The sequence below is a fragment of the Variovorax sp. FW305-3-2-15-B-LB1 genome (assembly GCF_058787635.1).
This window is the reverse complement of the sequence record NZ_JBYSZY010000005.1, coordinates 1-57671: the sequence shown is the minus strand read 5'-3', so window position 1 is coordinate 57671 and position 57671 is coordinate 1. Positions and strand designations below refer to the sequence as shown.

Sequence of the window (57671 nt, the reverse complement as noted above, 5' to 3'; positions counted from 1 at the left end):
CCAGGACATGCGCTCGGAAATGAGCCTGGTGCTCGAATCGCTGGGCATCCCGGTCGAAGTGCATCACCATGAAGTGGCCAACGCCGGCCAGCTCGAAATCGGCACCCGCTTCAGCACGCTGGTTCAGCGCGCGGACTGGGTCCAGCTGCAGAAGTACGTGATCCACAACGTGGCCCACGCCTACGGCAAGACCGCCACCTTCATGCCCAAGCCCATCGTCGGCGACAACGGCTCCGGCATGCACGTGCACCAGTCGGTCTGGAAGGACGGCAAGAACCTGTTCGCCGGCGACGGCTACGCAGGTCTGTCGGACTTCGCGCTGCATTACATCGGCGGCATCATCAAGCACGCCCGTGCCCTGAACGCCATCACGAACCCCGGCACCAACAGCTACAAGCGCCTGGTGCCCGGCTTCGAAGCCCCGGTGAAGCTGGCCTACTCGGCCAAGAACCGCTCGGCCTCGATCCGCATCCCGTTCGTGGCCAACCCGAAGGGCCGCCGCGTCGAAGCGCGCTTCCCCGATCCGCTGATGAACCCGTACCTGGGCTTTGCCGCGCTGCTGATGGCCGGCCTGGACGGCGTGGAAAACAAGATCCATCCGGGCGAAGCCGCCAGCAAGGACCTGTACCACCTGCCGCCGGAAGAAGACGCGCTGATCCCGACCGTCTGCCACAGCCTGGACCAGGCCCTGGAGCACTTGGACAAGGACCGTGCGTTCCTGACCAAGGGCGGCGTGTTCACCGACTCGTACATCGACGCGTACATCGACCTCAAGATGCAGGAAGTCACGCGCTTCCGCATGGCGACGCACCCCGTCGAGTTCGACATGTACTACTCGCTGTAAAAAGCGCCACAACGAGCCCGCCCCGGCGGGCAAGTAAGACAAAAGGACGGCCCCGGCCGTCCTTTTTCCTTGGTGCGGAACACCCTGTCGTGAGCGGGCCCGAATTGCATCAAAATGCGCGTTTGTCGCGCCCTCTCCGGATCCAAATGAAGACTGCTTCCCTGATTTTCCTGGCCGCCGCCTCGTTCGCCACCGCCACGGCGGCGCTCGCGCAAGAGCGCGTCTGGCGCTGCGGCAACGAGTACACCAACAACGCGACCGTGGCCCAGCAAAAGGGCTGCAAGATCATGGAAGGCGGCAACGTCACCGTCGTGCAGGGCACGAAGCCTTCGGGCGGCGGTGGTGGCAGTGCGTCGTCGTCGGGCGGTTCATCCGCCGCGCGCGCCCCGGCGGGCAGCCCGCGCGTCGAAGGCGTCGACCAGCGCGCCCGCGACGGCGAGGCGCGCTCGGTGCTCGAGGCCGAGCTGCGCAAGGCCGAGGCCCGCCAGACCGAGCTCAAGAAGGAATACAACAACGGCGAGCCCGAGAAGCAGGGCAGCGAGGGCCGCAATTACCAGAAGTACCTGGACCGCGTGGCCGAGATGAAGGCCGAACTCGCGCGCAACGAGAGCGACATCGCCGGCATCCGCCGCGAAATCGGCCGCCTGCCCGGCAAGCCGCAAGCGCAGTAAGCGGCGCGCAGTCCATGGTGTTCGGCAAGAAGGCGACTGGCGCCAATCCGCGCTTTCGCGCCTTCGACCTCTTGTCCACGCTGATCGCGGTGGTCAACAGCGACGGCTCGGTGCTGTTCGCCAACGCAGGCCTCGAAGACGCGCTGGGTACCTCGCGGCGCACGCTCGAGGGCTCGCAGTTCGGCGCCTGCTTCCATGAGCCGCAGGTGCTGCGCACCGCCCTCGACGGCGCCAGCAGCAACGACTTCGCCACGCTGCGCTACGAGGCCTTCCTGCGGCGCGTGAACCACGAGCTGATGCCCGTGCAGGTCACGCTCGCGCACGGCGACAAGAAGGGCGAGCTCATCATCGAGATGTCGCCGCTGGAGCAGCAGGTGCGCCAGGACCGCGAGGAGCGCCTGATCGACCAGGCGCAGGCCAACAAGGAACTCATCCGCAACCTCGCGCACGAGATCAAGAATCCGCTGGGCGGCATCCGCGGCGCGGCGCAGCTGCTGCAGATGGAGGTCGAGTCGCGCGACCTCATCGAGTACACCCAGGTCATCATCCACGAGGCCGACCGGCTGCAGACGCTGGTCGACCGGCTGCTGGCGCCGCACCGCCGGCCGCACGTGGTGGGCGACGTGAACATCCACGAGGTCTGCGAGCGCGTGCGCTCGGTGATCCTGGCGGAGTTTCCGCGCGACCTGCACATCGAGCGCGACTTCGACGTCTCCATTCCCGAGTTCCGCGGCGACCGCGAGCAGCTCATCCAGGCCACCCTCAACATCGCGCACAACGCGGCGCAGGCCCTGGCCGAGCGCCGCGCGGCGGGCGATGCGCAGATCACTTTCAAGACCCGCGTGGCCCGCCAGGTGATCTTCAACAAGCAGTGGTATCGATTGGCACTGGAATTGCATGTCATCGACAATGGACCGGGTGTGCCGGACACGATCAAGGACCGCATCTTCTATCCGCTCGTTTCGGGCAGGGAAGGCGGGACCGGGCTGGGACTGACGCTTGCGCAAACTTTTGTGCAACAGCATCACGGCGTGATCGAGTGCGACAGCGTCCCGGGCCGAACCGATTTCAAGATATTGATTCCGCTGCCCTAGCGCAGCCCCGGCAACAGAGGAGATGCATGAAGCCGATCTGGATAGTTGATGACGACCAATCGATACGCTTCGTGCTCGAGAAGGCACTGCTGCGCGAAGACCTGCCCACGCGCAGCTTCACGAACACACGCGAAGTGCTGGCCGCGCTCGAACAGGCCGAAGGCGACGAGCAGCAGGGCCCGCAGGTCCTGGTGAGCGACATCCGCATGCCGGGCGGCTCGGGGCTCGACCTGCTCGACAAGATCAAGGCCAAGCACCCCGGCCTGCCGGTCATCATCATGACCGCCTTCTCCGACCTCGACAGCGCGGTCTCGGCCTTCCAGGGCGGCGCCTTCGAGTACCTGCCCAAGCCCTTCGACCTGCCGCGCGCCGTGGAACTCATCCGCCGCGCCGTCGACGAAAGCCAGCGCGAGGAGGTGTCCGAAGAGCGCATGGTCGCCGCCCCCGAAATGCTCGGCCAGGCGCCCGCGATGCAGGACGTGTTCCGTGCCATCGGCCGGCTGTCGCAAAGCAACGTCACGGTGCTCATCACCGGCGAATCGGGCTCGGGCAAGGAGCTGGTGGCGCGCGCGCTGCACAAGCACTCGCCGCGTGCCAACGGCCCCTTCGTGGCGATCAACACCGCCGCCATTCCCAAGGACCTGCTCGAGAGCGAACTCTTCGGCCACGAGCGCGGCGCCTTCACCGGCGCGCAGACCATGCGCCGCGGCCGCTTCGAGCAGGCCGAGGGCGGCACGCTGTTCCTCGACGAAATCGGCGACATGCCCTTCGACCTGCAGACACGCCTCTTGCGCGTGCTCAGCGACGGCCATTTCTACCGCGTGGGCGGCCACAACTCGGTCAAGGCCAACGTGCGCGTCATCGCCGCCACCCACCAGGATCTCGAGCAGCGCGTGAAGCTCGGCGGTTTCCGCGAAGACCTGTTCCACCGCCTCAACGTGATCCGCCTGCGCCTGCCCGCGCTGCGCGAACGCGGCGAAGACGTGCCCGCGCTCACGCGCCACTTCCTGCAGCAGAGCGCGCGCCAGCTGGGCGTCGAGCCCAAGCGCATCTCCGATGCGGCGCTGGCCAGGCTTGCGGCCTTCAACTTCCCGGGCAACGTGCGCCAGCTCGAGAACATCTGCCACTGGCTGACCGTGATGGCGCCGGCGCAGCTGATCGAGTCGAAGGACCTGCCGCCCGAAGTGATGGCGGGCAGTGGGGCGGACGTGCATGTGGCGGTGGCCGAGGTGGCGGCGCCCGTGCAGGCTGCAGCGCCGTTGGCCGTCGAGCGCGATGCGTCCGCACCGGTGGTCGCGGCCCCTGAGGCGGTGCCAGGCGCCCCCGCCGGCCCCAGCGCCTGGGAAAGCGGCCTCGAAGCCGAAGCTCAGGCGCTGCTGGCCGCAGGCCGCACCGACGTGTGGGACGTGCTCACGCGCCGCTTCGAATCGCGGCTGATCCTCACCGCGCTGGCCAACACGCGCGGCCGGCGCATCGAGGCGGCCCAGAAGCTGGGCATCGGGCGCAACACCATCACCCGGAAAATCCAGGAACTCGGTATCGAATGAAAAGGCCCTCCCAGGGCCTTTTTTTATTACCGGCTGCGTTGGCCTAGCGTCAGCGAATCGAGCTGGAAATTGCCGCTCTTGTCCCAGAGCCAGGTGTCGACGTACGTGTGGCCGCCCAGCTTGCCGGGGCTCGGCAAGGGCGAGGTCGCCTTGACCAGCTCCGCGATCATCGGCGGCACCTCGGGCGCATGGCTGGGCACGCGGCTGAAAGTGACGTTGGTGACCTTGCCGTTCGCATCGATCTCCGTCTCGACCACCACCACCGCGTACACCAGCGGCGGGATCTTGCCCTTGTAGATACGGCTGGCATACGCCTTGTAGATGTGGCGCGCGCCGGTCTTGCGGTAGGTGCGGATCGCGGGCGTCTGCGCGGTGATGAGCCGCACGGTCGGCACGTCGCGGCTGCCTTCGGTGGCGGTTGTGCCGCCGGGCGATGTGCTGCCCGTGCCGCTTTCCGATCCGCTGCCCGGCTTGAGCACCGAACAGGCGGTCAGCGCGAGCGCCGCGGCGGCGATCGCGGCGGAACGGGCCAGGCGTGCGGCGATCGGCGTCGTCATGGCCGTCAGGCGCCCGCGCCGAGTTCGAGCACCACCGGGGCGTGGTCGCTCGGCTTTTCCCACTTGCGCGGCACGCGGTCGATGACGCAGCCCTTCACCAGCGGCCGCAGCGGCTCGCTCACGAGGATGTGGTCGATGCGCAGGCCGCGGTTCTTCTGGTAGCCCAGCATGCGGTAGTCCCACCACGAGAAGCTCTTTTCGGGCTGCTCGAACATGCGGAAGCTGTCGGTCAGGCCCAGGCCGAGCAGCGCCTTGAAATGGTCGCGCTCTTCGGTCGTGTGGTGGATCGTTTCCTTCAGGCCCACGGGGTCGAAGCTGTCGCGGTCCTCGGGCGTGACGTTGAAGTCGCCCAGCAGCACGAGGTTCGGGTGCGCCGCGAGTTCACGCGCAATGTAGGCGTGCAGCGCGTCGAGCCACTTCATCTTGTAGGCGAACTTCTCGCTGCCCGGTTCCTGGCCATTCACGAAGTAGCCGTTCACCACGCGCAGCGGGCCCGAGGGCGTCTCGATGGTGGCGGCGATCACGCGCGACTGCTCGTCGGCGAAGTTCTCGATGTTCTTCACCACGTCGCGCACCGGCGCCAGGCTGAGGATGGCGACGCCGTTGTAGGTCTTCTGCCCGAACACCGCTGCTTCGTAGCCGGCCGACTTCAGCACCTCGAGCGGAAACTTGTCGTCGGTCATCTTGAGCTCCTGCAGGCACAGCACATCGACCGGGTTGGCGATGAGCCAGTCGAGCACATGCTGCAGGCGCGCGGTGAGGGAGTTGACGTTCCAGGTGGCGATTTTCATGAGGGCTCTGCGTATTCGGTTATCGGGGGGCGGTCGTGCGTTCGCAGCCGGTCGGTGAGGTCTCTGTGCAGGCGAAGGAAGTGGCCGCGCCCAGACCCGGAAGGAAGGCGTGTCGGCAGCGAGACCGCGACAGTGATTTCCATCGCGGTATTTTGCCTCGCTGGATCGGGATGCCGTGTAAGCGAAGGCGAGGGGCGCGGAACCGCCGACCCGCCCGCCGGCGCTAGGGCTGAAGGTACCAGCCCAGCTCGCCCTGCAGGAACTGGGCGGCCTCGGGCGGCAGATCGTCCGAGTCGAAGAAGCTCGCCACGGGCCGCTCGACCACGATGTGCCCGGCGTGCAGGTAGGCCACGCGCGTGGCCAGGCGCTTGGCCTGCCCGAGGTTGTGCGTGCTCATCACGATCGTCACGCCACTATGGGCGACTTCTTCGATGAGCGCCTCGATCTCGTTCTTGGCGCCAGGGTCCAGGCTGGCCGTGGGCTCGTCCAGGAACAGGATGTCGGGCTGCAGCGCCCAGGCGCGCGCCAGGCCCAGGCGCTGCTGCTGGCCGCCCGACAGCGAACGCGCCGAGCGCTCGGCATGTTCGAGCAGGCCCACGCGCGCCAGCGCCAGGCCGCAGCGCTCGCTGCGCTCGGCGGCCGGCACGCCCGCCAGCCACAGGCCCACCCACACGTTGCGCCACACCGAGAGGCTCAGCAGGAAAGGGCGCTGGAACAGCATGGCCGCGCGCGGCAGGCGGCCTTCGGGGCGCAGCGGCAGGCGCTCGCAGCGCCCTTCGCAGGGCAGCAGACCGTGCAGCAGTCGCAGCAGCGTGGTCTTGCCCGAGCCGTTGGCGCCCACGAGCACGAGCCGGTCGCCCCGGTGCAGGGTCAGCGAGGCCTCGTCCAGCGCGACCAGCGCGCCGAAGCGCACCGTGGCGCGCTCGAGCCGGATCAGCGGCACCGTGCCGGCCACGGCCGGCGTGTGCGGGGCGAGCGTGCGGCGCACCGCGCGCGGCTTCGCCGGCGGGGCAGTGCTCAGCGGGCGCGTGGCCAGCCATTGCAGCAGCCCGATGGCGCCGTTGACCGCGCCGACCACCGCCAGCAGCACGATGCCCAGCGCCAGGGCCAGCGCGAGGTCGCCCTTGCTGGTCTCCAGCGCGATGGTGGTGGTCATCACGCGCGTGACGCCGGCGATGTTGCCGCCGACGATCATCACGGCGCCGACCTCGGCGATGGCCCGCGCGAAGGCCGTGAGCAGCACGGTGGCCACGCCCATCCGGTCGTGCACCAGCATCAGCAATGCGGTGGCGAGCGGCCCGGCGCCCAGCGAGCGCAGCTGGTCGCCGCCGTCGGCCAGCGCCGCCATCACGAGCCGGCGCGACAGCGCGGCGATCAGCGGCGTGACGAGCACGCTCTGCGCCACCACCATCGCCGACGGCGTGAAAAGAATGCCCAGTTCGCCCAGTGGCCCCGAGCGCGAGAGCAGCAGGTACACCAGCAAGCCCACGACCACGGCGGGCAGCGCGAGCAGCGTGTTCACCAGCCACACGGCCAGCGCATGCCCCGGGAACCGCGCCACCGCGAGCCAGGCGCCCAGCAGCAGGCCGAACAGCGCGCCGATCAGGCAGGCCGTGGCGCTCACCTGCAGCGAGAGCGCCGTGATGCGCACGAGTTCGGGGTCGGCGCCGGTGATGAGGCGCCAGGCCAGCGCCCAGCCTTCGGTCACTGTGTTCATCGAGGGACGGCTTTCATCGCCGGCGCGAGGCCGTGCGCATTGCGCAGCCCGGCCCCGTCATCGACCGGCGCGCCGTTCACTGGCCCGCGTTTGGGAAGAAGAGCTGTTCGCCGCCGATCTTGTACGCGGCGATGGCGGCCTGCCCGTCGCGCGACACGACCCAGTCGGAGAAGCCTTGCGCCAGGTCTTTCTTCACGTGCGGGTGTCTGGCCGGGTTCACGACGATCACGCCGTACTGGTTGAACAGCTGCTTGTCGCCCTCGACCACGATGCCCAGGTCGGCGCGGTTCTTGAAGTTGAGCCAGGTGCCGCGGTCGGACAGCACATAGGCATTGGTCGACGCCGCGATGTTGAGCGCCTGGCCCATGCCGCAGCCGCATTCCTTGTAGCCGGCCGGCTTGGCGGCGGCCAGATCGATGCCGGCGAGTTTCCACTGGCGCAGTTCGGCCGCATGCGTGCCGCTCTTGTCGCCGCGCGAGACGAAGGCGCCGCCCGTGGTGCCCAGCCGCTTGAGGGCTGCCGCGATGTCGTTGCCGCGCACGCCGGCCGGGTCGGACTTGGGCCCGATCAGCACGAAGTCGTTGTACATGACCGGGCGGCGCGGCAGGCCGAAGCCTTCGGCGACGAACTTCTCTTCGGCGGGTTGGTCGTGCACGAACAGCGCGTCGGCGTCGCCGCGGCGCGCCATGTCCAGCGCCTGGCCCGTGCCCACCGCCACCACGCGCACCTCGGTGCCCGATGCCTTGGTGAACTGCGGCAGCAGGTGCTTGAACAGGCCCGACTGTTCCGTCGAGGTGGTCGAGGCCAGCACGATGAACTTGTCCTGTGCGTGCGCCATCGGCGCGAGCAGCGTGCCGACAAGCGCACCGGCGAGGGCGAGAAGGGTGAAGCGTCTGCGCGAAGCCATCGTCATCGTGTCAGTCCTCGAGAGTGAAAGAAAGAAGCGGCCCTACCGTCAAGCGGCGGCGTCGACGCGAAAGCCCAGCCGGCCCAGCGCCTCGCGCGCCGCGGCCGATTGCAGCAACGCAATGAAAGCCTGCACCGGCGCGCGCGCAAGCCGTGCCTGGGGCACCACGAAGTCGTAGCGTTCCTCCTGCACGGGAATGAAGCCCAGCCCGTACTGCCGCGCGACCGTGTCGATGGCCAGGCCCCAGTCGGCGCGCTGCTGCGCCACGGCCACCGCCACCGCGTTGTGCGACTTGGTCTGCACGCCGTAGCCGGGCGGCTGCGCGCCGCCGAGCAGGCGGTCGATGAGGATGCGCGTGCCGCTGCCGGCGTTGCGGTTGACCATGGTGCAGCCGGGCTGTGCGGTCGCGGCCGCGATGGCCGCGGCGGCGTCCAGGCCCTCGAAGCGCGTGTCGTCGGGGCGATGGACGACGCCCTGCATGCGGCCGTAGCCCGTCACCAGTTCGAGGCCCGGCGTGAGCAGCGGCCGGTTGTAGACGCCCGTCGCCGGGTCCATCAGGTGGATGCCGGCCACGTCGCATTCGCCGCGCTTGGCGGCCATCAGCCCGCCGGTGCTGCCCACGTTCATGGCCTTGATGCGGATGCCCTGGCGCATCAGCTCGCCGGCCAGCCAGTCCAGGCCCACGCAGTGGCTGCCGATGAAGATCAGGTCCGCGGCGTCCAGCCCTTGGCCCAGCAGCTGCACCTGCACGGGGGCGCCGGCATCGACGATCTCGGTGTGCTGGCCGATGGTGATGAAGCCGTCGGCGCTGCTGAAGGTGGTGACCGAGCCCGAGCCCTTGCCCATCGGGTAGGCGGCCACGCCGTCGTCGGTGGGCACCAGACCCACCAGCAGGTACTCGGTGCGGCCGCGCTCGGAATTCACACGCATCGGCAGCGTGGCCGCCATGTGCGCGTGCCGCTGCGGCGGCCGGCCCGCGAAGGCGCGGATCACGGGCGCCAGGAACTCATGGAAGGTGAAGACCGCCGAGGTCGGAAAGCCCGGCAGGATCACGACCGGCTTGCCGCCCGTGACCGCCAGGCACACCGGCTTGCCGGGCTTGAGCGCCACGCCGTGCGCCACCACGCCCGGGTCGCCGAGGGCGGCCACCACGCGGTACGACAGGTCGCCTTCGCCCTTGGACGTGCCGCCCGAGAAGACCACGGCATCGCATGCCAGCCCGCGTGCGAGTGCGGCCGACAGCAGGGCCTCGTCGTCGGGGATCACGCCCAGGCGCACCGGCTCGCCGCCCAGTTCCTCGACCGCGGCGCCGATGATGGCGGCGTTGGAGTCGTACACCGCGCCCGTGGGCAGCGGCGCACCGGGCGCGACGATCTCGTTGCCGGTGGAGAAGATGGCCACGCGCGGCTTGCGCCACACGGCGACCTCGGCCAGGCCCAGCGCCGCGAGCACGCCGATCTCGCGCGAGCTCAGCACCTGGCCGGCGCGCAGCACGGTCTCGCCGCGCGCGATGTCGGTGCCGGCGTAGCTGACGTTCTCGCCGGCCGTGGCCGCGCGGCGCACCTGCACGTTGCCGTCGTCGAGGTCGGTGTGTTCGACCATCACCACCGCATCGGCACCGCGCGGCAGCATGCCGCCGGTGGCGATCGCCGTGGCGCACCCGGGCGTCACTTCGCGCCGCGGCACGATGCCGGGTGCCAGCGTCTCGCCCACGAGGGCCAGCGCACGGACCTGTTCTTCCATCGCGCCCCAGGTGTCGGCGGCCTGCACGGCAAAGCCGTCGACGTTGGAGCGGTCGAAGCCGGGCACGTCGATGGCGGCGACCGCGTCGTCGGCGAGCACCCGGCCCAGCGCCGCGTGCAGGGGAATGGTCTCGCGGCCCAGCGGCGCGAGGCGCAGGTGTTCGCGGAAGCGGCGCTCGGCCTCGTCCCGCGTGACGACATCGAGAAATTGCGATTGGGCTTTCACAGGCACTCGTACAGATGAACAGTGACGTCGGTCCCGGGCCCGAAGCCTTCGCTTTCGGCGGGGGCGATCACGAAGCCGTCGGCGCGCGTGGTCGAGCTCAGCACCGAGGCGCCCGAGAGCGCGAGCGGCTCCACGCCGTCGGCGCCGATCTTCACGCGCACGTAGTCGACGCGCCCCACCTGCGAGACGATCTTGCGCGCCACGGTGGCGCGCATGCGCGGGTAGGGCCAGTCGGCGGGCCGGCCGCCGAGCAGGCGGATCGCACGCCCGGCAAAGAAGTCGTAGGCGCACAGGCAGGAGACCGGGTTGCCCGGCAGCAGGAACACCAGCGTGTCGCCGATGCGCCCCATGCCGGCCGGGCTGGAAGGCCGCATCGCGATGCCGTGGATCGCGAGGTCGCCGAGTTCGGCCAGCAGGCGCGGCGCGTGGTCCTCGGCGCCCACGCTGGAGCCGCCGGAGATGAGCACCACATCGGCGCCGGGCGCGGCCAGGGCCTGCGAGATGATTTGCGGGTCGTCGCCCAGGCGCTGGTGCGACTCGAGCAGGCCGCCATCGCGCGCCACGAGGCCGCGCAAGGTCACGGAGTTGGCGTCGTAGATCTCGCTCGGGCCCTTGGGCGTGCCGGGCGCGCGCACCTCGTTGCCGGTGACGAGCAGCCGCACGCGTGGCCGGCGCACCACCTGCAACTGCGCCAGGCCGAGCGACGCTGCCAGCCCCGCGTCCTGCGGGCGCAGGCGGCGGCCGGCGGCCAGTGCCGTGCTGCCGCGCGCGATGTCCTCACCGACGTGGCCCACGTGCTGGCCCGGCGCGACGGCGCGCGTGATGGCCAGTCGCCCGTCCTGCTCGCTCGCGTATTCGGCGGGCACCACGGCATCGAGCCCGCGCGGCACCGGGGCGCCGGTCATGATGCGGATGGCGGCGCCCGCGGGCACCTCGCCATCGAAGGGGCGGCCGGGCCAGGCGTGGCCGGCGATCGGGAACTCGAGCGGGTTGTATTCGCCGGCGCCCGTGGTCTCGCCGCCGCGCAGCGCATAGCCGTCCATGGCCGCGCGGTCGAACTCGGGCACCGCGATGGGCGCGATCACCTCCTGCAGCAGCACCCGCCCCGTGGCCTCGTCGACAGCCACGGATTCACCGGGCAGCAAGGGCGTGTGGGCGTCGATCCAGGCGAGGGCGGTGGGCACCTCGGCGCGCTGCGTGAAGCCGCGCATACGCACATCGGTCGAGGCGGTTCGTTCGGGTGTGGGCATCGGGGCCAGTATAGAAGTTGGAGGTCGCCGGCGTGGTCGGGCATGGCACCCGACAGCCATGCGCAAGAGCGGCCGTGCCGGACCTTGCCGGCGGGCCATTTGCAGTCGCTTTTTTCTTCAGCCGCGTCCGCGCACGCGCGGTGCGCCGCCGGCCTACTTCTTGGGTGCGGGATTCGTCTGTGCCGAGGTCTGGTTCGAGCTCGGCGGCGACGCGGCCGTGGGGGCCGGGGAGTGGGCGCCCGATGCTTCGATGGGCTTGGTTTCAACCTTGGGGGCGGCGGCGTAAGGCCCCGGGTCCACGCAGGGCGGCGTGGCCACCGCGGCCGGTGCCGGCTTGCCGGCGGCCTGTGCGCTCGCGCGGTACTTGGCGGCGACCTGGTCCTGTGACTTGCACAGCAGGTAGCCGTCGGTCTTGGCGCTCCACGCGGTGCGGGCCGCGGCCTCGGCGGCCTTGGCCTGCGCTTCCGGCGTGGGCGGGGGGAGCTTGGCGACAGCGGAGGTCGCAGCGAGTGCGCACAGGAGAAGGGTCAGCGTGTGCTTCATGCGGAGGTTCCTTGCTGCGCCGTTGCCGGCCGTGCGGGCTCGGATGCGCCGGCCGGTTGCGAGCGCTGCGCGGGGATCTTGCCGGCCTGGATGTCGTCGTACCAGAGCTTGTGGTGCTCGCGCGCCCAGGCCTCGTCGACATAGCCTTCGCGCATCGCCTTGTAGGCGCCGTCCATGCCCAGCGTGCCGATGTAGATGTGGCCCATGATCATCGCCATCATGAGCAGCGTGGCCACCGCGTGCACCATGTGCGCGACCTGCATCTCGCCGCGCGTGTAGACGAAGCCGGGCAGCAGCTTGTCCAGGAACAGGCCCGAGGCGATGACGATGCTGCCCAGGAACAGCACGCCGCCCCAGAACACCGCCTTCTCGCCGGCGTTGAAGCGGTGCGACGCGGGCTCCTTGCCGCCGAACAGGCCGCCGCCGTGCCGCAGCCAGGTGAAGTCGTCCTTGCTCGGCCAGTTGCTGCGGATGAAGGTGAAGATCATGAACAGCGTGGTCACCACGAACAGCGGCCCCACGAAGTTGTGCACCGTCTTGAGCACGTAGGCGAGCCAGCCGAACAGCGTGCTGCCCAGCACCGGCAGCAGGAAGAACTTGCCGAAGGCCATCACGATGCCCGAGATCGCGAGCGTGACGAAGGCCAGTGCGTTCGACCAATGCGTGGCGCGCTCGAACGGCGTGAAGCGCTCGATCTTGCGGCCGGTTTCGGTGCCGTGCAGGCGGATCGGCCCGCGCGTGAAATAGAAGATGGCCAGCGCCAGCAGCGTCACGAAGAGCAGCGCCGCGCCGTACGGAATGATCCAGTCGTTGCGCACCTGCCGCCAGGCCTCGCCCGCGTTGGTGAAGCGCGAACCCGGGTACTGCACGAAGCGCTGGATCAGGTTGCCGGCCTCGGGCGCCTGGCTCACCGGCAGGCTGCTGTAGCCGGTGACGCCGCCGCTCACCTGGCGCCACATCGGCGCGTTGTTGCCGGGCTGCACCTTGTTGCGCTCGCCGTTGGTCTGGTTGAGGTAGTTGGGGTCGGCGCTGGCCTCGGGCTTGACGTCGAAGATGTTCTGGCTGCGGATGCCGCCCTCGGCCTTCGGTGCCGCTGCGGAGGCTGCAGCAGGCGAAGCAGGGGCGGGCGCCGCGGTCACGGCGCCGCTCGCGGCCGGCTTGGCCTCCTGGGCCGGCGCCACCGCCGCCCAGCCCAGGAGCGCGGTCGCCAGCAGCGCGTGGAACGCGTGCCTGGTGCGAATGGTGACGCTCATGCGGCCTCCGGTTCAGTTTTCTCGGGTGTACTCGTTCTGGCCGTTGGAGCGCGTCTTGATCTGCTGCTCCCACGCCGTCTTGTCGCCCACCTTCCAGCCGGGCGCGGTGAAGGCGGTGCCGGTGTTGGCCTGCGTGCCCGTGCCGCTCCAGGGCACCGCGTCGTGCTTGACGCCCTCGGCGTTCGTCTGCGGCTTCTCGCTGCAGGCCGCCAGCAACATCGCGCCCGAGGCGAGCGCGACGAGCATCACGACCGCGCGCTTCACTTGGTGCCTCCGGTGGGCGGCGTGCCGGCCTGCTGCGAGCCGTAGGCCGTGCCCCAGCCCCAGACCTCGGCGCCCGTGCCGCGGTGCACGACGCGGGTGCGGAAGATGTCGGCCACCACGTCGCCGTCGCCGGCCAGCAGGGCCTTGGTCGAGCACATCTCGGCGCAGGCCGGCAGCTTGCCTTCGGCCAGGCGGTTGCGGCCGTACTTCTCGAACTCGGCTTCGGAGCCGTTGGCTTCGGGACCGCCGGCGCAGAAGGTGCACTTGTCCATCTTGCCGCGCGCACCGAAGGTGCCTTGCGACGGGAACTGCGGCGCGCCGAAAGGGCAGGCGTACGAGCAGTAGCCGCAGCCGATGCACACGTCCTTGTCGTGCAGCACCACGCCTTCGTCGGTGCGGTAGAAGCATTGCACGGGGCACACCGCCATGCAGGGCGCGTCGGAGCAGTGCATGCAGGCCACCGAGATCGATTTCTCGCCCGGCAGGCCGTCATTGAGCGTGACCACGCGGCGGCGGTTCACGCCCCAGGGCACCTCGTTCTCGTTCTTGCAGGCCGTGACGCAGCCGTTGCACTCGATGCAGCGCTCGGAATCGCAGACGAACTTCATTCTTGCCATGGTGATTCCTTATGCTTTCTCGATGTTGCAGACCGTGGTCTTGGTCTCTTGCATCATGGTGACGCTGTCGTAGCCGTAGGTGGTGGCCGTGTTGATGGCCTCGCCGCGCACGATGGGCGCCGCGCCCTTCGGGTAGTAGGCCAGCAGGTCTTCGCCCTGCCAGCGGCCCGAGAAGTGGAAGGGCATGAACACCGTGTCGGGCCCCACGCGCTCGGTCACGAGGGCCTGCACGTTGAGCTTGGCGCCCGTGGGCGTGTGCACCCAGGCGCGCTCGCCGTTGCGGATGTTCTTCTCGGCCGCCACCTTCGGGTTGATCTCGATGAACATCTCCTGCTGCAGCTCGGCCAGCCAGGGGTTGGAGCGGGTTTCCTCGCCGCCGCCCTCGTACTCCACGAGCCGGCCCGAAGTCATGATGTAGGGGAACTTCTCGGCGATCTTGTCGGCGATGTTCTTCTGCTGCACCGTCTTGTAGAGCGTGGGCATGCGCCAGAAGGCCATCTTGTCGTCGTGCGTCGGGTACTTGGCGACCAGGTCGGGGCGCGTGCCGTAGATCGGCTCGCGGTGCTGCGGGATCGCGTCGGGAAAGTTCCACACCACCGCGCGCGCCTTGGCGTTGCCGAAGGGGTGGCAGCCGTGGTTCTTCATGAACACGCGGATCATGCCGCCCGAGCTGTCGGTCTTCCAGTTCTTGCCCTCGGCCTTGGGCTTCTCGGCCTCCGTGAGTTCGTCCCACCAGCCGAGCTTCTTGAGCAGCAGATGGTCGAGCTCGGGGTAGCCGGTGGTGATGTCGGCGCCCAGCGAGTGGGAGCCGTCCTCGGCCAGCAGGTTCTTGCCGTTGCGCTCCACGCCGAAGTTCGCGCGGAAGTTGCCGCCGCCGTCCATCACGTGCTTGGACGGGTCGTACAGGTTCGGCGAGCCGGGATGCTTGAGCTCGGGCGTGCCGTAGCAGGGCCAGGGCAGGCCGAAGTAGTCGCCCGAGATGTCGTAGCCGTTGACCTTGTCCTTGACCGCCCCCTTGGCCCGCAGCGTGCGCACGTCGAAGGCGGCCATGTTGCGCATGTGCGCCTGCAGCCGCTCGGGACTCTGGCCCGAGTAGCCGACGGCCCAGCAGCACTTGTTGATCTCGCGCAGGATGTCGTCGGGCACGGGCTCGTCCATGCCCTTGACCTTCTGCATCTTGTAGTTCTTGCTCAGCTCCTTGCCGAAGCCCAGGCGGTCGGCGAACTGCTGCATGATCATGTGGTCGGTGCGGCTTTCCCACAGCGGCTCGATGACCTTCTCGCGCCACTGGATCGAGCGGTTCGACGCCGTCACCGAGCCGCTGGTCTCGAACTGCGTGCACGCGGGCAGCAGGTACACCGCGCGGTTCGCGTTGGCGTCCTCGGGCCGGCCCGGCATCGCGGCCATGGCGGCCGTGGCCGAGGGGTACGGGTCGACCACGACCAGCAGGTCGAGCTTGTCCATGGCCCGCTTCATCTCGAGGCCGCGCGTCTGCGAGTTGGGCGCATGGCCCCAGTAGAAGACGCCGCGCAGGTTCGAGTCCTGGTCGATGAGCTCGTTCTTCTCGAGCACGCCGTCGATCCAGCGCGACACCGTGATGCCCGGCTTGCTCATCATCGCGGGCGAGGCGAAGCGGCCCTTGATCCATTCGAAGTCCACGCCCCAGGTGGCGGCGAAGTGCTTCCACGAGCCTTCGACCAGGCCGTAGTAGCCCGGCAGCGAATCGGGGTTGGGGCCGACGTCGGTCGCGCCCTGCACGTTGTCGTGGCCGCGGAAGATGTTGGTGCCGCCGCCCGAGGTGCCCACGTTGCCCAGCGCCAGCTGCAGGATGCACGAGGCCCGCACGATGGCGTTGCCGATGCTGTGCTGCGTCTGGCCCATGCACCACACCACGGTGCCGGGGCGGTGCTCGTGCAGCATGGTCGCGACCTTCAGCACCTGCGCCTCGTTCACGCCGCAGGCCTCCTCGACCTTGTCGGGCGTCCACTTGCTCATGACTTCCGCGCGCACTTCTTCCATGCCGTAGACGCGGTCGTTGAGGTAGCGCTTGTCTTCCCAGCCGTTCTTGAAGATGTGGTGCAGGATGCCGAACAGGAACGCGATGTCCGAGCCCGAGCGGATGCGCACGTACTCGTGGGCCTTGGCCGCCGTGCGCGTGAAGCGCGGGTCGACCACGATCATCTTGCAGCCGTTTTCCTTGGCATGCAGCATGTGCAGCATGCTCACGGGGTGCGCCTCGGCCGCGTTCGAGCCGATGTACATCGCGATCTTCGCGTTGCGCATGTCGTTGTACGAATTGGTCATGGCGCCGTAGCCCCATGTGTTCGCCACGCCCGCGACCGTGGTCGAGTGGCAGATGCGCGCCTGGTGGTCGCAGTTGTTGCTGCCGAAGAAGCTCACGAACTTGCGCAGCAGGTAGGCCTGCTCGTTGCTGTGCTTGCTCGAGCCGATCCAGTAGATCGCGTCGGGGCCGCTGGCCTTGGTGAGTTCCTTCAGCTTGGCGGTGATTTCATCCAGCGCGGTGTCCCAGCTGATGCGCTCGTACTTGCCGTTCACGAGCTTCATCGGATAGCGCAGGCGGTACTCGCCGTGGCCGTGCTCGCGCAGCGCCGCGCCCTTGGCGCAGTGCGCGCCGAGGTTGATGGGCGAGTCGAACACCGGCTCCTGGCGCACCCACACGCCGTTCTCGACCACCGCGTCGGACGCGCAGCCGACCGAGCAGTGCGAGCACACGGTGCGCTTCACTTCGATCTTGCCGGCGCCGATGGCCGTGGGCCGGCCGTCGGCGGCCTTGGCCTTCTGGATCAGCGTGAGCTGGCTGGCCGCCAGGCCCACGCCGACGCCCAGGCCGGAGCGCCGCAGGAAGGCGCGCCGGTCCATGGTCGGCAGGGCGTTCGCGAGGCCGCGCCGCAAACTGTGAACGAAGGGCGATGCGTCGGAGGCCCGCGGGCTCGCGGTGCCTGGGGATTTTCTGGTCAGAAGCACGGGGTCTCCTCAGGCTGACGTGGTGGCGTAGTAACGCTTGACGTGTTCGCTCAGGGAATAGCCGCCGCCGTTTTCGGGCGGGGGCGGCAAAGAGGGGGCGACGGCGGCGACGGGTGTCTCGGCCATGTTTGGCAGCGACGTGACGGCCACCGCGGCGGCGCCGGCGGTGGCGGCACCGAGAAAGAATCCGCGACGGGAGGCCGGCTTGATGCCGGTGTTTTGGCTGTCCTGCATATTGACTCCAGGAGTGGCTGGGCGCGACGAGAGAGGGGAAACCCGGTCGGCCTTGTGGATACTAGACCAGCAACAAGGTGTGAGCAACCTGAATACCCCTCGCATTCGTTCGCTTCAGTCCAGCATGTCGAAGGCCTGCGCCTCGACATCGCCGAACGCGCGTGTGAAGGCGGCGAGCGCCGCATAGAACCGCGCCTTCGGATGCTGCAACACAGCATCGCACAAGGCGGGCAGCCACGGCTGGACGTGTCTGGAGAACATCGCCTGCTGCTGCGTGAGGTTGGCCACCGCCACGTCCTCGCCGGCGATCAGGTAGCGCATGACCTCGAACAGGCAGGCGATGTGGTCCTCGGTTTCGTAGGTGGTCTCGGTGCGCGCCAGGCCCAGCTTGTCGAGGTCGTGGCGCAGCTGCACGAGCGGCTTGTCGTTGAGAAAACCGCTCAGGTAGTGCGAACCGAACAGGAAGACCTCGGGCTTGCCGATGCCGCCGAAGAGCGCGTCGTATTCCTCGTGCGCGGCGGCGGCGCTGGTGTCGCGCGCGATGCCGACCAGCTGGCGCCACGGCTCTTCCAGGAAGGCGCCCGCGGCCGGCGCCTCGGTGGGCGCGACCTGGAAGGCTTCCAGCAATTCGGCATCGGGCGCGGCGTACCACAGGCGCGCGAGCAGGCCGTAGAGCTCGGCCCGGGCCACCTCCTCGTCGAGCGCGGACGTGGCGGGAAAGGTCTGGCTCATAGCGGGGTGATCTTCACTTCGTTGGTGGCGCTGTACAGGTCGATGACGCGGCAGTCGCTGCACATCTTGAGGCGCTCCAGCGCTTCGCCCTGGAACATGGCGTGCCCGGCCAGCTTGCCGAGCATGGCCTCGATGGCCTTTTGCGTGCCGAAGGGCTTGCTGCAGCGGATGCAGGCCCAGGGCTTGGCCTCGTTCAGCAGCACCTGCTGCTTGCGCTCGGGCGCGGCCAGCAGGCGCGGCACGAGCGAGACGGCGTCCTCGGGGCAGGTGGTTTCGCACAGGCCGCATTGCACGCAGTTCTTCTCGATGAAGCGCAGCTGCGGCGCGCTCTGGCTGTCCAGCAGCGCGCCCGACGGGCAGGCGCTGACGCAGGCCAGGCACAGCGTGCACTTGTCCTTGTCGACCGCGACGGCGCCCAGCGGCGATCCGGCCGGCAGCGCGAAGGCCAGCGGGGCCTCGGCGGGCGCCTGAAGAGCCGGGGCCGCGTCCATCAGATGGTCCAGCGCCATCTCGAGCCGGTCGCGCTTGTCGGCGCCGACGGCGAAGCGGGCGGCCGTGGCCGGCACGCGCTGCGTGGTCGTGCGCAGGCCGGCCAGCGCGGCGTCCAGAACAGCGGGCGAATCGGCCTCGATCACGTGGAAGTGCGTGCCGGTGTAGCCCAGGCCGAGCAGCAGCGCCTGCGCGACGTCCCGCTGTTGCTTGAGCGCCGCGAGGTACTGCGGCGCCTCTTCGCCGGTGCACAGCACCGCGACCTGCGAGGCGCCGAAGGCGACGGCGCTCAGCCACAGGTCGATGCCGGTGCTGGCCGCATGAAAGAGGTCGACCGGTATCACGCGCGCCGGCACGCCCTGGGCCTTGCCCAGCTGCGCCTGCCGCCCGAGCTGTTCGAGCAGCGCCTGGCCGCCTTCCTGGCTGTGCAGCAGCAGGGCCGCATCGCGCCCGCCCGCCGCGGCATAGGTGCTGAGCAGCTTGCGCAGCTTCAGGCCCTGGTCGGGCGCGCGCGGGTAGGTGTAGCCCAGCGCGCCCGTCGGGCACACCGTGGTGCAAGCGCCGCAGCCGACGCACAGGTTCGGGTTGACCACGATGCGCTGGCGCTGCGGGTCGCTGCTCACGGCATGGGCCGAGCACACCTCGACGCAGGCGTTGCAGCCGACCACCTCGTTGCGGCTGTGCGCGCACAGCTTCTGCTTGTAGTCGAAGAACTTGGGCTTCTCGAATTCGCCCACCAGCTCGCGCAGGCGCAGCAGCGTCTGCAGGCCCTCGGCCTGCGCGACGCCGCCGGGCAGGTGGAAGTAGCCCTGCGGCGGCGCGTGCCAGTCGATCTGCGGCGCGGCGCCGAGGTCGAGCACGAGGTCGAAGGCCGCGTCGAGCGCCTGCGGCTCGCGGCTGAAATTGATGGCGCCGGCCACGCTGCAGGCGCGCTCGCAGTCGCGGTGCGAGGTGCAGCGCGCGTTGTCGATCTGGTAGTCCAGCCCGATGGCCTGCTCGGGGCAGGCGACCACGCAGGCGTTGCAGCGGGTGCACAGGTCGAGGTCGATCGCGTTGTCGCGCGTCCAGCGCAGCGTGAAGGCGCCGAGCCAGCCGGTGAGCGAATCGATGCGCCCGGCGATCACCGGCCAGCGGCGCGCCTGGGCGCCACCGTCTGCACCGGGGCCCTGCGCGAGCACGGTGACGTCGAGCGTGTCGCCGACCAGCGCCGCGGCGCGTTCGGCGGCGTCGAGCGGGCCGATGATCAGCAGCCGGCCCTGGCTGGTGTAGGTCACGGTCGAGACGGGGTCGGGCTCGGGCAGGCTGGCGGCGGCCAGCAGCGCGGCGATCTTCGGCATCGCGCTTTTCGCGTCGCGGCTCCAGCCGCCCGTCTCGCGGATGTTGATGAAGCGGATCGGCGAGGTGGCGTCGGGCGTCTGCGTGGCGAGCTCGCCGAACAGCCGTTTTTCCTGGGTGCAGGCCACCACGACGTCGTCGCCGGACTGGATGGCGCGCTGGAAGGAGGTCGCCTCGCGGCGGCACAGCGACGAATGCAGCGGGAGGGTTTCAGCCAGTGCCGCGCCGAGCGTCTTCGGCTCGAGCGGCATCGTCTGGTTGCAGTCGCAAATCAGCGTGGTGGTCATCGGTTTCTTGGCTGGCGGGTTGCATCGCGGCAACCGGCGGGCTGGGAAGCGTTTCGGAACCCTGGGACTGTGCCACGTCCGACGTCTCGGCGTCGTCGGGGGTTTCCGGGGGAATGTCTTCGGGGTCTTCGTCGAAGAGCTTGAGGAACTTGGCGCTGGCCATCTGGCGCAGCACGCTCTCGGGCACCGGGGTGGACTGGGAGTAGTCGTCGACGTAGGTGTCCAGGCCGTCCATCACGTTGAAATGCGGATCGGCAAAGAGCTTGCGGAAGGCCGCGTTCTTGACCTCGGGCGCGACCTCCTTCGTGAGGAAGGGCTTGAAGTCGGACCCGATGTCCAGTGCATCCACGTCCGCGAGCGTCAACGGCGGCGCGGTGTCCTGCTCGCCTTCGGCGGCGGGGGGCTCGGCGAGCGCGGCGGGGGGTGGCACTGGCGCCGGCACCGCAACGGGTTCCACGGCCGGCAGGGTCTTTTCTTCCACGGCGGCCTCGGCCGCGCGCACCTCCTGCTTGCGGCGCGACCAGCGTCCCAGGAAACCCTCAGACATCGCCCGCGCCTCGTCCGCGCTTCTTCTCGGTCGTCACGCTCGCGGCGTTGCCAAAGCGGTCGACCAGCGAGCGGAAGCTCTCGGGCCGCCGGCGGCGCTTGGGCTCGACCACGTAGTGCTCGTCGACGAAAGCGCGCACCCAGTCGACCACCTCCGCGGGCGCCGGCACCTGCTCGACGGTTTCCTGCGCATCGAGCCAGCGCCCGGCCTCGTAGTAGCTGAGCGTGACCACGACCGGCCGCGGAATGGGTTCCGTGGAAAGCGTCGGTTCCTCGTCCATGCGCCACAGCACGAACCAGCACGGGGTCGGCGTGATCGCGTTGAGGTGGTAGCCCTCGGCCTCGTCGCGGTATAGCTCGACCTGGAAGCCGGGGTGCAGCCAGTGCTGCTCGCCGTCGTCGTCGCGCAGGAGGCGCGGCTCGGTGCCGAAGCCGGGTTCGTCGGGCAGCACGCTGTCGAGCGTCCAGCGCCAGGGCTGCCAGTGGCTCGAGGGGCCGTGCAGGCGCTCGCGGCGCATGACCACCGCGACGTCGAGCGTCGGGCGGCCCGTGGGCGCGGTCGCGGGAATGTCCGAAGAAGGCATGAACGAACCATAGCCGATGGCGCGCCCGTTCGCGAGCAGTACCCCTTCGAGCTCCGCTCGCAGCGGTGGCGTAGGATTCCGCATGGCCCCACGTGAAGACGACGCAGAAGACGAGACACCGCTGGCTTTCGATGCGGTCCCGCTGCCCCGGCGCGCCGGCGCGCCGCGCCTGAACCCGGCGCGCGGCCCGCTGCTGCGCCGCATCGAGATCGTCGACCAGCACGGCGAGCGCCGCGACATCGACATCCCGGCGGAGCGGCCGTTGACCGTCTTCGTCGACAAGCGCGAGCTCGTGACGCTGATGACCCTGGGCGCAGCGCCCGAGCTGCTGGTGCTGGGCTACCTGCTCAACCAGGATCTCGTGCGGCGCGCCGACGAGGTCGAGAGCATCGACGTCGACTGGAGCGTGGAGGCGGCCGCCGTGAAGACCCACCGCGGCATCGCGAACCTCGCCGAAAAAACCGCGCACCGGGTCGTGACCACGGGCTGCGGACAAGGCACCGTCTTCGGCGACGCCATGGCGCAGATCGGCGCCGTGCGGCTGCCGGCGGCGCAGTCGGCGCGCATTGCGCAGGGCACGCTGGCGCGCATCCTCGAACAGATGAAATCGCGCAACAGCGTGCATCGGCACGCCGGGTCGGTGCACGGGTGCGCGCTGTTTTGCGGCACCGAGATGCTGGTGTTCGCGGAGGACGTCGGCCGGCACAACGCCATCGACACCATCGCCGGATGGATGGCGGTGCATGGCGTCGACGGCGGCGACAAGGTCTTCTACACCACGGGCCGCCTGACGAGCGAGATGGTGATGAAGTCGGCCCACATGGGCGTGCCGATCGTCGTCTCGCGCAACGGCGTCACCGCGATGGGGCACGAGCTGGCCACCCAGCTCGGCATGACCTTGTTCGGCCGCGCGGCCAACCGCCACTTCCTGTGCTACTGCGGGTTCGAGCGCTTCGACGCCGAGCCGCTGGCGCAGGCGCTCGCCGCCGACTGAGGGGCCTGCGCGGCTTACCCGCGCGCCACGTCGATCACCGCCTTCGCGAACGCTTCGGGCGCCTCCTGCGGCAGGTTGTGGCCGATGCCGCCGCTGACCAGCCGGTGCTCGTAGCGCCCCGAGAACTTCTTCGCATACGCGCTGGGTTCCGGGTGCGGCGCGCCGTTGGCGTCGCCTTCGAGCGTGATGGTCGGCACGCCGATCACCGGCGCCTGGGCGAGCCGGTTCTCCAGCGCCTGGTACTTCGCCTCGCCCTCGGCCAGGCCGAGGCGCCAGCGGTAGTTGTGCACCGTGATCGCCACGTGGTCCGGGTTCTCGAAGGCGACGGCGCTGCGCTCGAAGGTGGCGGCGTCGAAGTTCCACTTCGGCGAGGCGAGCTGCCAGATGAGCCTGGCGAAGTCGTGGCGGTTCTTCTCGTAGCCCGCGCGGCCGCGCTCGGTCGCGAAGTAGTACTGGTACCACCACTGCAGCTCGGCCTGCGGCGGCAGCGGCGCCTTGCCGGCCTCCTGGCTGCCGATGAGGTAGCCGCTGACCGACACCAGCGCCTTCACGCGCTCGGGCCACAGTGCGGCCATGATGCACGCGGTGCGTGCGCCCCAGTCGCAGCCGGCCACGGTGGCGACGGGGATCTTCAGCGCGTCCATCAGCGCAATGATGTCGACGGCCACCGCCGACTGCTGCCCGTTGCGCGGCGTGTCGGCCGATAGGAAGCGGGTGGTGCCGTAGCCGCGCAGGTACGGCACGATCACGCGAAAGCCCGCGGCGGCCAGCTGCGGTGCGACGTCGACGAACATGTGGATGTCGTAGGGCCAGCCGTGCAGAAGGATCACCGGCGCGCCGTCGGCCGGGCCGGCTTCGTAGTAGCCGATGCGCAGGCTGCCGGCGTCGATGCTCTTGAGGGGTTCGAGGCGTCGGGTGCCGCCTGTGGCGGCGGATTGGGCGAAGGCGGGAACGATCGACGTGAGCTGCGTGGCGGCGAGGCCGAGCGCGGCCTTGCCGAGGAACGAACGGCGCGGCAGCGAGGGGGAGGCGGTCATGGAAATCTCCTGGGATTCGAAGGGGGACGGCGCGATTGTTCGGGGGGAAACCCACCTGCTGCTCGGCTTGTGTATGCCTCTGTATCCGCGCCGGTTCCGGCCACACTAAATTTCAATCGCAGGCGTGCGAAGGCACCTCGACGAAACGTGGTGTGTCGATGTCGGGCCGGGATACACAGGCATACGCAATGCCCGTTGCGCGGCGAGAAGGCGGCCAACAATCCGTCCGTCCTCCACCCATTCATCGCCCGAAGGAAATCCCCATGACGCGCCCTCGCGGATTCAAGAAGCTCTGGTTCGCGCTGCTGTTCTTCGCGGGCGGGCTGGCGCACGAGCTGCGCCACCCGACCCAGTGCCAGAGCGTGGCGTCGGTCAGTCTCTCGCTTCGACCGCCGAAGCGAGCACGTAGCCTTCGCTGCGCACGGTCTTGATGTAGCGCGGCTCGCGCGCGTCGTCGCGCAGGCGCTGGCGCAGCCGGCTCACGAGCAGGTCGATGGAGCGCTCGAAGAGCTCGGCTTCGCGCCCCTGCGTCAGGCTGAGCAGCTGGTCGCGGCTGAGCACCTTCTGCGGGTGGTCAAGGAATACGCGCAGCAGCCGGTACTCGGCGCCGCTCAGCGCCACCATCACGCCGGCGTCGTCGATCAGGTGGCGCGCCACCGTGTCGACCTGCCATTCGCCGAACCCCAGCTTCTGCGAGGGCTCGACGGTGCCCATGTTGGGCGGCAGCATGCGCGTGCGCCGCATCACGGCGCGGATGCGCGCCAGCAGCTCGCGCGCGGAAAAGGGCTTGGCCAGGTAGTCGTCGGCGCCCATCTCCAGGCCCAGGATGCGGTCGGCTTCCTCGCTGCGCGCGGTCAGCATGAGGATGGGCGTGGCCTTGTACTTGCCGGTGCGCAGGTCGCGGCACAGCGTGAGCCCGTCTTCGCCGGGCAGCATCAGGTCCAGGATGATCAGGTCGAAGGGCCCCGACGCGTCGAGCGCGGCGCGCATGTGGCGCCCCGTGGGCACCGCGACCACGCGCAAGCCGTTCTTCACCAGGTAGGTGGTGAGCAGTTCGCGGATGTCCCGGTCGTCGTCGACGATGAGGATGTGGTCGGAGGTCTTGGGCGTCATGGCAGGGGAGGCGGTGGCGGCACGGCGCCGCAGCCGCAATGTAGCGTTCCGGCGGCGCGCGGGCCATGGCCGTGGAAACGTAGTGTGTGGTTTCGCGGGCCAGATACACAGGCATACAGAAGGCGATCCGGCAGGGGGCGGGCGGCCCAACAATCCGTGCGTTTTCCAACCACCCTGCATTCAAGGAACCCCCATGACCCGCATCGACAAAGTCCTCTACACCGGCAAGACCCGCACCTCCTCGGGAGGCCGCGACGGCGAGGCGCGCAGCTCCGATGGCCGCCTGGACATCAAGCTCTCGTCGCCCGGCAGCGCCGGCACCGGCACCAACCCCGAGCAGCTGTTCGCGGCCGGCTGGTCGGCCTGCTTCATCGGCGCGATGGGCAAGGCGGCCGGCAAGATGAAGGTCGCGCTGCCGCCCGACCTGGCTGTCGATGCCGAGGTCGACCTGGGCACCGCCGGCGGCGAATACTTTCTGCAGGCGCGCCTGAACGTGAGCCTGCCGGGCCTGGACCGCGAGGTGGCGCAGGCCCTCACCGAGGCCGCGCACCAGACCTGCCCCTATTCCAAGGCGACCCGAGGCAACATCGACGTTGCCATCCACCTGGTGTGAGCCCGCTGCGCTGACGACGCATCGCCACGCCGCCTGACCAAGAAGCTGTTCATGTCCACTTCCGCGAATCCCGTTGCGAATCCGAGCGGTACCGCGCCGCGCTGGCGCCGGCTGCTGCCCGGCTCGCTGTTCTCCCGCGTGACGCTGATCATCGTGGTGGGCCTGGCGATCGCGCAGCTGCTCACCTTCGCGGCGATCCGCTACGAGCGGAACATGGCGCTTCGCGAGCTGATGATGATCGGCATCGAGCGCGACATCGCGAGCTCGGTCGCCATCCTCGACCGGCTCCCCGCGGCGGAGCGCGCCGGCTGGCTCGACCGGCTGGAACGGCGCAACTACCGCTTCGTGCTGGGCGGCAACGCGCAGGGTGGCGCGCCCCGCTCGGAGGCTTCGCAGCAGTTTGCCGCGGCCATCGTCGATGCGATGCGCCCGTTCCCGGTCGTCAAGGTCGGCGAGGTGGCCTGGCCGCCCGAGGGCCTGCAGATCGAGGTGCGGCTGGGCGACGGCTCGTCGGTGGTCGTGCACGCCATGCGCGTGGGCATGCCGGTGTCGGGCTGGGTGATGTGGCTGCTGGCGGGCCAACTGCTGGTGCTGGCCTTGTGCGCCTGGGTCGCGGTGCGGCTGGTGACGCGGCCGCTCGCGCAGCTGTCCGCCGCGGCCGACCAGCTCGGCCCTGATCTGAAAGGCCGCACGCTGGTGGAAGAGGGTCCGACCGAAGTGGCGCATGCGGCGCGCGCCTTCAACGCCATGCAGCATCGCATCGCGGGCTACATGGCGGAGCGCGTCGAAATCCTGGCGGCCATCTCGCACGACCTGCAGACGCCCATCACGCGGATGCGCCTGCGCACCGACCTGATGGACGACACGCACGACCGCGAGAAATTCCGCCAGGACCTGGACGCCATGAACGCGCTGGTGCGCGAAGGTGTGACCTATGCACGCACGCTCCATGGCGCCACCGAGCCGCCGCTGCGCATCGATGCCGACGCGCTGTTCGAGAGCATGGTGGCCGACTACGAAGACGTGGGCCAGCAGGTGCGACTCGACGGCCGGGCCGGCGCGCCGATCGTGAGCCGCCCGAACGCGCTGCGCCGCATCCTGATGAACTTGATCGACAACGCGCTCAAGTTCGGCTCCGACGTGACGCTGCGCGTGCAGGCTGAAGGCGAAGGCGGCCGCCTCGTGGTGAGCGTGCTCGACAACGGCCCGGGCATTCCCCCCGAGGAACTCGACGCGGTGCTCAAGCCCTTCTACCGCGTCGAAAGCTCGCGCAACCGCAGCACCGGCGGCACCGGCCTGGGCCTGGCCATCGCGCACCAGCTGGCCATGGCGATGGGCGCCGAGCTCACGCTGCACAACCGCCCCGAAGGCGGGCTCGAGGCGCGGCTGGCGTTGGCCACCGCGCCCGCTCGCTGAACCCGACCCCCCATCTTTCACACCATGCTCATCCTCTTCATCGCCTACCTGGGCGGGGTGCTCACGATCCTGAGCCCCTGCATCCTGCCGGTGCTGCCCTTCGTGTTCGCGCGCGCCGACCGGCCCTTCCGCTCGCACGGCCTGCCGATGCTCGTGGGCCTGGCACTGGCCTTCGCCGTGGTCGCCACGTTGGCGGCCGTGGGCGGCGGCTGGATCGTCACGCTCAACGAATACGGGCGCTACGCGGCCATGGCCTTGCTCGCGCTGTTCGGTGCGACGCTGCTGTTCCCGCGCGTGGCCGAGCGCCTGAGCCGGCCGCTGGTGGCGCTGGGCCTGCGCATGTCCCGCACGTCTGATGAGCCGCAGGCCTCCGTGTTCTCGCCGCTGTGGTTGGGCGTGGGCACGGGCCTGCTCTGGGCACCGTGCGCGGGGCCGATCCTCGGGCTGATCCTGACGGGCGCGGCGCTCAACGGCGCGAGCGTCGGCACCTCGCTGCTGCTGCTCGCCTATGCGGCCGGCGCGTGCACCTCGCTCTCGGTGGCGCTGCTGTCCGGCGGCCGGCTGCTCTCGGCGCTGAAGCGCACGCTGCCGACCGGCGACGGGGTGCGGCGCATCGCCGGTGCCGCGGTGCTGGCCGGCGTGGGCGCCATCGCGCTGGGGCTGGACACCGGCTGGCTCGCGCGCCTGTCGCTGGGCACCACGTCGACGCTGGAGCAGGCGCTGGTAGACACGCTGCGCCAAGACGCGCCGCAGGCGCAGCGCGCAGACGCCGGCTTCGTGCGCGTCGCGGACACCCGCCCGGCCCCGGTGCCCGCGCGCGAGCTCCGCGTCGAAGGCCGGCTGCCGTCGCTGGCGGGCGCGACCGAACGGATCAACTCGGCGCCGCTCACGCCCGAGGCCTTGCGCGGCAAGGTCGTGCTGGTCGATTTCTGGACCTACTCGTGCATCAACTGCCTGCGCACGCTGCCCTACGTGCGCGCGTGGGCCGAGAAGTACAAGGACGCGGGCCTGGTCGTCCTGGGCGTGCATGCGCCGGAGTTCGCGTTCGAGAAGAACCCGGCCAACGTGCGCAAGGCCGTGAAAGACCTGGGCATCGGGTTCCCGGTGGCGCTGGACAACGATTTTTCGATCTGGCGCGGCTTCGACAACCAGGCCTGGCCGGCGTTCTATTTCGTCGATGCGCAGGGGCGCATCCGCCATCACCAGTTCGGCGAGAACCGCTACGACAAGGCCGAGCAGGTGATCCAGCAACTGCTGGCCGAGGCCGGGCAGGCGCAGGTCGCCGACGGGCTGGTGGCGCCGCTGGGGCAGGGCACCCAGGCCGCGCCCGGTGCCGAGCCGGCGCAGTCCGGCGAAACCTACCTGGGCCATGCGCGGGCGCACGGTTTCGCGTCGCCCGGCGGCATCGCGCGCGACCGTGCCAAGGCCTACGAGCCCGTGGCTTCCTCATTGCGCACCAACCAGTGGTCGCTGGGCGGCGACTGGACGGTGGAGGGCGAACGGGCCGTGCTGAACCAGGCCCATGGCCGCATCGCCTACCGCTTCAAGGCGCGCGACCTGCACCTCGTGCTCGGCCCGATGGCCGACGGCAAGCCGGTGCGTTTCACGGTGCGGGTCGACGGCCAGCCGCCGCTGGCGGACCACGGCGCCGACACCGATGCCCAGGGCCACGGCGTGGTCGATGCGCAGAAGCTGTACCAGCTGGTGCGGCAGTCGGCGGGCAGCGGCAAGGAACGGCTGTTCGAGATCGAGTTTCTCGACGCCGGCGCGCAGGCCTACGCGTTCACTTTCGGTTGAGCGGCGCGCCGGTCAGGGCGTCAGGCCCGCCGCGTTGACGGCCCGGCAGGTGTCGACCTCCTGGCGCGTGGGCAGCACGAAGCAGCGGGCGTCGGCCTCGCGCGCGACGGCTTCGCGCAGCTGGCGTTCCTGCGCGGTTTCCACCTGCAGCTCGACCAGCCACTTCATGAGCAGCGCCATCACGATCAGCAGCACCACGGAGGCCGCAAGCAGGGTCGTGCGCCAGCTCTGGACGCGAAAGACGGAGGCGTTCGAAGTACTCATCGCGTGCGGCCCTCAGCTCGACAGCTGCGGAAAGATCCAGATGCTCATGCCGAGCACCACGCCCGCGCCCAGCGACATGGCCGCCGCGGTCGCGAACAGGCAGGCCACGAGCAGGCTCGGCACGACCACCGACATGCTCAGGAACGCGATGGCGACGAGCACATAGGCCAGCACGGGCAGCAGGGCGATGTAGGCTGGCCGCGCGGTGCCGGTCGGCAGTTCGTCGGGCGTCATGTCACGCAGGAACGGGTTCAGCATGGCGGGCGATCAGCAGTTGCCCTTCTTGGCCTGGCCCGGCGGGCAGAAGTTGCCGCCCTTGTGCGCCGGCCCGGGCTCCGCACGCGGGGGCGGCGCGTGGTGGTGCACGCAGGCGCTCATGAGAACGGATGCCGCCAGCGCGAGCATCACGGTGATCGTGGATTTGGTCATGGGAACTCCCTGCTTCGATTTCTTGTGCACCCGGGGTGCTTCGGGGCAGGACAATAGTTGCCGTATTAACAATCTCACAGGGAAATGCTCACATTTGTGGGCGAATTGAGAAGGGTGCGGTCAATCTCCGTGCGGGATTGCGCAGTACTTCACACCCATGCGGCCGACCGGCCGCCGCCGCGCAACCGCTACATTGCATGCCCCATGGACCGCCTCGAGAACATAGAGACCTTCGTGCGGGTCGCACAGACCCAGAGCTTTGCCGAGGCCGCGCGCCAGCTGCGGGTGTCGAAATCGGTGGTGACCAGCCGCGTGAAGCAGCTCGAGGACCACGTCGGCGCGCCGCTGTTCCACCGCAGCACGCGGGTGGTCCGGCTCAGCGACGTGGGGCAGGCCTTCCTGCGCGACTGCGTCGAGCTGGTCGGGCGGGCCAACGACATCATGGACCAGATGCGCGACGCCAAGGACGGGCCCACCGGCACGCTGCGCGTGCATGCGCTCACGGGCTTCGTGCTGGGGCATTTCGCGACGCTGCTGCGCGCCTTCCAGGTGAGCTTTCCGGACATCCACCTGGAGCTCATCGTGAGCGACGCGGTGGTCGACCCGGTGAAGGCGGGCGTCGATTGCGCGCTGCAGATCTTTCCGGCGGCGTCGACCGAGCTGGTGTCGCGCCCGCTGTTCCCGGTGCGCCGCGTGTTCTGCGCCACGCCCGAGTACCTGCGCGCGCACGGCCGGCCCGCGAGCCCGCGCGAGCTGCACAAGCACACGCTCGGCCTGTACTCGGGCTACCCCACGCGCGACCGCTGGACCTTTCATCACGCGGGCGAGCAGGTCACGCTGTACATGAGCGCGGCGCTGCTCACCAACAGCGTCCACCTGCTGCGCGAGTACGCCATGGAGCACGCCGGCATCGTCTGCCTGCCGACGCTGGTGGCGGGCGAGGCGATCCTGCGCGGCGACCTGGAGGTGGTGCTGCCGGCGCACCAGCTGTCGTCGTTCTCGCTCAGCGCGGTGTATGCGGGCACCTCGCGCAATGCCTTCAAGCTGCGCCTGTTCATCGAGCACCTGACCCAGGCGTTCTCGAAGGTGCCGCCGTGGGACGCCGCCATGATCGAGCGCGGCCTGCTGCCGCCGGGGCTGATCTGGGACGCCTGACGCGATCGCTGTCCGTTCCGGGGTAAACCCTGTGCATTGAACGGATTTGCCGAACAATGCGGCCCGCGTTTCGGGCCTACCGCTCGCGCCCCCCGTTTCCTACAGTGCACACATCGCAGCCACCACGCTGCATCGTCCGGCACCTCAGGAGACACCCATGACCGTCGCATACCAGACCCGCTTCGGGTCCCTCAAGCACTTCGAGAAAGGCCACGTCGAGCCCATCGACGACGACGTGCGCCACTACGCGTTCTCCAACTGCTTCGAGATCGCCAGCATCAGCGCACCGTACGAGAAGGTCGTGTTCGGCCAGAACCAGATCTACGTGCTGGAAACGCTGCGCGCCGAAGGCACCTCGCCCTGGTTCACCTGCGCCCACGACGAGTTCGCGCTGGTGATGGACGGCGAAATCGAGGTCCACCTCGTGCAGCTCGATGCGGCCCAGACCGTGGCCGACACCGAGAAGAACGGCGCCGTGCGCGTGAAGGGCGAGCCGCAGGGCAAGAAGATGGGCTGGATGAAGCTCTCGCGCGGCCACCAGGGCCTGCTGCCCAAGAACACGGCCTACCAGTTTCGCGTGGCCGGCGACCCGGGCGTGATCGTGCTGCAGACCTGCAAGGGCGATCTGTCTGTCGAGAAGTGGGCCGACATCTGCCAAACCAGTTGATCACCCCCAGGCTACGCGCACTTCGTGTCGCTTCGCCAACCCCCTCACCGGGGGCAACACCGGCGGCCCGGCAAAGCCGGTTCCGCGGTGTTCCTTGAAAAGGCAATCCGGTCCCCATCGAATATTGGAGTTGAACCATGAACGCACCCGCAGAACTCGCCAAGGTCATCGCATCGCAGCCCGATGCCACGCTCGGCTACAAGGATTTTTCGCTCGGCAGCTTCGGCTTTCGCCGGGACGAGTACTTTGCCCACATCACCTGGAAGACCCGGGACGGCCGTCCCATGAGCCACACCATGGACGCCGGCAACTACCTGCGTGCGCTGATGCGCGACGTGGCCTGGGGCTTCTTCTACGGCTGGGTCAACTTCGACAACGTGTTCGGCACCATCAACCACTACGACTCGGTCGACCTGTACGCCGGCAGCTTCAACGGCACCATGAAGGACGCGGGCATCGACCTGCTCGAGAACTTCCCCACGGCGCAGATCCGCGCCACCTTCGAGGCCATGCTCGACGACTGGACCAACGCGGCCTTCGACCCCTTCGCCGCGCCGCAGGAAACCGGCTCGCCCTACGGCCGCAAGAGCGGCAACAACACCGCCAAGATCACCCGGGCGCGCGAGCTGGCCAAGCGCTGCGTGGGCCTGAAGGGCGACCTCGACCTGCGCAGCGACGCGCGCGGCGCGCCGGTCAACCGCGCTTTTGCCGACGTGCCGCAGGGCCAGCCCGAACTGCACCCGGAGCCGGGCTTCGAGAACGAGGTGCACGCCTTCAACCTCTTCGGCTTCCTGAGCCGTTCGCAGGTCACGTGGAACCCGAGCTTCACCTCGGTGGTGAAGCACAGCTACATGTGCCCGACGACCGAGGAGCACATCCTGCCGATCATCCACGGCAACGACCGCGTCGAGTGGTTCTTCCAGATGACCGACGAGATCCACTGGGACTGCGGCGACAAGAACACCGGCAAGCCCATGGCCCGCGTGATCATGAAGGCCGGCGACATGGCCGCCATGCCCGCCTACTGCCGCCACCAGGGCTTCAGCCCCAAGCGCTCGATGCTGCTGGTGTGGGAGAACGGCTCGCCCAGCCTGGTCTACGAGATCCAGAAGGGCGAGTCGCCCGAGATCCCGGTCGAGTTCTGACCGGCCGGCCCGCCGCCGCCTCTTCTTTCTTCCCGCCATTCATCCATCCAGCCCTCCCCGCGCGGGGAGGGCGAGGAGAACCCATGCCTGCTCTTTCCATCCGCCACCAGCTTTTCATCGACGGCCGTTTCGTCGACGCCGAATCCGGCGAGACGCTCGCCACGCTGAACCCGCACGACAACACGCCCATCGCCCAGGTCGCGCTGGCCGGCAAGGCCGACGTCGACAAGGCCGTGGCCGCCGCGAAGCGCGCGTTCCCCAAATGGAGCCGCATGGCCGCCGCCGATCGCGGGCGCATCCTGCTGAAGCTGGCCGACCTCATCGAGGCCAACGGCGAAGAGCTCGCGCGGCTCGAATCGCTGGACACCGGCCACCCGATCCGCGACTCGCGCCGGCTCGACGTGCCGCGCACGGCCGCGTGCTTTCGCTACTTCGGCGGCATGGCCGACAAGTTCCAGGGCGAGACCATTCCGGTGGAAGAGGGCTTTCTCAACTACACGCTGCGCGAGCCCGTGGGCATCGTCGGGCAGGTCGTGCCGTGGAACTTCCCGCTCATGTTCACGAGCTGGAAGATGGCGCCCGCGCTGGCGGCCGGCAACTGCATCGTGATGAAGCCGGCCGAGATCACGCCGCTCACCTCGCTGCGCATCGCCGAGCTGATGGCCGAGGCCGGCGTGCCGCCCGGCGTGGTCAGCATGCTGCCCGGCCTGGGCAGCGTGGCGGGCCAGTACATCGCCGAGCATCCCGAGATCGCCAAGATCGCCTTCACCGGCAGCACCGCCACCGGCCGGCGCATCGTGCAGGCCAGCGCGGGCAACCTGAAGAAGGTGCAGCTCGAGCTCGGCGGCAAGGGCCCCAACATCGTGTTCGAGGACGCCAACCTGCAGGCCGCCGTGAACGGCAGCGCCTGGGCCATCTTCCACAACCAGGGCCAGGCCTGTATCGCGGGCTCGCGGCTGATGCTGCACGAGAAGATCGCCGACGCTTTCCTCGAGCAGTTCATTCCGCTCGCGCAGTCGATCCGCCTGGGCAACCCACTCGACGAGGCCACCGAGATGGGCCCGCTCACCAGCGCCCAGCACCGCGACCGCGTGCTGAGCTATGTCGAGGTCGCGCAGGCGCAGGGCGGCGAGGTGCTGGCCGGCGGCGGCGCGCCCGGCGGCGACCTGGCGCAGGGCTGCTACGTGCAGCCGACCGTGGTGCGTGCCCGCTCGTACCAGGACCGCGTGGCGCAGGAAGAGGTGTTCGGCCCTTTCGTCACCGTGCTCACCTTCAAGAGCGACGAAGAGGCGATGCAGATCGCCAACGGCACCGACTACGGCCTGGGCAGCGGCCTGTGGACCCGCGACCTGCAGCGCGCCCACAAGGTGGCGCGCGACCTGCACGCGGGCATGGTCTGGATCAACAGCTACAAGCGCGTGAACCCCGGCTCGCCCTTCGGCGGCGTGGGCCAGAGCGGCTACGGCCGCGAGATGGGCTTCGACGCGATGCGCGAGTACACGCAGGTGAAAAGCGTGTGGGTCAACGTCGACGCGCAGATTCCGCCGCACTTCGTGCGCTGAGAGCTTTCCTGTTCTCTTCAATCCGACGGACGCACACGATGTCTTTCTCGATCCTCTCCCGGGCCCTGGTCGCCTGCACGCTGCTGTGGGGCATGGCCGCGCAGGCCCAGGCGCCGGCCTGGCCGACCAAGCCGGTGCGGCTGGTCGTCGGCTTTCCGCCGGGCGGCATCGTCGACACCGTCGCGCGCCAGTTGCAGCCGCGCCTGCAGGCCGCGCTCGGCCAGACCGTGATCGTGGACAACCGCAGCGGCGCCGGCGGCACGCTGGCGGGGGCCGAGGTGGCCCGCGCGACGCCCGACGGCCACACGCTGCTGATGGTGTTCGACAGCTACGCGACCTACCCGCTGGTCTATCCGAAGCTGAGCTTCGACATCGGCAAAGACTTGCAGCCCGTGACACAGGTGGCGAGCAACCCGCTGGTGCTGGTGGTCAACCCGAAGGTCGAGGCGAAGGATTTCGTGCGCTTCGTCGGCCTGCTCAAGGCGCAGCCGGGGCGCCTGAACTACGCCAGCGTCGGGCCGGGCTCGAGCAACCACCTCACGGCCGAGTACTTCAAGGCCGTGAGCGGCACCTTCGTCACGCACATCCCTTATCGCGGCGGCGGTCCGGCCCAGCAGGACCTGCTGGGCGGGCAGGTCGAGATGATGTTCCTCTCGGCGGTGCTGGCCCAGCCGCATGTCAACGCGGGCCGGCTGCGCGCCCTGGCCCAGACCGGCGCGCAGCGCGTGGCCGCCTATGCCGACGTGCCCACCGTGGCCGAGAGCGGCTACCCCGGCTTCGAGGTGAGCTCCTGGGTCGGCCTGCTGGCCCCGGCCGGCACGCCGCGCGCGGTGGTCGACCGGCTGCAGGCCGAGGTGCGAAAGATCGTGACCGAGCCCGCGTTCCAGCAGCGGCTGCGCGAACAGGGCCTGACCGGCATCGCCAATACGCCCGAGCAGTTCGCCACCGTGCTGCGCACCGAGCAGGACAAGTGGGCCCGGCTGGTGCGCGAGCGCCGCCTGAGCCTCGAATAGCCAGAAAGAAAAGGAGCGCGCCATGCACGACTTCATCCACACGACCCATCCGCAGCGCGTGGTGTTCGGCGCCGGTTCGCTGCGCCACCTGGCGCGCGAGATCGATGCGCTGGGCGCGAAAAAAGCGCTGGTGCTGTGCACGCCCGAGCAGCGCCCGCAGGCCGAGCGCGTGGCGGCCTCGCTCGGCGCGCAGGCGGCCGGCCTGTTCGACCGCGCCGTGATGCACGTGCCCGTGGAAACGGCGCGCGAGGCCCGCGACCTGGCGCGCCGGCTCGGTGCCGACTGCGCCGTGGCGCTGGGCGGCGGCTCCACCACGGGGCTGGGCAAGGCCATCGCGCTGGAATCCGGGTTGCCGATCGTCGCCATCCCTACCACCTACGCGGGCAGCGAGATGACGCCGATCTACGGCCTCACCGAGAACGGCCTGAAGAAGACCGGCAAGGACCCGTGCGTGCTGCCGCGCACCGTGATCTACGACCCCGAGCTGTCGCGCACGCTGCCCGTGGGCCTGAGCGTGACCAGCGGCATCAACGCGATCGCGCACGCGGCCGAAGGCCTGTACGCGCAGGACAGCAACCCGGTGATGGACCTGATGGCCGAGGAGGGCATCGCGGCGCTCGCACGTGCACTGCCCGCCATCCGCGTGCAGCCCGACGACCTGGCCGCACGTTCCGATGCGCTGTACGGCGCCTGGCTCTGCGGCGGCGTGCTCGGCGCGGTGGGCATGGCCCTGCACCACAAGCTGTGCCACACGCTGGGCGGCAGCTTCAACCTGCCGCACGCCGAGGTGCACACGGTGGTGCTGCCGCATGCGCTCGCCTTCAACGCGCAGGCCGCGCCGCGAGCCATGGCGCGCATCGCGCGCGCGCTCGGCGGCGTGTCGGCGCCGGCGGCGGTCTATGCGCTGGCGCGCGACAACGGCGCGCCGGTGGCGCTGAAGGACATCGGCATGCGCGCCGCCGACCTCGACCGCGCGGCCGACATCGCCGTCGCCAACCCGTACTGGAATCCGCGGCCCTTCGGCCCGGCCGAGCGGGACGCAATCCGCGCGCTGCTGCAACGCGCCTTCGACGGCGAGCCGCCGGGTTAGCCCACGGCGCGGGCACAGACACACACACGAACAACGAAGGAGACAGCCATGACATTCAACCGCAGACAGTTCACGCAGGCCGCCGCCGCGCTTGCCGCCACGGGCGCCACGCCGCTGGTGTTCGCCGCCGACACGCTCAAGATCGGCTACGTGTCGCCGCAGACCGGGCCGCTCGCGCCCTTCGGCGAGGCCGACAAGTGGGTGATCGAGCAGATGAAGGCCGCCTTCAAGGACGGCATCAGCGTGGGCGGCAAGAAGTACGCCGTGCAGATCGTGCTCAAGGACAGCCAGTCGAACCCCAACCGCGCGGGCGAGGTGGCCAACGACCTGATCCTGAAGGACAAGGTCGCGCTCGTGCTCACGGCCGGCACGCCCGAGACCGCCAACCCGGTGAGCGATGCCTGCGAACTCAACGAGGTGCCCTGCATCTCCAGCGTGGTGCCGTGGCAGCCCTGGTTCTTCGGCCGCAAGGGCGACCCGGCCAAGGGCTTCAACTGGACCTACCACCTGTTCTGGGGGCTCGAAGACGTCATCGCCACCTTCACCAACGGCTGGAAGACCGTGGCCACCAACAAGAAGGTCGGCGGCCTGTTCCCCAACGACGGCGACGGCAACGCCTGGGGCGACAAGGAACTGGGCTTTCCCAAGCCGCTCGCGCAGATGGGCTTCACGCTCACCGACCCCGGCCGCTTCCAGAACGGCACGCAGGACTTCAGCGCGCAGATCGCGGCCTTCAAGCGGGACAACGTCGAGATCGTCACCGGCGTGGTGATCCCGCCCGACGCCAAGACCTTCCTCACGCAGGCGCGCCAGCAGGGCTTCAGGCCGAAGGTGATCACGCTCGGCAAGGCGCTGCTGTTCCCCGGTGCCATCGAGGCGCTGGGCGACCTCGGCGAGGGCCTGTCGACCGAGGTGTGGTGGAGCCCGTCGCATCCCTTCAGCTCCAGCCTCACGCAGCAAAGCGCCAAGGCGCTGGCCGAGGCCTACGAGGCCGGCACGAAGAAGCAGTGGACGCAGCCCATCGGCTTCGCGCATGCGCTGTTCGAGGTGGCGGCGAACGCGCTGTCGCGATCGAAGTCGCTGAAGGCCGGCGACGTGCGCGACGCCGTGGCCGCGACCTCGATCAACTCCGTGGTCGGCCCCGTGAAGTGGGGCGGACAGGGCCCGTTCAAGAACGTCAGCAAGACACCGCTGGTGCTCGGCCAGTGGGGCAAGGGCAAGCAGCGCAAGGTGGAGCTGACGCTGGTGAACAACGAGGCCGCGAAGGCGATCCCCGCCGGCGGCGCGCTGCGCCTGCTCTGAGTGACGGCTGCCATGACGCTGCTGGCCTTGCACGGCGTGAGCAAGTCCTACGGGGTGCTCAAGGTCACCGACGGCATCACGCTGGCGGTGGCCGAGGGCGAGACGCTGGGCATCCTCGGGCCCAACGGCGCGGGCAAGACCACGCTGTTCAACCTGATCTCGGGCGACGCGCGCGTCGACGCCGGCCGCGTGGAGTACGCGGGCCGCGACGTGACGCGGCTGCGCCCGCACCAGCGCTGCCGCGCCGGCATCGGCCGCAGCTACCAGGTGCCGCAGCCCTTCGGCCACATGAGCGTGTTCGAGAACCTCGTCACCGCCGCCTGCTTCGGCGGCCAGCAGGCCGAGCGCGAAGCCTGGGAGACGGCGCACGAGGTGCTGGCCCAGACCGGCCTGGCGCCGCACGCCAACAAGCCGGCCGGCGGGCTCACGCTGCTCGACCGCAAGCGGCTGGAGCTGGCCCGCGCGCTGGCGACCAAGCCGCGCCTGCTGCTGCTCGACGAGATCGCGGGCGGGCTCACCGAGCCCGAGGCGGCGGTGCTGGTGGCGGAGCTGAAGCGCATCAAGGCGCGCGGCGTGACCATGATCTGGATCGAGCACGTCGTGCATGCGCTGCTGTCGCTGGCCGACCGGCTGTTCGTCATCAACTTCGGTCAGCAACTCGCGGAAGGCGCACCGCGCGCGGTGATGAACGACCCCGAGGTGCGGCGCGTGTACATGGGGATCGAGGCATGAGCGCGCTGCTCGACACCCACGGCCTGCAGGCCTTCTACGGCGATGCGCAGGCGCTGTTCGGCATCGACTTCACGCTGTCGGCGGGCGAGCTGGTGGCGGTCATCGGCGCCAACGGCGCGGGCAAGTCGACCTTTCTGAAAAGCCTCACGGGGCTGCTGCGCGCGCCGTCCGAAGCGATCCGCTTCAAGGGCGACCCCATCGGCGGCCTGCCGCCCGGCGAGATCGTGCGGCGCGGCCTGGCGATGGTGCCGGAAGGCCGGCGCCTGTTCCCGAGCCTGAGCGTGGAAGAGAACCTGCTGATGGGCGCCACGCCGCGCCGCGCGGGGCCGTGGAACCTGCAGCGGCTGTACGGCCTGTTCCCGGTCCTGGCCGAGAAGCGGCGCCAGCCCGCCACCTCGCTGTCGGGCGGGCAGCAGCAGATGGTGGCGCTGGGCCGCGCGCTCATGAGCAACCCCGAGGTGCTGCTGTGCGACGAGCTCTCGCTCGGCCTGGCGCCGGTCGTCATCCGCGAGATCTACGCGGCCATGCCGGCCATCACGGGGGAGGGCATGACGGTCGTGATCGTGGAGCAGGACGTGCGCATGGCGCGGCAGGTGTCGCAGCGCGTGTACTGCTTCCAGGACGGGCGGGTGTCGCTCACGGGGCGCTCGGACGAACTCACGCCGGAGCAGATCTCGCAAGCCTACTTCGGCATCGAGGAGCACCATGCTTGAAACCCTGCTCCAGGGCGTGCTGCTCGGCGGCCTCTACACGCTGTTCGCGCTCGGCCAGTCGCTGATGTTCGGCGTCATGCGGCTGACCAACACGGCGCAGGGCGACTTCATCATTCTGGGCGCCTTCGCGGTGATCGCCGGTGTCTCGATGACCGGCGCATCTGTGCCATGGGTGGTGGTGCTCGCGGTGCTGCCGCTGGCCTTCGGCTTCGGCTACCTGCTGCAGCGCCACGTGCTCAACGGCACGCTGGGCAAGGACCCGCTGCCCTCGCTGGTCGTGACCTTCGGCCTGTCGATCGTGATCCAGAACCTGCTGCTGGAGCTGTTCTCGGCCGACCCGCGCGCCATCGAGGTCGGTGCGCTGGCCACCGCCTCGGTGCCGCTGGGCGACACGCTGGCGCTGGGGGCGCTGCCGCTGGTGATCCTGGCGGTCGCGGTGACGGCCACGGGCGCGATGCAGTGGATGTTCACGCGCACGCCGCTGGGCCGCACCTTCCGCGCGGTGTCCGACGACCGCGAGATCGCCGAGCTGATGGGCCTCAAGGCCAAGCAGGTGTATGCGCTGGCCACGGGCATCGCCTTCGTGCTGATCGCCATCGCCGGCGCGCTGCAGGGCATGCGCACCACGGTGTCGCCGTCGGACGGTCCGCTGCTGCTGCTGTTTGCCTTCGAGGCCGTGATCATCGGCGGCATGGGCTCGTTCTGGGGCACGCTGGCCGGCGCCATGATCCTGGGCATCGCGCAGCAGATCGGCTTTCGCATCGATCCGGGCTGGGGCATCTGGTTCGGCCACCTCGTGTTCCTCGCGGTGCTGGTGCTACGGCCGCAGGGACTGTTCCCCAAGACACGCTGACTCCCCGACATGACCGACAAGACCTCCCCCGCGCCGCTCAGGCACGTGCTGTTCATCATGTGCGACCAGCTGCGCGCCGACCACCTCTCGTGCTACGGCCACCCGCGCCTGCAGACCCCGCACATCGATGCGCTGGCCGCGCGCGGCGTGCGCTTCAGCCATGCCTATGCGCAGGGCGCGGTCTGCGGCGCCTCGCGCATGTCGACCTACACCGGGCGCTATGTCAGCAGCCATGGCACGATGTGGAACTTCGTGCCGCTGTCGGTGGGGCAGAAGACGTTGGGCGACCACCTGCGCCCGCACGGTGTGCGCTGCGCGCTGGTCGGCAAGACGCACGTCGAGGCCGACACCGAGGGCGCGCGGCGCCTGGGCATCGATCCGACGCAGGGCGCGGGCCGGCTCGCCATGGAAGGCGGCTTCGAGCCCTATGCGCGCGACGACGGCATCTGGCCGCCGGGCTTCAAGGTCACGGGCAATGCCTACTGCGACTGGCTGCGCGCGCAGGGTTATGAATCCGACAACCCCTGGCACGACTTCGCCAACTCGGGCCGCGGCCCCGACGGCGAGATCCTGAGCGGCTGGCAGATGCGCTGGGCCGACCGGCCCGCGCACATCGCTGGCGCGCACAGCGAGACGCCCTACACGACCGACCGCACGATCGACTTCATGCGCGAGGCCGGCGACGCGCCCTGGGTGCTGCACCTGTCGTACATCAAGCCGCACTGGCCCTACGTGGCGCCCGCGCCGTACCACGCGATGTACGGGCCCGACGACATGCGGCCGGTGGTGCGCAGCGAGGCCGAGCGCATCGACGCCCACCCGGTGGTCGAAGGCTTCCGGCGCGAGACCGTGAGCCGCAACTTCAGCCGCGACGAGGTGCGCAACATGGTGGTGCCGACCTACATGGGGCTCGTGAAGCAGGTCGACGACCAGCTCGGCCGGCTCTTCGCCTTCATGGCCGAACAGGGGCTGGACCGCGACACGCTGGTGGTCTTCACCAGCGACCACGGCGACTACCTGGGCGACCACTGGCTGGGCGAGAAGGAGCTGTTCCACGACCCGATCGTGAAGGTGCCACTGATCGTGGTCGACCCGCGCGCCGAGGCCGACGCACGCCGCGGCACGGTGAGCGACGCGCTGGTCGAGTGCATCGACCTCGTGCCGACCATGCTCGATGCGCTGGGCCTGCCGCAGCCGGCCGAATGGCTCGAAGGGCAGTCGCTGCGCCCGCTGCTGCACGGCCACGCCGGCGCGGCCGGCAAGGACCTGGTGGTGTGCGAGAACAGCTTCGCCTTCCGCGACGAGGTGCGCCTGCCGCTGGCCCAACGCGTCGAGCGCTGCCACATGACGATGCTGCGCACGCGCCGCTGGAAGTTCGTGCACTTCGAAGACCTGCCGCCACAGCTGTTCGACATGCAGGCCGACCCCGACGAGCTGGTCGACCTCGGCCGCGACCCGGCCTTGGCCGCGGTGCGCGAGCAGATGCTGGGCCTGCTGTTCGACTGGCTGCGCCAGCGGCGGCGCTTTCCCACGGTGGCGCCCGAGGACATCGCGCGCTGGAACGAACGCGAGCTGGCGGCCGGCATCCTCATCGGCGCCTGGTAGGCCACGCCGGTCGGTCCGCGCACCCCATTTCAAAAAAGGAGACATCCCATGAACGCTTTCCGCCGACCCCTCGCGGCCTGCATTGCGGCAGCCGCCGTGCTCGCCACCCTCGCGCCCGGCCACGCCGCCGAGGCCTGGCCCAGCAAGCCCGTGCGGCTGGTGGTGGCCTTCCCGGCGGGTGCGCCCGGCGACATCGTCTCGCGGCTGATGCAGCCCGCCCTGCAGAAGGCGCTGGGCCAGCCCGTGGTGGTCGACAACAAGCCGGGCGCGGGCGGCAACATCGGCATGCAGGAGGTGGCGCGCGCCACCGACGGCCACACCGTGCTGGTCGGGCCCGACACCATGCTGACCATCAACCCGCACCTGTACCGCAAGCTCGCCATCCGCCCGATGGAAGACCTGGTGCCCGTGACCCAGCTGGCCGCGTTCAGCCAGGAGCTGGTGTGCTTTCCCGGTGCCGGCATCAAGACCCTGCCCGAGCTGCTGGCCGCGGCCCGGGCCAAGCCCATGAGCTACGCCTCGGGCGGCCCCGGCGTGCCCGGCCACATGGCCATGGAGATGCTGCTGGCCGACGCCGGCGTGCAGATGCAGCACGTGCCCTACCGCGGCCCGAGCCCGGCCATGCAGGACGTGATGGGCGGCATGGTGCCTTGCGGCTTCCTGGCCTCGCCGACGGTCGGCCCGATCATCCGCGACGGCAAGCTGGTGGCCATCGCCGTGTCGGGCAGCAAGCGCCTGGGCAGCCAGCCCACGGTGCCGACCGTGGCGCAGGCGGGCGTGAAGGGCTACGACGCCAGCTTCGCCGAGATGATGGCCGTGCCGCGCGCCACGCCGCCGGCCGTGGTGGCGCGGCTGCAGGCCGAGGTGGCGAAGGCGCTGGCCGCGCCCGAGCTGCGCGAGCGGCTGGCCACCATGGACCTCGAGGTGGTGGCCAACACGCCCGAAGAAGCGGCGCGCCGCCTGCGCGCCGAACACCAGCGCTGGGGCCAGGTGGCCGCGCGCGTGCAACTGCAGCTGGACTGAGCGCCATGGCCTCCGTCGTCGTCACCATCGACACCGGCAGCAGCCGCCGCGCGGGCTGGACCGCCGCCGCGCTGGTGGCGGTGGCCGCCACGCTGCCTTTCTGGGGCGAGCCCAGCTGGATGCGCGAGTTCGTCGAGATCGCCTGCTACTTCATCTTCGCGATGATGTGGAACCTGCTGGCAGGCTACGGCGGCATGGTCAGCATCGGGCAGCAGGCCTTCTTCGGCTTCGGCGGCTACGTGATGCTGATGCTGGGCAACTTCGCGGGCGTGAATCCGTTCGTGGCGATTCCGTTGGGGGCGCTGGCCGCTGCGCTGATCGCGGTGCCGGTGTCCTTCGTGGCGTTCCGGCTGTCGGGCGGCTACTTCGCCATCGGCACCTGGGTGATCGCCGAGGTGTTCCGGCTCAGCTTCGCCAACGTGTCGGCGGTGGGCGGCGGCTCGGGCACCACGCTCACGGCGCTGCGCGGCATCGAGCGCGCCACGCGTGAGAGCGTCACCTACTGGATGGCGCTGGGCTGCGTGGTGGCGGCGGTGTCGCTGGTCTACCTGTTCTTGCGCAGCCGCTTCGGGCTGGCGCTGCTGGCGATCCGCGACAACGAGATGGCCGCCGAATCGCAGGGCATCCCGGTGGCGCGCATGAAGCTCGCGGTGTACGTGGTGGCGGCCTTCGGCGCCGGGCTGGCGGGTGCGCTGTACTTCGTGGGCAACCTGCGCATCAGCCCCGACGCGGCCTTCGCGCCGAACTGGACCGCCTTCGCGATCTTCATGGTCGTCATCGGCGGCATCGGCCGCATCGAAGGGCCGCTGGTGGGCGCGCTTGTGTTCTGGGCGCTGAACAAGTTCCTGAGCGACTACGGCACCTGGTACCTGCTCGGGCTCGGGCTGCTGGCCATCGTGGCCACGATCTTCTTCAAGCAGGGGCTGTGGGGCTGGGCGCAGCAGCGCTGGGCCTGGTCCCTGTTCCCGACGCAGCGGCGCCTGGCGGCGCCGCACGCGCCTTCTTCCCACCCGGAGCCCGACGCCCATGCGCAACATCGATGAACACACCATCACCGCCGCCGTGCTCGAGCGCATGGCCGGCTGCGAGGACGCGCGGCTGAAGGAAGTGATGTCGGCGCTGGTGCGCCACCTGCACGACTTCGCGCGCGAAGTGCGGCTCACCGAGGCCGAGTGGGCCGCGGGCATCGACTTCCTCACCGCCACGGGCCAGAAGTGCGACGCGCAGCGCCAGGAGTTCATCCTGCTGTCGGACACCCTGGGCCTGTCGATGCTCACGGTGGCGATGAACCACGCCAAGAGCCCGCAGGCCACCGAGGCCACCGTGTTCGGCCCCTTCCACGTGGCCGGCGCGCCACAGCTGCCGCTGGGCAGCGACATCGCGGCCGGCGCGGTGGGCGAGCCGCTGTTCGTGCAGGCCACCGTGCGCGGGCGCGACGGCGAGCCCGTCGCCGATGCGGTGGTCGACGTGTGGGAGGCCGATGCCGAAGGCTTCTACGACGTGCAGCGGCCCGGCGACCGCATGCAGGGGCGGGCGGTGCTGCGCACCGACGCGCAAGGGCGGCTGTGGTTTCGCGGCGTGGCGCCGGTGGCCTATCCGATTCCCACCGACGGGCCGGTGGGCGCGATGCTGCGCGCCACCCGGCGCCATCCGTGGCGGCCCGCGCATGTGCACTTCATGGTGCAGGCGCCGGGCTACGAAACGCTGATCACGCACGTCTTCCGCGAGGGTGATCCGTACCTCGACAGCGACGCGGTGTTCGGCGTGCGCAACTCGCTCATCGGCGACTTCGCGGCGCATGCGCCGGGCCGCGCGCCAGACGGCAGCGTGCAGGTCGGGCCGTTCCACACGCTGGACTTCGCGTTCGTGCTCGAGCCGGCCGCGGGGTGAGGAGGGGGCCCGCGAACCGTTTCGGCGTTTCGCCGCCTCTCTTGCAGGTGTCCATTCCCAAGGAGCCCTGCACCATGTGTTCTGTTTCCATCACCTGGCATCTGCTTCGCGGCGCGGGCGCCCTGGCGCTCATCGCGCTGGCTGTGCTGCTGTCGTCCGCCCATCCCTGGATCGCGCCGCCCGCCCTCGTCGGCGCCTTGCTGCTGCTGCGCGGCTGTCCGATGTGCTGGCTCGTCGGGCTGCTCGAAAGGCTGTCCGCGCGCAAGGCGGCCCCTGCGTCCGAGGCCACTTCCCAGAGGGGTTGATGAGCGATCGGCCTTCGCGGAATGGAAGGCTGATCCGGGATTCCATCCGCCCGTGTCGAGGGGGTGACGCCCCATTAGTGTGAGTTTGTTTGCAGACGATGACAAAAGAACAGGGCTACCTGTTTCCGTTGGTCAATATCGGCACTTTTCCCTATCGACTGTACATAAACGTTAATACATTCCACTCCATTGTGAGAGGCATGCGGGGAGCGATGAAAAGGGAAGCGATGGTGGACAGGGTGGAACAGAAAAACGGTCGTGTGGTGGTGCTGACGGACTCCGGCGAAGAGATCGACTGGCTGCGAGGCCGGTTGAAGGACGCCGGCTTCAGCCCCTTGTGTGTGGTCAACGAGGAAGACCTGCTGGAGGCCGCCTCGATGCCCGGCGTCGGGCTCTTCCTGCTGATGGGCGAGGCGATGGAGGGCGCGCTGCCGGAAATCCTGTTCGGCATCGGCGCCAGCCGTGCGGCCACGGCACCGGTGGTCGTGCTGACCCGGTCGCGCGGCGTGCTGGAAACGCCCCGCGTGTCGGTGTTCGATGTCGACGATTTCCTGGTGAGCCCCTGGAACGCGGAAGAGGTCGTGGCGCGCGTGTCGACGCTGTGCGGCAGGAAATCGCTGCGCCGAAACGCGAAGCCGCACGGCCTGTACGGTTTCCAGCTCGTGCGCAGCCGCCTCGCGGTCGAGTACGCGAGCCGCGAAGCCATCATGACGCCGAGCGAATTCGAGATCGCCCGGGTGCTGGTGCGCCACCTCGACACGCCCGTGTCGCGGCAGCAGCTGCCCCAAGGGCCCCGTTGCAATGGCGAGATGGGTGCCAGCCGCTCGCTCGATGCGCTGGTGTCGCGCGTGCGCAAGAAGCTGGCATCGATCGTGGCGGGCGAATTCCGCGTGCGCTCGCTCTACGGCGTGGGCTACACGCTGGAGCGCGCACACAACCGGCACGGCAAGTGAGTTTTCGCGGGCAGCGCCCGCGGCATCCGAAGGGGTGACGCAAGGTCACCTTGAAAAAAGACGCTCGCCCATTCGCCTCCGAATTGAGGCCGGGCGTCGGCAGACCAACGAATGAATTCCGGCGAAGTGAGCCGGCCGGGATTGGCTTGAATTGAATTCAGGCCAATGGCGCAGCCGTGCCTGTTTGAATGGAATTGGATTTTGAAAAATCCACCAAGACGTATTTCGCGCAGCCCGTGATTGAAACCATTGGGGGACAGGGCACGCATGCCGTCCCTGAAATTCACGGCGCCTGATTACACAGTCTGTGAATTTGTAAATTTAGTTTCGAAGTGGACCCAGGGGCCAGTTCGAGGCCGCTCGAAGTGCCTCGTTTCTCCCTTGAAACACTGGGTGATCGTGAGGCGGCGGGTTGATGTGGAAGTGAAATTATTCAAACGCATCAACAACTTGGAGGCGATATGCTTGTGAAATTGATCACACTCCAATTGCAGGTTTATTCACAATCTGAGCGATCGTCCAGATTACATCTGTATTCACAGTTGTTAACTTTGGAGGGGCTCTCGTGACATTTTCACGGAACCCTCGGCCATTGCAAGTGGCGGATCGCGGACGTTCGATTGTTTTTGTAAACATTCAGAAAATAATATGAACGTGGTAAATGGCTCATGGAAGCGGCTCGAAAAGGGCGTGCTTGCGTGAGGCCGAGAGTGGGCATCGGAGGCGGTCGTCGCCGATGCCGGTGTGTCAGTGGTGTGCTGCAAGTGGCTGGGAAATGGCTTCGACGCCAATTCGCGAGGCCACAGGTCAAGTCGGTTTGATCTTCGTGTTGCCTCGGTCTGGCTTTGAAGTTGTTTTTTAGGAGTTGTCTATGTCTATCGGAAGTTCGTCTCAAGTGAATTCATTCATGTCGCCGGTGGTCCGGCTGACCGTTCGCCTCGGCCTGGGGCTCGGCGTGGCCATGACCCTGGGGCTGGGCGGCCTGGCCGCCGCGCAGGGCACGAAGGCCGCGCCCGCGCCCACCGAGGCCGCGCAGAAGAAGACCGTCGCGGTCGTGCTGACGCAGGCCAAGGTGGTCAAGGACGCGCAGGGCAAGGAGCAGCTGCTGGCGGCCGATTCGGTCAAGCCGGGCGACGTGCTCGAGTACACGGCCACCTACACCAACCACACGGGCAAGGCCGTCACCGGCCTGGTGGCCAACCTGCCGATCCCCGAAGGCCTGGAATACCTGCCCAAGACCGCCAAGCCCGGCGCGACGCTGGTCAAGGCCGCGACCAAGGACGGCGCCTTTGCCGCCGAGCCGCTGGCGCGCGTCGTCAACGGCAAGTCGGAGCCGGTTCCCTACAACGAGTACCGCTCGCTGCGTTGGACGCTGGGCCAGCTGCCCGCCAACGGCTCGGCCGCGGTGACCGCGCGCGCCAAGGTCGAGACGGTGGTGCCGCCCGCACCGGTGGCCGCTGCCGCCGACGCGCAGAAGGTTGCGCGCAGCACGCCCTGAGCTTCCCGCGCTGACGACGACCGTCGGCGGCCCTGAGCCGCGCTGACGGCCGGTTCTCTCTTTCTTCAAAACCCCGCTGGTTTTTCCATTGCCGGTTTCCGTTCGCGGAAATCCCCGGCCGGGGTGAGTTCGTCCTTTTTTTGACCTTTTTTGACCCCAACCCCCGAGGAGAAACCCAAGTGATCCCTACCTTGTCTGCCCGTCGCACCGGCCCCGCGCCGCGCGCGCTCTGGGCGGGCGCAGCAGCCCTGACGCTGAGCTTCCTTTTTGGAAGTTCCGGCGCACTCGCTGCGGCTCCACCCGCCAACACCATCATCGGTAACCAGGCTTCGGCCACCTACCTGGACCCGAACGGCGCCAGCCAACTGGCCACCTCCAACCTCGTGCAGACGACGGTGCAGCAGGTCGGCTCGTTCAACCTGGACACCTACACCACGGTGACGACCAATGTGGTCAACACCAAGACCGGCGCCGCAGGCACGACCGTGTACGCGCCGCACGTGCTGACCAACACCGGCAACGGCACCGACACGTTCACGCTGAGCGTGGCCGCACCGGCCAGCCCGAACGGCTTCACCAAGGTCGAAGTGTTCGCCGACGCGAATGCCGACGGCGTGCCCGACAGCACGACCGCGCTGTGCTCGGTCGTTCCGGGTGCGGTCTGTAACGTCCCGGCCCAGACCGTGGCGGGTGGCAACGGCACGTTCCCGTTCGTCGTGGCGTACTCGATCCCGAGCACCGCTTCGTCGGGCACGTTCACCTCGCCGGTGGCCGCGACCATCACGGCCACCGCAGGCACGCCGGCGCTGTACGCGGCGGGTAACACGCAAGCGGCTGACGTCGACAACGTGAACCTCACGGATCAGGCTGCCTTCAACGCCACCAAGAGCCTGAGCGTTCCGTCGGTCGCCTGGTCGGCCAATGGCGGCACCTGGCCCGCGGCATCGGTGAGCGGTCCGCGCTCGGTCGCAGGTTGCGCGGCTACCACCACGGCAGCTGGCGCACCCGCAGCAGGCTGCGTCTACACCACCTACACGTTGAAGTTCAACAACACGGGTGGTGCGGCTGGCCGGTTCGTCATGACCGACACGTTGCCCGCAGGCTTCACGTACGTGCCAGGTTCGGCCGTCTGGAGCAATGCACCGGGCACGGCGCTCACGGACGCACCGCAGGGTGATGTGGCTGGTAACGCCATCGACTTCACCGCGACCGGCAACACGCTGGCCTTCGTGGTGGCCTCGCTGCCGCCGAACGTCACGCAGACGGTGAGCTTCGTCGTGATGGTCAACAACACGGCGGCCATCGGCACGTCGACCACGACCAACACGGCCAAGTACAACCCCGTGACTGTGCCGACGACGGTCACGTCGGACAACCCGGGCACGACGGGCTCGCCGACCAACCCCGCGAGCTACAACGTCATCGGCACCTTCGGCATCGTGCTCGGTTCTGCTTCCGGCAGCCCGACCACCTCGCTGGACACGGCGGTGGGCAACCCCAACACGACCGCAGCCGACACGACGACTGTCGCCAGCGCGGCCATGGGCGCCACGGTGAAGTTCACGCAGACGGTGTTCAACACGGGCAATGCCACGGACGTCGTGAACCTCACGGCCGCCCTGGGCACCTTCCCGGCCGGAACGACCTTCAAGTTCTTTGCCGCCGACGGCGTCACGCCGTTGATCGACAACAACAGCGACGGCATTCCCGACACCGGCCCGGTCGCGGCCAACGGCAGCGTGCAGTTCGTGCTCGCCGCCACGCTGCCGTCTCCCGGCACGCTGCCCACCGGTCCGTTCAGCGCGATCGTGACGGGTACCTCGACGGGCGACAGCACGAAGACGGAATCCACCCGCGACACCCTGAACGCCATGATCGGCGTGCTGGTCGACCTGACCAACACGGCCACCGGCAACGGCACCGCAGGCAACACCGGCAACGGCGACGTGGGCACGGGCCCGAGCCCGCAGCCGACCACCACGAAGACGACCGCTGCCGGCACCGGCGCGATCTTCACGCTGTTCGTCAAGAACAACGACACGGTGGCCAACACCTACAGCCTGGCGGCGAGCCAGACCAACAGCTTCCCGGGCAGCCTGCCCGCGGGCTGGACCGTCAAGTTCGTGGCGGCGGGTGGCACCTGCACGGGTGCGGCGATCACCACGGTGGACGTTGCAGCCAACGCGCAGACGCCGGTCGATGCCTGCGTGACGCCGCCTGCTTCGCAGACGCCCGTCACCGGCCAGCTGGTGTACTTCCAGGTGCGTTCCACCATCGTGACGTCGACGGGCGCCGTGGCGATCGACACGAAGACCGATGCCGTGACCGTGACCCAGGCCGTGACCTACGGTGCGACGCTGACGCCGAACAACAACGGCCAGATCGCCCCCGGCGGCTCGGTCGTGTACGCCCACACGCTGACCAACACCGGCACGCAAAGCTGCGCTGGCCCGTACACCGTGTCGGCCACGCTGCCGGCGGCAGACGTGACGGCTGGCTGGACCACCGCGCTGTACATCGACGTGGACGGCGACGGCCAGATCGGCAGCGGCGACACGCTGGTGACCGGCACGATCCCGGGCCCGCTGGCGGCCAACGGCACGCAGAAGCTGCTCGTCAAGGTGTTCGCACCGGGCGGCGCTTCGGCAGGTGCCGTGGACACGGCCACCGTCACGGTGACCTTCCCGGCAGGCGCCACCTCGTGCGGCACGCCCTCGGCCACCGACGTGACCACGGTCATCACGGGCCAGATGCGCCTCGTGAAGACGCAGGCACTGGACACGAACTGCGATGGCGCTGAGGTCCCGTCCTCGTCGGCTCCGCTGGTCGCCAAGCCCGGTGAGTGCATCGTGTACCGCGTCGTTGCCACCAACGAAGGCGCGGCACCGGTCACCAACATGTCGATCAACGACGCGGTGCCGGCCTACACCTCCTTCACCGGTGCGACGCAGCCTCCGGCCGCCACCCAGTGCACGTCCACCGGCGTGACCGGCACGGCCCTGGCCTACAGCAGCACCGCCACCACCGTGGCTTGCGGCAGCGCAAGCAACACCGTGGCACCTGGCGGCACCGCCACGCTGCTGTTCTCCGTGAAGGTCAACAACTGAGCTTCACCTGAGTGAAGCGGAGCCGATGGGCGCAAGCCCGTCGGCTCCCTCGCACAGGGCACACAGGCCTGTGCGTTTTCCTTTGCGCCTTCTCTCGTTTCCGAGGCGAGGGCGCAAACGAAAAAGTTCTTTCGTTTCTTCTGATCCCCACGCGGTGATCGATCAAGGGTTCGCGGCATGCTGTTCACTTTCAATCCCAGGAGCACACACCGGCCATCGTGGCGCGGATGGGCTGCCGCGCTCGCCGCTGGCGCGGCGCTGCTGCTGGGTGGTGCCGCCCAGGTGAACGCCGCGCCGGCCCCCGCCGGCATCGTGATCCGCAGCATCGCCACCGGCACCTACGTGCCCAACGGCCTGGCGCAGACCGAGACCATCTCGTCCAACGAAGTGATCGCCACGGTGCTGCCGGTGGAAGCGCTGGTGCTCACGCAGGACCAGTCGCTGTCGCGCCCGCCCGCGAGCATCGTCACGCTGAGCCACCTGCTCACCAACACCGGCAACGTCGCCTCCACCTACACGCTGGTGCTGGCCAACAACGCCGGCGGCTGCGCGGCCGACACGCTGGATCTCTCGGCGCTTCGCGTCGTGCGCGACAGCAACAACAACGGCGTGGTCGATGCGGCCGATCCGGTGGTGCAGCTCAACGCCGCGGGCGCCATCGCGCTCAAGCCCGGCGAGACCGCGGCACTGCTGGTGCAGGGCACGATCCCCACCGCTGCCACGGGCGTGGCCTGCGTCGGTTTGACGGCCACCACCGCGCTGCAAGGCCTCACCGCCATCAATCGCGACACCGTCACCGTCGGCAACGCCGCCGCGCTGCAACTGGTCAAGTCGGCCAGCTACCCCGGCAACGTCATCCCCGGCCAGACGCGCATCGACTTCTCGGTCTCGGGCACCAACATCGGCGCGCAGGACGCACAGCCGTCCAACGTCATCGCGCCCACCAACACGCCGCTGCTGGTCAACGGTGCGCCTTCCGCATTGGTCCTCGTGCGCGACCCCGTGCCCGCCGGCACCCAGTACGTGCCCGGCACCTTGCGCACCACGGCCGCCAACGCCGTCAAGCTGTACCGTCTGGCCAACGATCCGGCGTTCAGCTACCGCACCGCCGAAGACGCCTCGGCCGTCGAAGTGGCCATCGGCATCTCCACGCCCGTGGCGCGCAACGTGTCCATCGCGATGCAGTTCGCTGTCAAGGTCAACGCCGACCAGGTGGGCGAGATCCGCAACACCGCGCACAGCCAGTACAACGACGGCACGGGCCCGGCCACCGTGCCTTCGAACACCATCGTCATCAGCTCCAGCCAGGCGCGCATCGGCGTGGCCAAGGCCGCGTCCACCCCGCGCGTGAGCCGCAGCGCCGACGGCAAGACCGACGGCACCGCCACCGTGCGCTTCAGCGTCAACGTGCGCAACTACGGCACGTCATGGCTGTACGGCGTGCAGGCCGCCGACGTGATGGAAGGCGCGGGCGCCACGCAGTTCGGCAGCTACACGGCAGCCGCCGTGCCCGGCGCGAACCAGTACACCATCGTGCCCGGCTCGATCGTGATCGCGCCCGCACCCAGCGGCGGCACCGTCGCCGCCCCCAACCCCGCCTTCAAGGGCACCGCCGCCGCCTCGAACCTGCTGGCCGACGGCGCCGTGCTGCCCGTGGGCGGGCAGTTCACCGTGCAGTTCGATGCGCGCATCAACTTCACCGGCCGCACCGGCACCTTGCTGAACACCGTCAAGGCCTCGGGCGCCCTCAATGCCGGCGGCCCCGCGGTGGCCCTGGACGACTCCGTCAACGGCGACAACCCCGACGCCGACGGCGACGGCAACCCCAACAACGACACCTCGCCCACGCCCGTCTCCACGCAGCTGCCCACGCTCACGCTGACCAAGCAGGCCTCCATCGCCCGGCGCGTGTCGCCCGGCGTCTACGAGCTGGACTACACCTTCAAGGTCACCAACACCGGCGCCGTCGCCGCGCCCAACGTGCGCGTGATCGACAACCTGAACTGCACCTTCGACATGGACAAGTCGAGCGGTCAGGTCGCCTCGTGGGAACTGCTGGGCCCGCCCAAGGCCGCCAACGGCAACCTCAACGCCGCCACCGGCTTCACCGGCCGCGCCACCTGCAACCGCACCACGCAGGACAGCGCCGACCCCTTCCAGCTGCCCACCGAAGTGGCGCTGAGCCTGACCGACGGCGCCCGCGCGCTGGCACCCGGCCAGAGCGAGCAGATCCGCCTGAGCGTGCGCATCACCGAGAAGCCCACCGCCATCGGCGGGCGCGTGTCGCTCACCAACAAGGCCTGGGCCGCCGCCTTCGAGCAGAACACCGTCAACGTCACGCCCACCATGCTGCTGGCGGCCACCGCCACGTCGGTGCAAGCGCTGCTGGTCGATCCGCAGGGCACGGTCTACAACGCACTGACCCGTCAACCTGTGGCCGGCGCGCTGGTCACCTACACGCGCCAGTCCTGCAGCAGCGGCACGGCCGGCCCCATCACCGCGGCCGAGATCTACGGCGCCGACTCGGGCACCTACACGCTCAACCCCAACGGCAGCGTCTCCATGACCACGGGTGCCGATGGCGCCTACCAGTTCTACCTGCAGACGCCGCCCGTGACGGGCCTGTGCACGTACGCGCTGTCGGTGACTCCGCCCGCCGGCAGTGGCTACGTCTACCCCTCGCAGCTGATCCCCGTGACCGGTGGCTCGTTCACGAGTTGCGGCGCCGTCGTGCCCAGCGCCGTGCCCCCGAAGGACGCCGACCCGACCAGCTACTACTTCCAGGTGCAGGCCGGCGCCAAGCCGGATGGCACGCCGTGCGACGCCGTGCACAACCACATCCCGCTCGATCCGGGCAACATCCTGGGCCTGGTGCTGCGCAAAGACGGCAGCAAGCGCCAGGTCGAGTTCGGCGACTTCATCGACTACGCGCTCACCGTCACCAACAAGACCGGCTTCCCCGTCACCGGCCTGACCTTCAACGACACGCTGCCCCCGGGCTTCGCCTACGTGGCCAACAGCGTGCGCCTGAACGGGCAAGTGGTGCCCAACCCCGCCGGCGGCGCCGGCCCGGGCCTGATCTTCAACTACCCCACGCTGGTGGTGGCCCCCGATCAGTCGGCCATGGTGCGCTACCGCGTGCGCATCGGCGTGGGCGCGCCCACCAACGGCGACGCCATCAACCGCGCGCGCGCCACCTCGGGCCCGATCCAGTCGAACCTGGCCAACTGGACCGTGCGCGTGACGGGCGGCGTGTTCTCCGACGATGCCTTCGCCTTCGGCAAGGTCTATCTGGATTGCAAGCGCAACACTGACCAAGGCAACAAGCGCGACGGTCGCCAGGAAGGTGCCGACGAGATCGGCGTGCCCGGCGTGCGCCTGTACATGGAAGACGGCACCCACGTCGTCACCGACATCGAAGGCAAGTGGAGCCTGTACGGCCTCAAGCCCGTCACGCACGTGCTGCGCCTGGACCAGACCACGCTGCCGCTGGGCGCCAAGCTCGAAGTGCTCGACAACCGCAACTCGGGCACCCCCGAGAGCCGCTTCGTCGATCTGAAGAAGGGCGAGTTCCACAAGGCCAACTTCATCATCACGAACTGCGACGAGAAGAGCGTCATTGCCGACGTGGCCGCACGCCGCGCCGCCATCGCCGCGCGTCCCGACACCGAGGCCGAAGCGCAGGTGCGCCTGCGCCTGGACCCCGAAGGCAAGGTCGTGCCCGTGGGCGACGTGCGCGGCCTGCCGGCCACCGGCCAGGCGCTGGCCAGCGGCAGCACCGGCGCCGTGCAGCCCACCTCGGCGCCGCTGATCGCGCTGCCCGTGGCGCCGGCCAACGCCAGCAGCTTCGTCAGCGGCGGTGGCGGCAGCATGGGCGGCACGCTGGGCGTGCAGCCCGCGATCCCGACCGGCAGCCTGTTCTCGCCGCTGAACGGCGTGCCCACCTCGGGCCTGCCGTCGTCGGCCACCAGCGGCTCGGCCACCGGCGTCGGCGCGCAGGCCATGCGCCCCATCGGCACCGGCGGCGCGATGCTCGAACCGCGCACCAACCCGCTGCTGCCCCAGGCAGTTCCGAGTCCCATCGAACTCGAGACCCTGCTGCCCCAGCTGGAGAACAACACGCTGGGCTTCATCGGCCTGAAGGACCGCGACACCGTCGCCGGCCAGTCGATCAACGTGCGCGTCAAGGGCACCGCCGGCACCTCGTTGCGCCTGAGCGTGAACGGCACTGCCCTGGAAGAACGTCGCGTCGGCAAGAAGACCCAGCTGGCCTCCAAGAACATCGCCGCCTGGGAGTACATCGGCGTGGCCCTGCGCCCCGGCACCAACACCCTCAAGCTCGAAGCCGTGGACGGCTTCGGCAACGTGCGCAGCTCGGCCGACGAGATCACCGTCATTGCTCCCGACAAGCTCGGTGCCATCGAGGTCGACCTGCCCGAGGTGGCGCGCGCCGACCTGCGCACGCCCGTCGTCGTCAAGGTGCGCCTGATCGACGCGGCCGGCGTGCCCGTCACCGCCCGCACGCAGCTCACGCTGGAGACCGACCGCGGCCGCTGGCTCGCCGAAGACCTGAACCCCACCGAGCCGGGCACACAGGTCTTCATGGACGGCGGCGCGGCCGAGTTCCAGCTGATGCCCCCGGGCGAGCCGGGCGATGCGCGCCTGCGCGTGAGCGCCGGCACCTTCGTCAAGGAAGTGCGCCTGGCGCTGTTGCCCGAGATGCGCCCCATGATCGGCGTGGGCATCGTCGAAGGCGTGCTCGACTTCACGAAGCGCGGCAAGCTCCCGATCGGCGCCATGCCCGCCGGCGCTGCCTTCGAAGCGGAACTCTCGGGCCTGAAGGACGAGGGCACCAACAGCCGCGCCAGCGGTCGCGCCGCCTTCTTCTTCAAGGGCACCGTCAAGGGCGAGTACCTGCTCACGGCCGCCTACGACTCCGACAAGACGCGCAAGGACCGCCTGTTCCGCGACATCCGCCCCGACGAGTTCTATCCGATCTACGGCGACTCCGCGGTCAAGGGCTTCGATGCCCAGAGCACGCAAAAACTCTACGTGCGCATCGACAAGAACCGCTCCTACCTGCTGTACGGCGACTTCACCACCGCCAGCAGCACCGAGGTGCGCAACCTGAGCCAGAGCAACCGTTCGCTCACGGGCCTGAAGCACGTGTACGAGGACGAGAACGTGCGCGCCACCAGCTATGTCTCGCGCACCGCCCAGACCCAACAGGTGGAAGAGTTCCGCGCGCTGGGCACCTCGGGCCCGTACTACCTGAGCGCCAGCAACGGCGAGTTCGTGGACAACAGCGAACAGATCGAGATCGTGGTGCGCGACCGCAACCAGCCCAACATCGTGCTGCAGCGCACGGCCGTGGCGCGCTTCGTGGACTACACGGTGGAGCCGCTCACGCGCCGCATCCTGTTCACGCACGCCATCGCCTCCATCGACGCGAACCTGAACCCGCAGTCGATCCGCGTCACCTACGAAGTGGACTCGGGCGGCCCCAAGTTCACCGTGGCCGGCACCGACGTGCAAGTGAAGGTCAGCGAGAACCTGCAGCTGGGCGTGGTGGCTTCCACCGACCAGAACCCGCAGAACAAGCGCAACCTGCAGGCGCTCACGGGCGTGGCGCGCATCGGCCAGAACACCAGCGTGGCGGCCGAGCTGGTCAAGACGGACTCCGACGACAAGGGCAACGGCCACGGCGCGCGCGTGGAAGCGCGCTACCAGGACGAGAAGCTGGCCGTGGTGGCCCTGGCGGCCAAGACCAGCAAGGGCTTCGACAACCCCGGCGCGAGCTTCTCGGCCGGCCACACCGAAGCCTCGGCGCGCGCCGAGTACCGCGTCGACCCGACCCTGGCCGTGCGCGGCGAGGTGCTCTACAGCAAGGACGCGACCCAGGTCGACGAGCGCAAGGGCGCCACGGTGAGCGTGCAGAAGAAGCTCAGCGACAAGACCGTCGCCGAGGTGGGCCTGCGCCACGGCCAGAGCAACAACGCGCTGGGCTCCAGCTCGGGCTTCGACTACGGCCAGATCTCCACCTACAACGGCCAGATGGGCAGCAGCATCGGCGCCAACAGCGTGACCACGCTGGGCGCGGCCGCCGCCGCAGCCGGCGTGGACACGCAGAGCCAGACGACCGTGCGCGGGCGCCTGTCGACCGAGGTGCCCGGCGTGGCCGGCGCGCAGGTGTTCGTGGAAGGCGAGCAGGACCTCAAGGACGGCAAGCGCCACGTGCTGGCCGTGGGCGGCAACTACGCCATCACCGACAAGACGCGCGTGTACGGCCGCTACGAGCTGATCTCCACGCTCAACGGCCCCTACGAGCTGGACAGCACGCAGCGCAACAACACCGGCATCGTCGGCATCGAGAGCAACTACATGGAAGGCGGTCGCGTGTACAACGAGTACCGCATCGCCGACGGCGCCGAAGGGCGCGGCGTGCAGGCGGCCATCGGGGTGCGCAACACCTTCAAGGTCAACGAGCAGATCCGCGTGACCGGGGGCATCGAGCACACGCGCGACATGAGCGGCTACAGCAACAGCAAGAACACCGGCACGGGCTACGCGGGCGGGCTGGGCGAGTCGACCGCGATCACCAGCGGCATCGAATACATCACCGACCGGATCAAGGCCAGCGGCGTGTATGAAGCGCGCCGCGGCGACGACGCGAACACGCGCCTGTTCAGCGCCGGCTTCGGCTTCAAGCTCGATCCGTCCTGGAGCCTGCTGGCGCGCAGCATCGTGAGCGACAGCGAAGGCCAGGGCGCCAACGCGGGCAACGAGCGCCACCTGCAGCGCCACCAGATCGGCATTGCCTACCGGCCGGTGGACGACGACACCTGGAACGCGCTGGCACGTTACGAGCGTCGCTCCGAGCGCGTGGTGGGCGCGGGCAATGCGGCCGGCGCGCTGCAGGGCAGCAGCGTCTTCGGCGCCGACAACGGCGCCAGCCTGCCGGGCAAGACCAGCGCGGACATCGTCTCGGCGCACGTCAACTACAACCCCGAGCCGGGCAAGGCGGTGATGGCGCGCTACGCCTTCAAGCTCAGCCGCGCCGACGACGGCACGCTGGCCAGCAAGTACTGGGCGCACCTGGTGCAGGCGCGCTACACGCAGGACATCAACCAGGACTGGGACTTCGGCGTGCAGGCCGGCCTGCTGTACGGCAAGGGCGGCGCGCTGCAGAAGACCTTCGGCGTCGAGGTGGGCTACCAGGTGCAGAAGAACATGTGGGTGTCGGCGGGCTACAACTTCGTGGGCCTGAACGACCGCGACCTGACGGCCAACGAGTACACGAGCAAGGGCGCCTATGTGCGGCTGCGCTTCAAGTTCGACGAGACGCACCTGGGGTTTGCTTCGGCGGGCGCCGATGTGAATGTGGCCAAGGCACAGAAAGCGGAGAAGGCCGAGAAGCTGGCTGCGGATGTGCCGGACGTGGCGCCGCTGCCGATGCGCACGGTGCTGCAGTCCGAGGCGCTGTTCGAGCCCGCCAAGTCCTTCATCAAGCCGCAGGCACACGACACGCTGAACACGCTGGCCGCGCAGATCAAGGCGACCGAAGCGCAGGTGGTGATCCACATCAGCCACTCGGATGCGCAGCAGGGCAGCGCCGACGAGCGCATGCAGCTGGTCGCGCAGCGGACCAACGCCGTGCGCAGCTACCTGATCGGGCGCGGCGTCGACGTGCTGCGCCTGCGCACCGACACCAAAGAAGACACGCAGCCTGTCGCAGGCGATGACAGCAGCGCCAAGAGCCGCTGGGTCGTGATCGCCGCGGCCGCGCAGGAAACCCGCTGAACGAGACCATGATGCAAAGCAGAACGAGAAACGAAGCGGGCGGGATGGCGCGGCTCGGCGGGGTGTTGAAGGGCGTGCTTGCCGCGACGGCCTTGTGGCTCATTGCCATGCTGGGTGCGCAGGCTGCAACCGCTGCGTGCACGCCGCAGTCGGGCTACAACAGCTGCGTGACCTTCACCCATTCGGGCTCGGCGCAGACCTTCACGGTGCCTGCGGGCGTGTCGTCGGTGCGCGTCACGATGTGGGGCGCTGGCGGCGGCGGGTCCACGGCGGCCGGCGGCAACTCGGCCAACGGGGGCGCCGGCGGCTTCGCCGATGGCACCGTGTCGGTCACGCCCGGCACCGCCATGGCGGTGACGGTGGGGCAGGGCGGGCAGAAC

The 57671-nt window shown here is 69.3% G+C and carries 49 protein-coding genes and 1 pseudogene (1 of these 50 running past the window's edge); 28 read left to right on the top strand and 22 right to left on the bottom strand.

Translation table 11 applies throughout. The annotated features are described in order from the left end of the window. The 4 genes from glnA to ntrC form a co-directional block, all read left to right on the top strand. Positions 1–844, top strand: the 3' portion of a protein-coding gene (gene glnA / locus AC3WQR_RS04885; protein WP_062470904.1) for a type I glutamate--ammonia ligase. Its footprint begins 572 nt before the window's first position; only the last 844 of its 1416 coding nucleotides appear in the window; its start codon lies off the left edge, out of view; the stop codon is at positions 842–844. 146 nt (positions 845–990) lie between these two features. Beyond that, positions 991–1515, top strand: a complete 525-nt coding sequence (locus AC3WQR_RS04880; RefSeq protein ID WP_095744472.1) for a hypothetical protein — start codon at positions 991–993, stop codon at positions 1513–1515. Between the two features lie 14 nt (positions 1516–1529). Continuing rightward, positions 1530–2609, top strand: coding sequence for a nitrogen regulation protein NR(II) (glnL, locus tag AC3WQR_RS04875; RefSeq protein WP_062470910.1), 1080 nt, complete (start codon positions 1530–1532; stop codon positions 2607–2609). A gap of 26 nt (positions 2610–2635) precedes the next feature. Further along, a complete protein-coding gene (gene ntrC / locus AC3WQR_RS04870; protein ID WP_354347834.1) occupies positions 2636–4156 on the top strand; it encodes a nitrogen regulation protein NR(I) in 1521 nt (506 codons plus the stop codon). Positions 4157–4182: 26 nt separating this feature from the next. Here ntrC and AC3WQR_RS04865 read toward each other — a convergent pair whose 3' ends face one another. From AC3WQR_RS04865 to AC3WQR_RS04785, 17 genes and pseudogenes are all read right to left on the bottom strand, one after another. Continuing rightward, positions 4183–4713 (bottom strand): hypothetical protein, encoded by a 531-nt coding sequence (locus tag AC3WQR_RS04865; RefSeq protein ID WP_492741288.1) that lies wholly within the window; start codon positions 4711–4713, stop codon positions 4183–4185. A 5-nt stretch (positions 4714–4718) separates the two neighbouring features. Then, positions 4719–5504 (bottom strand): exodeoxyribonuclease III, encoded by a 786-nt coding sequence (gene xth, locus AC3WQR_RS04860; RefSeq protein WP_062470919.1) that lies wholly within the window; start codon positions 5502–5504, stop codon positions 4719–4721. Between the two features lie 223 nt (positions 5505–5727). Beyond that, the gene (locus AC3WQR_RS04855) at positions 5728–6417 is read right to left on the bottom strand and encodes an ATP-binding cassette domain-containing protein (protein WP_492741353.1); all 690 of its coding nucleotides are present in this window, start codon (positions 6415–6417) and stop codon (positions 5728–5730) included. A 126-nt stretch (positions 6418–6543) separates the two neighbouring features. Beyond that, positions 6544–7221, bottom strand: a pseudogene (locus AC3WQR_RS04850) (ABC transporter permease); the annotation flags it as partial. 76 nt (positions 7222–7297) lie between these two features. After that, on the bottom strand, positions 7298–8128 hold the full coding sequence (locus AC3WQR_RS04845; protein ID WP_492741287.1) for an ABC transporter substrate-binding protein: 831 nt from the start codon (positions 8126–8128) through the stop codon (positions 7298–7300). A gap of 48 nt (positions 8129–8176) precedes the next feature. Beyond that, positions 8177–10096 carry a molybdopterin biosynthesis protein gene (locus AC3WQR_RS04840; RefSeq protein ID WP_492741286.1) on the bottom strand — a complete coding sequence of 640 codons (1920 nt, stop codon included), beginning with the start codon at positions 10094–10096 and terminating at the stop codon, positions 8177–8179. Beyond that, complete coding sequence (locus AC3WQR_RS04835) at positions 10093–11346, bottom strand: molybdopterin molybdotransferase MoeA (RefSeq protein ID WP_492741285.1); 1254 nt, start codon at positions 11344–11346, stop codon at positions 10093–10095. The genes AC3WQR_RS04840 and AC3WQR_RS04835 overlap by 4 nt, the downstream gene beginning before the upstream one ends. A gap of 153 nt (positions 11347–11499) precedes the next feature. Then, a complete protein-coding gene (locus AC3WQR_RS04830) occupies positions 11500–11889 on the bottom strand; it encodes a hypothetical protein (RefSeq protein ID WP_095744480.1) in 390 nt (129 codons plus the stop codon). Continuing rightward, positions 11886–13142: a formate dehydrogenase subunit gamma gene (locus AC3WQR_RS04825; RefSeq protein ID WP_492741284.1), complete on the bottom strand. Its 1257-nt coding sequence runs from the start codon at positions 13140–13142 to the stop codon at positions 11886–11888. The genes AC3WQR_RS04830 and AC3WQR_RS04825 overlap by 4 nt, the downstream gene beginning before the upstream one ends. Positions 13143–13154: 12 nt before the next feature. Next, positions 13155–13406, bottom strand: coding sequence for a hypothetical protein (locus AC3WQR_RS04820; protein WP_082817975.1), 252 nt, complete (start codon positions 13404–13406; stop codon positions 13155–13157). Continuing rightward, entirely contained in the window at positions 13403–14023 is a 621-nt protein-coding gene (fdh3B, locus tag AC3WQR_RS04815; RefSeq protein WP_062470938.1) for a formate dehydrogenase FDH3 subunit beta, read from the bottom strand. Before fdh3B ends, AC3WQR_RS04820 begins: the two co-directional genes overlap by 4 nt. A gap of 9 nt (positions 14024–14032) precedes the next feature. Beyond that, on the bottom strand, positions 14033–17008 hold the full coding sequence (locus tag AC3WQR_RS04810; RefSeq protein ID WP_095949992.1) for a formate dehydrogenase subunit alpha: 2976 nt from the start codon (positions 17006–17008) through the stop codon (positions 14033–14035). A gap of 9 nt (positions 17009–17017) precedes the next feature. Beyond that, on the bottom strand, positions 17018–17242 hold the full coding sequence (locus AC3WQR_RS04805) for a formate dehydrogenase (protein ID WP_492741283.1): 225 nt from the start codon (positions 17240–17242) through the stop codon (positions 17018–17020). A gap of 114 nt (positions 17243–17356) precedes the next feature. After that, positions 17357–17974, bottom strand: coding sequence for a TorD/DmsD family molecular chaperone (locus AC3WQR_RS04800; protein ID WP_492729615.1), 618 nt, complete (start codon positions 17972–17974; stop codon positions 17357–17359). After that, positions 17971–20049 carry a 4Fe-4S dicluster domain-containing protein gene (locus AC3WQR_RS04795; protein WP_492741352.1) on the bottom strand — a complete coding sequence of 693 codons (2079 nt, stop codon included), beginning with the start codon at positions 20047–20049 and terminating at the stop codon, positions 17971–17973. The genes AC3WQR_RS04800 and AC3WQR_RS04795 overlap by 4 nt, the downstream gene beginning before the upstream one ends. Continuing rightward, a complete protein-coding gene (locus AC3WQR_RS04790; RefSeq protein WP_492741282.1) occupies positions 20009–20632 on the bottom strand; it encodes a DUF3306 domain-containing protein in 624 nt (207 codons plus the stop codon). Before AC3WQR_RS04790 ends, AC3WQR_RS04795 begins: the two co-directional genes overlap by 41 nt. Further along, entirely contained in the window at positions 20625–21215 is a 591-nt protein-coding gene (locus AC3WQR_RS04785; RefSeq protein WP_492741281.1) for a DUF3305 domain-containing protein, read from the bottom strand. Before AC3WQR_RS04785 ends, AC3WQR_RS04790 begins: the two co-directional genes overlap by 8 nt. Before the next feature lie 82 nt (positions 21216–21297). On the opposite strand from AC3WQR_RS04785, the gene AC3WQR_RS04780 reads away from it, so the two are divergent. Next, a complete protein-coding gene (locus tag AC3WQR_RS04780) occupies positions 21298–22209 on the top strand; it encodes a formate dehydrogenase accessory sulfurtransferase FdhD (RefSeq protein ID WP_492741280.1) in 912 nt (303 codons plus the stop codon). A 14-nt stretch (positions 22210–22223) separates the two neighbouring features. Here the strand turns inward: AC3WQR_RS04780 and AC3WQR_RS04775 are convergent, their stop codons facing one another. Then, positions 22224–23246 carry an alpha/beta fold hydrolase gene (locus AC3WQR_RS04775; protein ID WP_492741279.1) on the bottom strand — a complete coding sequence of 341 codons (1023 nt, stop codon included), beginning with the start codon at positions 23244–23246 and terminating at the stop codon, positions 22224–22226. Positions 23247–23618: 372 nt separating this feature from the next. Next, on the bottom strand, positions 23619–24359 hold the full coding sequence (locus AC3WQR_RS04770) for a response regulator (protein WP_307694344.1): 741 nt from the start codon (positions 24357–24359) through the stop codon (positions 23619–23621). A gap of 193 nt (positions 24360–24552) precedes the next feature. Here AC3WQR_RS04770 and AC3WQR_RS04765 point away from each other — a divergent pair, with 193 nt between their 5' ends. From AC3WQR_RS04765 to AC3WQR_RS04755, 3 genes are read left to right on the top strand one after another with little or no spacing between them, the layout of a single operon-like run. Continuing rightward, positions 24553–24972 carry an organic hydroperoxide resistance protein gene (locus AC3WQR_RS04765; RefSeq protein ID WP_307589588.1) on the top strand — a complete coding sequence of 140 codons (420 nt, stop codon included), beginning with the start codon at positions 24553–24555 and terminating at the stop codon, positions 24970–24972. A gap of 51 nt (positions 24973–25023) precedes the next feature. After that, positions 25024–26388 (top strand): ATP-binding protein, encoded by a 1365-nt coding sequence (locus AC3WQR_RS04760; protein ID WP_492741278.1) that lies wholly within the window; start codon positions 25024–25026, stop codon positions 26386–26388. A gap of 24 nt (positions 26389–26412) precedes the next feature. After that, positions 26413–28185, top strand: coding sequence for a cytochrome c biogenesis protein DipZ (locus AC3WQR_RS04755; RefSeq protein ID WP_492741277.1), 1773 nt, complete (start codon positions 26413–26415; stop codon positions 28183–28185). Positions 28186–28197: 12 nt separating this feature from the next. On the opposite strand, the gene AC3WQR_RS04750 is transcribed toward AC3WQR_RS04755, so the two are convergent. From AC3WQR_RS04750 to AC3WQR_RS04740, 3 genes are read right to left on the bottom strand one after another with little or no spacing between them, the layout of a single operon-like run. After that, on the bottom strand, positions 28198–28449 hold the full coding sequence (locus AC3WQR_RS04750) for a hypothetical protein (protein WP_062479609.1): 252 nt from the start codon (positions 28447–28449) through the stop codon (positions 28198–28200). A 12-nt stretch (positions 28450–28461) separates the two neighbouring features. Next, positions 28462–28707 (bottom strand): hypothetical protein, encoded by a 246-nt coding sequence (locus AC3WQR_RS04745; RefSeq protein ID WP_062479607.1) that lies wholly within the window; start codon positions 28705–28707, stop codon positions 28462–28464. 9 nt (positions 28708–28716) lie between these two features. Further along, entirely contained in the window at positions 28717–28878 is a 162-nt protein-coding gene (locus AC3WQR_RS04740; protein ID WP_169805078.1) for a hypothetical protein, read from the bottom strand. 204 nt (positions 28879–29082) lie between these two features. Here AC3WQR_RS04740 and AC3WQR_RS04735 point away from each other — a divergent pair, with 204 nt between their 5' ends. From AC3WQR_RS04735 to AC3WQR_RS04640, 20 genes are all read left to right on the top strand, one after another. Continuing rightward, positions 29083–30033: a LysR family transcriptional regulator gene (locus AC3WQR_RS04735; RefSeq protein WP_062479604.1), complete on the top strand. Its 951-nt coding sequence runs from the start codon at positions 29083–29085 to the stop codon at positions 30031–30033. A 157-nt stretch (positions 30034–30190) separates the two neighbouring features. After that, complete coding sequence (locus tag AC3WQR_RS04730) at positions 30191–30700, top strand: cupin domain-containing protein (protein ID WP_492741276.1); 510 nt, start codon at positions 30191–30193, stop codon at positions 30698–30700. A 137-nt stretch (positions 30701–30837) separates the two neighbouring features. Further along, positions 30838–31845: a hydroxyquinol 1,2-dioxygenase gene (locus AC3WQR_RS04725; RefSeq protein ID WP_159277683.1), complete on the top strand. Its 1008-nt coding sequence runs from the start codon at positions 30838–30840 to the stop codon at positions 31843–31845. Between the two features lie 98 nt (positions 31846–31943). Further along, complete coding sequence (locus tag AC3WQR_RS04720; protein WP_492741351.1) at positions 31944–33407, top strand: aldehyde dehydrogenase family protein; 1464 nt, start codon at positions 31944–31946, stop codon at positions 33405–33407. Positions 33408–33445: 38 nt separating this feature from the next. Then, positions 33446–34420 (top strand): tripartite tricarboxylate transporter substrate binding protein, encoded by a 975-nt coding sequence (locus tag AC3WQR_RS04715; RefSeq protein WP_492741275.1) that lies wholly within the window; start codon positions 33446–33448, stop codon positions 34418–34420. Positions 34421–34442: 22 nt separating this feature from the next. Continuing rightward, the gene (locus AC3WQR_RS04710) at positions 34443–35510 is read left to right on the top strand and encodes a maleylacetate reductase (RefSeq protein WP_492741274.1); all 1068 of its coding nucleotides are present in this window, start codon (positions 34443–34445) and stop codon (positions 35508–35510) included. Between the two features lie 48 nt (positions 35511–35558). Continuing rightward, positions 35559–36812 (top strand): ABC transporter substrate-binding protein, encoded by a 1254-nt coding sequence (locus AC3WQR_RS04705; protein ID WP_492741273.1) that lies wholly within the window; start codon positions 35559–35561, stop codon positions 36810–36812. Positions 36813–36824: 12 nt separating this feature from the next. After that, a complete protein-coding gene (locus AC3WQR_RS04700; RefSeq protein WP_492741350.1) occupies positions 36825–37544 on the top strand; it encodes an ABC transporter ATP-binding protein in 720 nt (239 codons plus the stop codon). Further along, complete coding sequence (locus AC3WQR_RS04695) at positions 37541–38257, top strand: ABC transporter ATP-binding protein (protein ID WP_492741272.1); 717 nt, start codon at positions 37541–37543, stop codon at positions 38255–38257. The genes AC3WQR_RS04700 and AC3WQR_RS04695 overlap by 4 nt, the downstream gene beginning before the upstream one ends. Beyond that, positions 38250–39110 carry a branched-chain amino acid ABC transporter permease gene (locus tag AC3WQR_RS04690; RefSeq protein WP_492741271.1) on the top strand — a complete coding sequence of 287 codons (861 nt, stop codon included), beginning with the start codon at positions 38250–38252 and terminating at the stop codon, positions 39108–39110. The genes AC3WQR_RS04695 and AC3WQR_RS04690 overlap by 8 nt, the downstream gene beginning before the upstream one ends. 9 nt (positions 39111–39119) lie before the next feature. Continuing rightward, positions 39120–40715, top strand: a complete 1596-nt coding sequence (locus AC3WQR_RS04685) for a sulfatase-like hydrolase/transferase (RefSeq protein ID WP_492741270.1) — start codon at positions 39120–39122, stop codon at positions 40713–40715. A gap of 48 nt (positions 40716–40763) precedes the next feature. Beyond that, positions 40764–41738: a Bug family tripartite tricarboxylate transporter substrate binding protein gene (locus AC3WQR_RS04680; RefSeq protein ID WP_095744498.1), complete on the top strand. Its 975-nt coding sequence runs from the start codon at positions 40764–40766 to the stop codon at positions 41736–41738. Positions 41739–41743: 5 nt separating this feature from the next. After that, a complete protein-coding gene (locus AC3WQR_RS04675) occupies positions 41744–42781 on the top strand; it encodes a branched-chain amino acid ABC transporter permease (protein ID WP_095744499.1) in 1038 nt (345 codons plus the stop codon). Continuing rightward, positions 42765–43628, top strand: a complete 864-nt coding sequence (locus AC3WQR_RS04670; RefSeq protein WP_492741269.1) for an intradiol ring-cleavage dioxygenase — start codon at positions 42765–42767, stop codon at positions 43626–43628. Before AC3WQR_RS04675 ends, AC3WQR_RS04670 begins: the two co-directional genes overlap by 17 nt. A 74-nt stretch (positions 43629–43702) precedes the next feature. Further along, the gene (locus AC3WQR_RS04665; RefSeq protein WP_492729646.1) at positions 43703–43933 is read left to right on the top strand and encodes a hypothetical protein; all 231 of its coding nucleotides are present in this window, start codon (positions 43703–43705) and stop codon (positions 43931–43933) included. A 239-nt stretch (positions 43934–44172) separates the two neighbouring features. Continuing rightward, on the top strand, positions 44173–44886 hold the full coding sequence (locus AC3WQR_RS04660; protein WP_169805077.1) for a response regulator transcription factor: 714 nt from the start codon (positions 44173–44175) through the stop codon (positions 44884–44886). A gap of 907 nt (positions 44887–45793) precedes the next feature. Continuing rightward, positions 45794–46384, top strand: coding sequence for a hypothetical protein (locus tag AC3WQR_RS04655; protein WP_307694330.1), 591 nt, complete (start codon positions 45794–45796; stop codon positions 46382–46384). A 191-nt stretch (positions 46385–46575) separates the two neighbouring features. Then, a complete protein-coding gene (locus tag AC3WQR_RS04650) occupies positions 46576–49491 on the top strand; it encodes a beta strand repeat-containing protein (RefSeq protein ID WP_492741268.1) in 2916 nt (971 codons plus the stop codon). 177 nt (positions 49492–49668) lie between these two features. Beyond that, entirely contained in the window at positions 49669–57291 is a 7623-nt protein-coding gene (locus AC3WQR_RS04645; protein WP_492741267.1) for an OmpA family protein, read from the top strand. Positions 57292–57302: 11 nt separating this feature from the next. After that, a partial coding sequence (locus tag AC3WQR_RS04640) for a glycine-rich domain-containing protein (protein ID WP_492741266.1) occupies positions 57303–57671 on the top strand: 369 nt, incomplete at its 3' end.

What these genes read in the sequence shown, in the direction of transcription:
- AC3WQR_RS04880 (WP_095744472.1), top strand. Translation starts at nt 991, where the DNA reads ATGAAGACTGCTTCCCTGATTTTCCTGGCCGCCGCCTCGTTCGCCACC.
- glnL (WP_062470910.1), top strand. Translation starts at nt 1,530, where the DNA reads ATGGTGTTCGGCAAGAAGGCGACTGGCGCCAATCCGCGCTTTCGCGCC.
- ntrC (WP_354347834.1), top strand. Translation starts at nt 2,636, where the DNA reads ATGAAGCCGATCTGGATAGTTGATGACGACCAATCGATACGCTTCGTG.
- AC3WQR_RS04865 (WP_492741288.1), bottom strand. Translation starts at nt 4,713, where the DNA reads ATGACGACGCCGATCGCCGCACGCCTGGCCCGTTCCGCCGCGATCGCC.
- xth (WP_062470919.1), bottom strand. Translation starts at nt 5,504, where the DNA reads ATGAAAATCGCCACCTGGAACGTCAACTCCCTCACCGCGCGCCTGCAG.
- AC3WQR_RS04845 (WP_492741287.1), bottom strand. Translation starts at nt 8,128, where the DNA reads ATGGCTTCGCGCAGACGCTTCACCCTTCTCGCCCTCGCCGGTGCGCTT.
- AC3WQR_RS04835 (WP_492741285.1), bottom strand. Translation starts at nt 11,346, where the DNA reads ATGCCCACACCCGAACGAACCGCCTCGACCGATGTGCGTATGCGCGGC.
- AC3WQR_RS04830 (WP_095744480.1), bottom strand. Translation starts at nt 11,889, where the DNA reads ATGAAGCACACGCTGACCCTTCTCCTGTGCGCACTCGCTGCGACCTCC.
- AC3WQR_RS04825 (WP_492741284.1), bottom strand. Translation starts at nt 13,142, where the DNA reads ATGAGCGTCACCATTCGCACCAGGCACGCGTTCCACGCGCTGCTGGCG.
- fdh3B (WP_062470938.1), bottom strand. Translation starts at nt 14,023, where the DNA reads ATGGCAAGAATGAAGTTCGTCTGCGATTCCGAGCGCTGCATCGAGTGC.
- AC3WQR_RS04805 (WP_492741283.1), bottom strand. Translation starts at nt 17,242, where the DNA reads ATGCAGGACAGCCAAAACACCGGCATCAAGCCGGCCTCCCGTCGCGGA.
- AC3WQR_RS04800 (WP_492729615.1), bottom strand. Translation starts at nt 17,974, where the DNA reads ATGAGCCAGACCTTTCCCGCCACGTCCGCGCTCGACGAGGAGGTGGCC.
- AC3WQR_RS04795 (WP_492741352.1), bottom strand. Translation starts at nt 20,049, where the DNA reads ATGCCGCTCGAGCCGAAGACGCTCGGCGCGGCACTGGCTGAAACCCTC.
- AC3WQR_RS04790 (WP_492741282.1), bottom strand. Translation starts at nt 20,632, where the DNA reads ATGTCTGAGGGTTTCCTGGGACGCTGGTCGCGCCGCAAGCAGGAGGTG.
- AC3WQR_RS04785 (WP_492741281.1), bottom strand. Translation starts at nt 21,215, where the DNA reads ATGCCTTCTTCGGACATTCCCGCGACCGCGCCCACGGGCCGCCCGACG.
- AC3WQR_RS04780 (WP_492741280.1), top strand. Translation starts at nt 21,298, where the DNA reads ATGGCCCCACGTGAAGACGACGCAGAAGACGAGACACCGCTGGCTTTC.
- AC3WQR_RS04775 (WP_492741279.1), bottom strand. Translation starts at nt 23,246, where the DNA reads ATGACCGCCTCCCCCTCGCTGCCGCGCCGTTCGTTCCTCGGCAAGGCC.
- AC3WQR_RS04770 (WP_307694344.1), bottom strand. Translation starts at nt 24,359, where the DNA reads ATGACGCCCAAGACCTCCGACCACATCCTCATCGTCGACGACGACCGG.
- AC3WQR_RS04765 (WP_307589588.1), top strand. Translation starts at nt 24,553, where the DNA reads ATGACCCGCATCGACAAAGTCCTCTACACCGGCAAGACCCGCACCTCC.
- AC3WQR_RS04760 (WP_492741278.1), top strand. Translation starts at nt 25,024, where the DNA reads ATGTCCACTTCCGCGAATCCCGTTGCGAATCCGAGCGGTACCGCGCCG.
- AC3WQR_RS04755 (WP_492741277.1), top strand. Translation starts at nt 26,413, where the DNA reads ATGCTCATCCTCTTCATCGCCTACCTGGGCGGGGTGCTCACGATCCTG.
- AC3WQR_RS04750 (WP_062479609.1), bottom strand. Translation starts at nt 28,449, where the DNA reads ATGAGTACTTCGAACGCCTCCGTCTTTCGCGTCCAGAGCTGGCGCACG.
- AC3WQR_RS04745 (WP_062479607.1), bottom strand. Translation starts at nt 28,707, where the DNA reads ATGCTGAACCCGTTCCTGCGTGACATGACGCCCGACGAACTGCCGACC.
- AC3WQR_RS04740 (WP_169805078.1), bottom strand. Translation starts at nt 28,878, where the DNA reads ATGACCAAATCCACGATCACCGTGATGCTCGCGCTGGCGGCATCCGTT.
- AC3WQR_RS04735 (WP_062479604.1), top strand. Translation starts at nt 29,083, where the DNA reads ATGGACCGCCTCGAGAACATAGAGACCTTCGTGCGGGTCGCACAGACC.
- AC3WQR_RS04730 (WP_492741276.1), top strand. Translation starts at nt 30,191, where the DNA reads ATGACCGTCGCATACCAGACCCGCTTCGGGTCCCTCAAGCACTTCGAG.
- AC3WQR_RS04725 (WP_159277683.1), top strand. Translation starts at nt 30,838, where the DNA reads ATGAACGCACCCGCAGAACTCGCCAAGGTCATCGCATCGCAGCCCGAT.
- AC3WQR_RS04715 (WP_492741275.1), top strand. Translation starts at nt 33,446, where the DNA reads ATGTCTTTCTCGATCCTCTCCCGGGCCCTGGTCGCCTGCACGCTGCTG.
- AC3WQR_RS04710 (WP_492741274.1), top strand. Translation starts at nt 34,443, where the DNA reads ATGCACGACTTCATCCACACGACCCATCCGCAGCGCGTGGTGTTCGGC.
- AC3WQR_RS04705 (WP_492741273.1), top strand. Translation starts at nt 35,559, where the DNA reads ATGACATTCAACCGCAGACAGTTCACGCAGGCCGCCGCCGCGCTTGCC.
- AC3WQR_RS04700 (WP_492741350.1), top strand. Translation starts at nt 36,825, where the DNA reads ATGACGCTGCTGGCCTTGCACGGCGTGAGCAAGTCCTACGGGGTGCTC.
- AC3WQR_RS04695 (WP_492741272.1), top strand. Translation starts at nt 37,541, where the DNA reads ATGAGCGCGCTGCTCGACACCCACGGCCTGCAGGCCTTCTACGGCGAT.
- AC3WQR_RS04690 (WP_492741271.1), top strand. Translation starts at nt 38,250, where the DNA reads ATGCTTGAAACCCTGCTCCAGGGCGTGCTGCTCGGCGGCCTCTACACG.
- AC3WQR_RS04685 (WP_492741270.1), top strand. Translation starts at nt 39,120, where the DNA reads ATGACCGACAAGACCTCCCCCGCGCCGCTCAGGCACGTGCTGTTCATC.
- AC3WQR_RS04680 (WP_095744498.1), top strand. Translation starts at nt 40,764, where the DNA reads ATGAACGCTTTCCGCCGACCCCTCGCGGCCTGCATTGCGGCAGCCGCC.
- AC3WQR_RS04675 (WP_095744499.1), top strand. Translation starts at nt 41,744, where the DNA reads ATGGCCTCCGTCGTCGTCACCATCGACACCGGCAGCAGCCGCCGCGCG.
- AC3WQR_RS04670 (WP_492741269.1), top strand. Translation starts at nt 42,765, where the DNA reads ATGCGCAACATCGATGAACACACCATCACCGCCGCCGTGCTCGAGCGC.
- AC3WQR_RS04665 (WP_492729646.1), top strand. Translation starts at nt 43,703, where the DNA reads ATGTGTTCTGTTTCCATCACCTGGCATCTGCTTCGCGGCGCGGGCGCC.
- AC3WQR_RS04655 (WP_307694330.1), top strand. Translation starts at nt 45,794, where the DNA reads ATGTCGCCGGTGGTCCGGCTGACCGTTCGCCTCGGCCTGGGGCTCGGC.
- AC3WQR_RS04645 (WP_492741267.1), top strand. Translation starts at nt 49,669, where the DNA reads ATGCTGTTCACTTTCAATCCCAGGAGCACACACCGGCCATCGTGGCGC.